General features: G+C 53.8%; 53 protein-coding genes (2 of these 53 cut by a window edge). 26 read left to right on the top strand and 27 right to left on the bottom strand.

Translation table 11 applies throughout. From position 1 onward, the window contains the following. From AC0VXT_RS00505 to AC0VXT_RS00490, 4 genes are all read right to left on the bottom strand, one after another. Positions 1-3, bottom strand: partial view of a shikimate dehydrogenase family protein gene (locus AC0VXT_RS00505; protein ID WP_475547060.1) — the 5' end (the start) only. Its footprint begins 846 nt before the window's first position; only the first 3 of its 849 coding nucleotides appear in the window; the start codon lies at positions 1-3; its stop codon lies off the left edge, out of view. Between the two features lie 11 nt (positions 4-14). Further along, complete coding sequence (locus AC0VXT_RS00500; protein WP_475547059.1) at positions 15-1,283, bottom strand: TRAP transporter large permease; 1,269 nt, start codon at positions 1,281-1,283, stop codon at positions 15-17. After that, positions 1,280-1,762: a TRAP transporter small permease gene (locus tag AC0VXT_RS00495; RefSeq protein ID WP_102784556.1), complete on the bottom strand. Its 483-nt coding sequence runs from the start codon at positions 1,760-1,762 to the stop codon at positions 1,280-1,282. The genes AC0VXT_RS00500 and AC0VXT_RS00495 overlap by 4 nt, the downstream gene beginning before the upstream one ends. A gap of 111 nt (positions 1,763-1,873) precedes the next feature. Further along, complete coding sequence (locus AC0VXT_RS00490) at positions 1,874-2,899, bottom strand: DctP family TRAP transporter solute-binding subunit (RefSeq protein WP_475547058.1); 1,026 nt, start codon at positions 2,897-2,899, stop codon at positions 1,874-1,876. Between the two features lie 387 nt (positions 2,900-3,286). On the opposite strand from AC0VXT_RS00490, the gene AC0VXT_RS00485 reads away from it, so the two are divergent. The 4 genes from AC0VXT_RS00485 to AC0VXT_RS00470 all read left to right on the top strand — a co-directional run bounded on the left by AC0VXT_RS00485 (position 3,287) and on the right by AC0VXT_RS00470 (position 7,669). Further along, positions 3,287-4,021 (top strand): Crp/Fnr family transcriptional regulator, encoded by a 735-nt coding sequence (locus AC0VXT_RS00485; protein WP_101301067.1) that lies wholly within the window; start codon positions 3,287-3,289, stop codon positions 4,019-4,021. After that, positions 4,005-5,378, top strand: a complete 1,374-nt coding sequence (locus AC0VXT_RS00480) for an adenylate/guanylate cyclase domain-containing protein (RefSeq protein ID WP_475547057.1) — start codon at positions 4,005-4,007, stop codon at positions 5,376-5,378. Before AC0VXT_RS00485 ends, AC0VXT_RS00480 begins: the two co-directional genes overlap by 17 nt. Before the next feature lie 32 nt (positions 5,379-5,410). Then, positions 5,411-5,977, top strand: a complete 567-nt coding sequence (fliW, locus tag AC0VXT_RS00475; protein WP_475547056.1) for a flagellar assembly protein FliW — start codon at positions 5,411-5,413, stop codon at positions 5,975-5,977. Between the two features lie 210 nt (positions 5,978-6,187). Then, positions 6,188-7,669, top strand: a complete 1,482-nt coding sequence (locus AC0VXT_RS00470; RefSeq protein WP_475547055.1) for a DUF4139 domain-containing protein — start codon at positions 6,188-6,190, stop codon at positions 7,667-7,669. Between the two features lie 69 nt (positions 7,670-7,738). On the opposite strand, the gene AC0VXT_RS00465 is transcribed toward AC0VXT_RS00470, so the two are convergent. Further along, positions 7,739-8,368, bottom strand: coding sequence for a hypothetical protein (locus AC0VXT_RS00465; RefSeq protein WP_022733890.1), 630 nt, complete (start codon positions 8,366-8,368; stop codon positions 7,739-7,741). A 192-nt stretch (positions 8,369-8,560) separates the two neighbouring features. On the opposite strand from AC0VXT_RS00465, the gene AC0VXT_RS00460 reads away from it, so the two are divergent. Both AC0VXT_RS00460 and AC0VXT_RS00455 read left to right on the top strand, forming a co-directional pair. Then, on the top strand, positions 8,561-9,136 hold the full coding sequence (locus AC0VXT_RS00460; RefSeq protein ID WP_475547054.1) for a hypothetical protein: 576 nt from the start codon (positions 8,561-8,563) through the stop codon (positions 9,134-9,136). A gap of 45 nt (positions 9,137-9,181) precedes the next feature. Continuing rightward, positions 9,182-10,138 (top strand): 2-hydroxyacid dehydrogenase, encoded by a 957-nt coding sequence (locus tag AC0VXT_RS00455; RefSeq protein ID WP_475547053.1) that lies wholly within the window; start codon positions 9,182-9,184, stop codon positions 10,136-10,138. A gap of 119 nt (positions 10,139-10,257) precedes the next feature. Here the strand turns inward: AC0VXT_RS00455 and AC0VXT_RS00450 are convergent, their stop codons facing one another. Both AC0VXT_RS00450 and AC0VXT_RS00445 read right to left on the bottom strand, forming a co-directional pair. Further along, positions 10,258-10,425, bottom strand: a complete 168-nt coding sequence (locus tag AC0VXT_RS00450; protein WP_475547052.1) for an ATP-binding protein — start codon at positions 10,423-10,425, stop codon at positions 10,258-10,260. A 54-nt stretch (positions 10,426-10,479) separates the two neighbouring features. Further along, on the bottom strand, positions 10,480-12,804 hold the full coding sequence (locus tag AC0VXT_RS00445; RefSeq protein ID WP_475547051.1) for a sensor histidine kinase: 2,325 nt from the start codon (positions 12,802-12,804) through the stop codon (positions 10,480-10,482). A gap of 76 nt (positions 12,805-12,880) precedes the next feature. Here AC0VXT_RS00445 and AC0VXT_RS00440 point away from each other — a divergent pair, with 76 nt between their 5' ends. Then, positions 12,881-14,326, top strand: coding sequence for an HD domain-containing protein (locus tag AC0VXT_RS00440; protein WP_475547050.1), 1,446 nt, complete (start codon positions 12,881-12,883; stop codon positions 14,324-14,326). 38 nt (positions 14,327-14,364) lie between these two features. Here AC0VXT_RS00440 and AC0VXT_RS00435 read toward each other — a convergent pair whose 3' ends face one another. Continuing rightward, positions 14,365-15,249: a GntR family transcriptional regulator gene (locus tag AC0VXT_RS00435; protein WP_475547049.1), complete on the bottom strand. Its 885-nt coding sequence runs from the start codon at positions 15,247-15,249 to the stop codon at positions 14,365-14,367. 122 nt (positions 15,250-15,371) lie between these two features. Between AC0VXT_RS00435 and AC0VXT_RS00430 the strand changes: the two genes are divergently transcribed. From AC0VXT_RS00430 to AC0VXT_RS00405, 6 genes are all read left to right on the top strand, one after another. Further along, positions 15,372-16,364, top strand: coding sequence for a sialic acid TRAP transporter substrate-binding protein SiaP (locus tag AC0VXT_RS00430; protein ID WP_475547048.1), 993 nt, complete (start codon positions 15,372-15,374; stop codon positions 16,362-16,364). Positions 16,365-16,446: 82 nt separating this feature from the next. After that, a complete protein-coding gene (locus tag AC0VXT_RS00425; RefSeq protein WP_101301083.1) occupies positions 16,447-16,959 on the top strand; it encodes a TRAP transporter small permease in 513 nt (170 codons plus the stop codon). Beyond that, positions 16,959-18,239: a TRAP transporter large permease gene (locus AC0VXT_RS00420; protein ID WP_022733898.1), complete on the top strand. Its 1,281-nt coding sequence runs from the start codon at positions 16,959-16,961 to the stop codon at positions 18,237-18,239. Before AC0VXT_RS00425 ends, AC0VXT_RS00420 begins: the two co-directional genes overlap by 1 nt. A gap of 29 nt (positions 18,240-18,268) precedes the next feature. Further along, positions 18,269-19,795 carry a UxaA family hydrolase gene (locus tag AC0VXT_RS00415; RefSeq protein WP_475547047.1) on the top strand — a complete coding sequence of 509 codons (1,527 nt, stop codon included), beginning with the start codon at positions 18,269-18,271 and terminating at the stop codon, positions 19,793-19,795. Positions 19,796-19,886: 91 nt separating this feature from the next. Next, complete coding sequence (locus AC0VXT_RS00410) at positions 19,887-20,552, top strand: potassium channel family protein (RefSeq protein ID WP_475547046.1); 666 nt, start codon at positions 19,887-19,889, stop codon at positions 20,550-20,552. Positions 20,553-20,557: 5 nt separating this feature from the next. After that, positions 20,558-21,901 (top strand): TrkH family potassium uptake protein, encoded by a 1,344-nt coding sequence (locus AC0VXT_RS00405; RefSeq protein WP_475547045.1) that lies wholly within the window; start codon positions 20,558-20,560, stop codon positions 21,899-21,901. Positions 21,902-21,904: 3 nt separating this feature from the next. Here the strand turns inward: AC0VXT_RS00405 and AC0VXT_RS00400 are convergent, their stop codons facing one another. Next, on the bottom strand, positions 21,905-22,234 hold the full coding sequence (locus AC0VXT_RS00400; RefSeq protein ID WP_475547044.1) for a DHCW motif cupin fold protein: 330 nt from the start codon (positions 22,232-22,234) through the stop codon (positions 21,905-21,907). 235 nt (positions 22,235-22,469) lie between these two features. Here AC0VXT_RS00400 and AC0VXT_RS00395 point away from each other — a divergent pair, with 235 nt between their 5' ends. Continuing rightward, the gene (locus tag AC0VXT_RS00395; protein WP_475547043.1) at positions 22,470-23,348 is read left to right on the top strand and encodes a DUF294 nucleotidyltransferase-like domain-containing protein; all 879 of its coding nucleotides are present in this window, start codon (positions 22,470-22,472) and stop codon (positions 23,346-23,348) included. Positions 23,349-23,371: 23 nt separating this feature from the next. Here AC0VXT_RS00395 and AC0VXT_RS00390 read toward each other — a convergent pair whose 3' ends face one another. The 9 genes from AC0VXT_RS00390 to AC0VXT_RS00350 form a co-directional block, all read right to left on the bottom strand. Next, complete coding sequence (locus AC0VXT_RS00390) at positions 23,372-23,743, bottom strand: 5-carboxymethyl-2-hydroxymuconate Delta-isomerase (protein ID WP_102784568.1); 372 nt, start codon at positions 23,741-23,743, stop codon at positions 23,372-23,374. Positions 23,744-23,859: 116 nt separating this feature from the next. Then, positions 23,860-25,155: an adenosylhomocysteinase gene (gene ahcY, locus AC0VXT_RS00385; protein ID WP_475547042.1), complete on the bottom strand. Its 1,296-nt coding sequence runs from the start codon at positions 25,153-25,155 to the stop codon at positions 23,860-23,862. Positions 25,156-25,408: 253 nt separating this feature from the next. Further along, positions 25,409-27,160, bottom strand: coding sequence for a phosphoenolpyruvate--protein phosphotransferase (gene ptsP / locus AC0VXT_RS00380; protein ID WP_475547041.1), 1,752 nt, complete (start codon positions 27,158-27,160; stop codon positions 25,409-25,411). 116 nt (positions 27,161-27,276) lie between these two features. Then, positions 27,277-27,552, bottom strand: coding sequence for an HPr family phosphocarrier protein (locus tag AC0VXT_RS00375; RefSeq protein WP_022733907.1), 276 nt, complete (start codon positions 27,550-27,552; stop codon positions 27,277-27,279). A 76-nt stretch (positions 27,553-27,628) separates the two neighbouring features. Next, the gene (locus tag AC0VXT_RS00370) at positions 27,629-28,033 is read right to left on the bottom strand and encodes a PTS sugar transporter subunit IIA (RefSeq protein ID WP_022733908.1); all 405 of its coding nucleotides are present in this window, start codon (positions 28,031-28,033) and stop codon (positions 27,629-27,631) included. 19 nt (positions 28,034-28,052) lie between these two features. Beyond that, positions 28,053-29,009 (bottom strand): RNase adapter RapZ, encoded by a 957-nt coding sequence (gene rapZ / locus AC0VXT_RS00365; protein WP_475547040.1) that lies wholly within the window; start codon positions 29,007-29,009, stop codon positions 28,053-28,055. A gap of 18 nt (positions 29,010-29,027) precedes the next feature. Beyond that, complete coding sequence (locus tag AC0VXT_RS00360) at positions 29,028-29,468, bottom strand: HPr kinase/phosphorylase (protein WP_475547039.1); 441 nt, start codon at positions 29,466-29,468, stop codon at positions 29,028-29,030. 111 nt (positions 29,469-29,579) lie between these two features. Then, the gene (locus AC0VXT_RS00355) at positions 29,580-31,232 is read right to left on the bottom strand and encodes a stimulus-sensing domain-containing protein (protein ID WP_475547038.1); all 1,653 of its coding nucleotides are present in this window, start codon (positions 31,230-31,232) and stop codon (positions 29,580-29,582) included. A gap of 53 nt (positions 31,233-31,285) precedes the next feature. Continuing rightward, positions 31,286-31,948, bottom strand: coding sequence for a response regulator transcription factor (locus AC0VXT_RS00350; RefSeq protein WP_051146048.1), 663 nt, complete (start codon positions 31,946-31,948; stop codon positions 31,286-31,288). Between the two features lie 369 nt (positions 31,949-32,317). Here AC0VXT_RS00350 and AC0VXT_RS00345 point away from each other — a divergent pair, with 369 nt between their 5' ends. From AC0VXT_RS00345 to AC0VXT_RS00320, 6 genes are all read left to right on the top strand, one after another. Next, a complete protein-coding gene (locus AC0VXT_RS00345; RefSeq protein ID WP_475547037.1) occupies positions 32,318-34,033 on the top strand; it encodes a sensor histidine kinase in 1,716 nt (571 codons plus the stop codon). Next, entirely contained in the window at positions 34,030-35,424 is a 1,395-nt protein-coding gene (locus tag AC0VXT_RS00340) for a sigma-54-dependent transcriptional regulator (RefSeq protein WP_475547036.1), read from the top strand. Before AC0VXT_RS00345 ends, AC0VXT_RS00340 begins: the two co-directional genes overlap by 4 nt. Positions 35,425-35,950: 526 nt before the next feature. Next, complete coding sequence (locus AC0VXT_RS00335; protein WP_022733916.1) at positions 35,951-36,916, top strand: TAXI family TRAP transporter solute-binding subunit; 966 nt, start codon at positions 35,951-35,953, stop codon at positions 36,914-36,916. Then, positions 36,913-37,422 (top strand): DUF1850 domain-containing protein, encoded by a 510-nt coding sequence (locus tag AC0VXT_RS00330; RefSeq protein WP_475547035.1) that lies wholly within the window; start codon positions 36,913-36,915, stop codon positions 37,420-37,422. The genes AC0VXT_RS00335 and AC0VXT_RS00330 overlap by 4 nt, the downstream gene beginning before the upstream one ends. Positions 37,423-37,427: 5 nt before the next feature. Further along, a complete protein-coding gene (locus AC0VXT_RS00325; protein ID WP_475547034.1) occupies positions 37,428-39,443 on the top strand; it encodes a TRAP transporter permease in 2,016 nt (671 codons plus the stop codon). A 181-nt stretch (positions 39,444-39,624) separates the two neighbouring features. Next, positions 39,625-40,932, top strand: a complete 1,308-nt coding sequence (locus AC0VXT_RS00320; RefSeq protein ID WP_475547033.1) for an MFS transporter — start codon at positions 39,625-39,627, stop codon at positions 40,930-40,932. 197 nt (positions 40,933-41,129) lie between these two features. Here the strand turns inward: AC0VXT_RS00320 and AC0VXT_RS00315 are convergent, their stop codons facing one another. Further along, on the bottom strand, positions 41,130-41,312 hold the full coding sequence (locus AC0VXT_RS00315; RefSeq protein WP_101301098.1) for a hypothetical protein: 183 nt from the start codon (positions 41,310-41,312) through the stop codon (positions 41,130-41,132). A gap of 140 nt (positions 41,313-41,452) precedes the next feature. Here AC0VXT_RS00315 and AC0VXT_RS00310 point away from each other — a divergent pair, with 140 nt between their 5' ends. Next, a complete protein-coding gene (locus AC0VXT_RS00310) occupies positions 41,453-42,436 on the top strand; it encodes a LysR family transcriptional regulator (RefSeq protein ID WP_475547032.1) in 984 nt (327 codons plus the stop codon). 5 nt (positions 42,437-42,441) lie between these two features. Here the strand turns inward: AC0VXT_RS00310 and AC0VXT_RS00305 are convergent, their stop codons facing one another. Beyond that, positions 42,442-42,999 (bottom strand): GNAT family N-acetyltransferase, encoded by a 558-nt coding sequence (locus AC0VXT_RS00305; protein WP_475547031.1) that lies wholly within the window; start codon positions 42,997-42,999, stop codon positions 42,442-42,444. Next, entirely contained in the window at positions 42,999-43,925 is a 927-nt protein-coding gene (fmt, locus tag AC0VXT_RS00300) for a methionyl-tRNA formyltransferase (protein ID WP_475548611.1), read from the bottom strand. The genes AC0VXT_RS00305 and fmt overlap by 1 nt, the downstream gene beginning before the upstream one ends. 74 nt (positions 43,926-43,999) lie before the next feature. Between fmt and AC0VXT_RS00295 the strand changes: the two genes are divergently transcribed. Then, entirely contained in the window at positions 44,000-45,010 is a 1,011-nt protein-coding gene (locus tag AC0VXT_RS00295; protein WP_475547030.1) for a methyltransferase type 12, read from the top strand. 20 nt (positions 45,011-45,030) lie between these two features. Here the strand turns inward: AC0VXT_RS00295 and def are convergent, their stop codons facing one another. Both def and AC0VXT_RS00285 read right to left on the bottom strand, forming a co-directional pair. Then, the gene (def, locus tag AC0VXT_RS00290) at positions 45,031-45,549 is read right to left on the bottom strand and encodes a peptide deformylase (protein WP_475547029.1); all 519 of its coding nucleotides are present in this window, start codon (positions 45,547-45,549) and stop codon (positions 45,031-45,033) included. A gap of 200 nt (positions 45,550-45,749) precedes the next feature. Further along, positions 45,750-47,255: a DNA recombination protein RmuC gene (locus tag AC0VXT_RS00285; RefSeq protein ID WP_101301102.1), complete on the bottom strand. Its 1,506-nt coding sequence runs from the start codon at positions 47,253-47,255 to the stop codon at positions 45,750-45,752. Positions 47,256-47,760: 505 nt separating this feature from the next. Here AC0VXT_RS00285 and acs point away from each other — a divergent pair. The 4 genes from acs to AC0VXT_RS00265 all read left to right on the top strand — a co-directional run bounded on the left by acs (position 47,761) and on the right by AC0VXT_RS00265 (position 53,802). Next, on the top strand, positions 47,761-49,704 hold the full coding sequence (gene acs, locus AC0VXT_RS00280; protein WP_475547028.1) for an acetate--CoA ligase: 1,944 nt from the start codon (positions 47,761-47,763) through the stop codon (positions 49,702-49,704). A gap of 212 nt (positions 49,705-49,916) precedes the next feature. Further along, the gene (locus AC0VXT_RS00275) at positions 49,917-50,999 is read left to right on the top strand and encodes a tartrate dehydrogenase (RefSeq protein WP_475547027.1); all 1,083 of its coding nucleotides are present in this window, start codon (positions 49,917-49,919) and stop codon (positions 50,997-50,999) included. A 446-nt stretch (positions 51,000-51,445) separates the two neighbouring features. Further along, positions 51,446-52,936 carry a SulP family inorganic anion transporter gene (locus AC0VXT_RS00270; protein ID WP_475547026.1) on the top strand — a complete coding sequence of 497 codons (1,491 nt, stop codon included), beginning with the start codon at positions 51,446-51,448 and terminating at the stop codon, positions 52,934-52,936. 11 nt (positions 52,937-52,947) lie between these two features. Further along, entirely contained in the window at positions 52,948-53,802 is an 855-nt protein-coding gene (locus AC0VXT_RS00265) for a universal stress protein (protein WP_475547025.1), read from the top strand. A 102-nt stretch (positions 53,803-53,904) separates the two neighbouring features. On the opposite strand, the gene AC0VXT_RS00260 is transcribed toward AC0VXT_RS00265, so the two are convergent. The 4 genes from AC0VXT_RS00260 to AC0VXT_RS00245 all read right to left on the bottom strand — a co-directional run. Then, the gene (locus AC0VXT_RS00260; protein ID WP_475547024.1) at positions 53,905-54,501 is read right to left on the bottom strand and encodes a hypothetical protein; all 597 of its coding nucleotides are present in this window, start codon (positions 54,499-54,501) and stop codon (positions 53,905-53,907) included. A 122-nt stretch (positions 54,502-54,623) separates the two neighbouring features. Beyond that, complete coding sequence (gene hslO, locus AC0VXT_RS00255; protein ID WP_475547023.1) at positions 54,624-55,583, bottom strand: Hsp33 family molecular chaperone HslO; 960 nt, start codon at positions 55,581-55,583, stop codon at positions 54,624-54,626. 161 nt (positions 55,584-55,744) lie between these two features. Next, positions 55,745-56,662 carry an ornithine carbamoyltransferase gene (gene argF / locus AC0VXT_RS00250; RefSeq protein WP_475547022.1) on the bottom strand — a complete coding sequence of 306 codons (918 nt, stop codon included), beginning with the start codon at positions 56,660-56,662 and terminating at the stop codon, positions 55,745-55,747. A 26-nt stretch (positions 56,663-56,688) separates the two neighbouring features. Beyond that, a protein-coding gene (locus AC0VXT_RS00245) for an aspartate aminotransferase family protein (RefSeq protein WP_412778347.1) crosses the window boundary here: on the bottom strand, positions 56,689-57,671 show its 3' portion. The gene runs 175 nt beyond the window's last position; 983 of the gene's 1,158 nt are visible here — the last part of the coding sequence; its start codon lies beyond the right edge, outside the window; the stop codon is at positions 56,689-56,691.

Here is a 57,671-nt window from a genome sequence, read left to right as displayed (position 1 = left end):
CATGGGACGGTATCCTAAAATCCAAACAGTTCCGGCAAGAAGGTGACAATGCCCGGAACAAAGGTGATGACCAGCAACACAAACAATTCAACAAGGAAGAATGGCATGATCGCCTTGATCATTCGGGCCATGCCAACACCGGCAATCGCATCAGCAACAAACAGGCACAAGCCCATCGGCGGTGTGATCAGGCCAATCATCAGATTGAAAATAACGATGATGCCAAAATGGGTCGGGTCAATGCCAAGGCTCAGCGCAATCGGATGCAGGATCGGCACCAGCACCAACATCGCGGCAATGCCCTCAAGAGCAAGACCAACCACCAGTAACATCAGGTTGATCAGGATCAGGAACATCGCCGGGCTGTCAACATAGCCCAGAACAAACTGGCTGACCGCCTGTGGAATACCGGCAAACGTCATGAACCAGTTGGCCGCAGCAACCGTTCCCATAATGATCAGAATACTTGAAGAATCACGCATCGCCCCGGAAAATATGCTCGGAAGGTCGCCCGGTTTGAGTTCGCGAAACACAAACAACCCGACAACGAGCGCATAAAACACCGCAAAGCTTGCCGCTTCGGTCGGTGTGACAATCCCTGCAAGGATCGACCCGATGACAAAGATCGGCATAAACAGCGGGATCACACCGTTCCAAAGCGCACTCAGCTTTTCACGGAAATTCATCCGTTCACGCGGGGTGGCATAGTTCTTTACAAAGAACCGGACATAAATCGACAGCGCCATCGCCAATAACAAGCCCGGAACAATCCCGGCAAGGAACAGGGCGGGTACCGACACATTGCTTGTGATCAGCGCATAGATGATCACGGGAATACTTGGCGGAATGATCGGGCCAATCACCGATGATGCTGCGGTAAGCGCGGCGGCAAAATCACGCGGATAGCCTTCCTTTTCCATCGACGGGATAAAAATACGGCCAATGGCCGAGGTATCGGCCACCGCAGAGCCGGACAGTCCGGCAAAGATCACCGATGACCAGATATTGACCTGCGCCAAACCGGCCTTGGCATGACCGACCAACGCATTGGCCAGATTGATCACACGCGATGTAATGCCGCTGGCATTCATCAGTTCACCGGCCAGCACGAATAGCGGGATCGCCAGAATGGTAAAACTGTCCATGCCCGCGAAAATGCGTTGGGGCAGCAAGTCGATGCTAAAGGTGCCAGACCCGATATAGGCGGCAATGCCAAGCGCAATCGCAAATGCGACCGGTGCGCCAATCGCCAGCAAAACAAGCAGGGTAACGCCGGTAATCATGCTTCACCCCCGGTCGGCACGGCCTTAAAAAACGAAATAATGCGTAAAATAGCTGCGATCACCAGACAGATACCGCCAACGGTAATCGCGATCTGCGCCCAATACATTTGAATGCCAATGCCCGATGCGACAATGCCACCACGTTTTCCGGCAAAAATCAGCCCGGCATAGGCAAGGATGCCGCCCAGCACCAATGTGGCGACATCAACCAACAGACTGAGCTTGCGCCGGAACTTCTCGGGAACGGTATCAATGACAATGCTGAAAGTAATCTGTTTGCCCTGCAAATAGGCATAGGCAACGCCAAACATGCAGCCATAGATCATCGCATATTTTGCGACCTCCTCGCTCCATTGCAGGGGGGCGGAAAACAGGTAACGGCTCACACTGCCAGCAAAAACAACGCCAAAGACAACGAGGATACTGATCCCCGAAAGTCCGGCGAGCAAACGCATAAACGCAATTTCGACGCGTTGCATGGGGGTCCCCCGGATTATCGCGGACAACGGAATGCTTTTAGAAAAAGCATGGTGGCGGGAGAAAAGGACGGACCAGGCTCAAAGGAGAAACACCCGGTCCGCCAAAACCGATTACATCGAGGCTTCTGCCTCGACAACAGCGGCCTGCAGCTTTTCAATCCACTGCGCATCAATCTGGCCCGAAAGCCATTCGATCACAGCCGGCTGTGCTGCATCACGGAACGCTTTGAGCTGCTCTGCGGTCGGCGTGGTCACTTCCATGCCTTCCTCGGTCAGCTTGGCAACACCTTCTGCGGAATTGAACTGCTGAATTGCACGGCCAACGTTTGATGCAACACCCGCAGCACGACGCAGAAGCGCCTGATCTGCTTCGGACAGATCCTGATAGATCGCTTCATTTACGACAATAAAGTCGGTGCCATAAACGTGACGATCAAGTGTGAGGTACTTCTGCATTTCGTAGAATTTGTTGGCATAGATCACGCTGATCGGATTTTCCTGACCATCAACCGTGCCAGTGGTAAGGGCGGTCGGAACTTCCGGCCACGGGATCGGAGTTGGCTCACCACCAAGTGCCTTGACCATCTCAACAAACAGCGGGACGGTCATGACGCGAATTTTCAGACCTTCCATATCCGACGGCTGGGCAACGGCACGTTTGGAGTTGGTAAAGTTACGGAAACCAGTTTCACCATACGCCAAGGTGCGCAGGCCGGTTTTTTCCAAGCAATGTGCGGCAAGTTCCTTGCCGAAATCACCATCCAGTACGTTCCACGCCACATTGGCATTCGGGAAAACATACGGCACATCAAGGACGGCCGCTTCTGGGCAAACCTTTGAAAACGGGCCTGAAACCATCGACATGGCCAGCGTACCGTCCTGTGTATTTTGCAAAAGGTCAGTTTCGCCGCCAAGCGAACCGGCGGGGAACAGGGCAACCTCAATACGGCCACCGGATTCTGCTTCGACAATGTTTTTAAAGACCTGCGACGCGGCACCTTTTTTTGAGGTCGTCCACTCTGCCGGATCAACGTGGGCAAAGTTCAGCGTTACGTCAGCAGCATGCGCCGAAAAACCAAATGACGCAGCAGCCATAGAAACGGCACCCAAAAGGGCACCCTTGGAAATCATCTTCATTACGTCCTCCCGATTAAACAAAATTCCGTAGACCTTGGTTGCTTCAAACAATCTTGTTGTTTTGCGGTCCCTTTTCGGAATTAGGATAATTTAAAAAATATAGGAGATTTTGTCAAACATTCTATATTTTTATCAAAAACAGCCACTTACCCCGTCAAACGACACAGAACCGATGATCAAAACCCTCATCAAGGTTGCCGATTAGAGATTGGAATTTAAGGATGGGAATGCGAATCGGCTCGGTAAATGCAGCAAGATCATTTCGACAATCATGCCAATAACATGACCCTCGAAAACTGCTTGCTGTAAATTCCTGTATTTGTGCTAGTTTAACTGTGAAATTGATCCGATGAACTCTGATATAAAACCATTTCCAAAGTGAATTCTGTGAACACTCTCACCGGCCCCACATCACCCCAGCTTGCAAAAATTGCCTCGCGTATTCTGGCGGGCAGCTTCCTGTTTGAGGATCTTGATCCTGAACTGCTTGAACAGCTGTCTGCTCAGGCCACTGTGCGCCGCCTTGAAGACGGTCAATTGCTGTTTGAAAAGGGGGCTGCGGCAGACGGCCTTTATGCTGTCGAAGCCGGCAAGGTTCGCATTTCATCGGTGTCGGAAACCGGCAAGGAAATCGTTTTGAACGTGCTTGCCCCAGGTGCCGTGTTTGGCGAAATCGCCCTTTTGGACGGCGAACCGCGCACCGCAACCGCACGCGCCGTTGGCCCGACGCGCTTCCTGTTCATTTCACGTGATGCCTTCTTTGAAATATTTGACCGCGAAGCACCGTTGCGCCGCCATATCACGGCTCTTCTGTGTCGCCGTTTGCGCTGGGTCAGTGATTTACTCGAAGATGCCAACTTCCTTGATCTTATGGCGCGCCTGATCAAACGCATCCTCTGGCTTGCCGAACGCCATGGCGGCCCGGACCCCGAAGGCATCCGCATTGCCCTTCCGCTGTCACAGCAGGAACTCGGCCTGATGCTGGGTGTGACGCGCGAAGCAGTTAACAAGAAACTGCGTGAACTTGAAAAGCGCGACATGATCACGCGCCGTGACGGACGTCTGGTGATCAAGGATGCCGACGGGCTCAAACAGCTTCTTGCTGATGCAATCAAGAACTGACCCCACAATCTCACTGTTTGACCGGCTTGTCGCACGCGAAGAAAAGCGCGGACTGATCCTTGTTGCGTTTTTGCGCATCTGCATGCTGGCCTTTATCCTGCTTTTGTTCAGCAAACCGGATTCTCCGACCGGTACGCTTTACACCCTGCTCGAGGTTCTCGGCTGGTTCATTCCCGGTGTTTTCATTCAATTGTTGGTCGCAGCACGCGGCGGAAAATGGGTATGGCTGCTGTATCTTTTGGCAGTCATTGATGCCGGACTGATTGTTTATATATCGGTGGTGCCCGATCCCCTTAATCCGCTCACCAATCATCCCGCGTGGCTGTATGGCTTTGTTGTGCGTGACCGTGGCGTAGTCTTTTCAATGATCATGATGGCGCTTGTCATCATGACATTTTCGCCGCGACTGATCCTGTGGTTCGGTTTTTGGCTGTTGATGGCGTGGATTACGGCAATCGTCTGGCTGATGCATCGTCCCGGCGTCATTATTTCCCAGCATTTTGGCGACGACTGGAACCCGACAAAGCAGGAACTGATCGACACTTACAATCTGCCGGAATTTGTCGATATCTCTGCCTTGGCCGAACAAGTGGTCATTGTTGTCGTGTTTACGTTGGCCTGTGCGGTAATGGTTTCGCGCTTACGCGTGTTGATCAACCAATTTGCCGCTGCCGAACGCGCACATGGCAATCTGGCGCGCTATTTCCCTATCGCCCTTGCCGACCGTCTTGCCGATCGCGATGAACCCATACGGGTTGGCGAACGCCGTGAATGCGTCATCATGTTTGCCGATATTATCGGGTTTTCCGGCTTTGCCGAAAAACGCGATCCGCAAGACGTCATGAAATTCCTCAACCAGTTTCACCAGATCGCCACCACACAGATCGGTGCCTATGGCGGGATTGTCGAAAAATATATCGGTGATGCGGTGATGGCCAGCTTTGCTGCCTTTGATGACCTCCCGTGCCCCGCATCAAATGCCCTGTGCGCAAGTCAGGCCATCGTGTCGCAGGTTTCTGAATGGCAAGCTCGCGAACCCGCAGATGACGGCTTACCGCTCCGGATTGGTGTCGGGCTTAATTTTGGCCCCGCCGTTGTGGGTGACATCGGACAGCGCGAAGCCGTAACCCCTGCTGTAATCGGGGCAACTGTCAATCTTGCTGCCCGGCTTGAACGTGCAACCCGCAAGCTTGAGACCGACACTGTCATGAGTAAAAGTTTCGCCAACCAGATACGCAACGAAAGTTCCGTTTCAGGATCTGTTTTATTGCGTCATTATCAACAGCATGAATCCATTCGGGTAAAAGGATTTAGTGACCCAATACCTGTTCTGTTTCACCGTGATCTTGAAAACTAGCCAAATTCCATAGCCGTTATTGCAATAAAGCCTTGAAATCGGGCAATACAGCCCCAAAATGCGTTTTATCTCATGCACATGTGCTGACAACTGATCAGCAGGAGGAAGTGATGGCCACACCCACAGAAACGACTCCCCCGGCACCTCAAGCGGTACCGTCTTCTGTAAGGTTAACAACCCTGTTTGGTGAACGCGAATTTGAATGGGACAAAGCCATTTATTTCCCTGCGGGACTAAAAGGCTTTCCTGACCATAATGTCTTTGCCTTGGCAAACTTCCCCGGAGACGGCGCAAGCAGTTTTCTCCTGATGCAATGCCTGACCGAACCGGAACTGGCCTTTATCGTTGCCCCCTACAATATGGACAGCGATACAATTAACCCGGAACACCTTGAACAGGCCTTCACCATCCATGGCATCAAAAAGAATGACGGCGCTGTGCTTTTGATTGTCACTCTGCACAAGCCCGAAAATAACGGCGATGTGTCCATGTCCGTCAATCTGCGCGCACCAATTATCATTGATACGGAACGTCAGTCCGCCTACCAACACCACCTGCCCGAAGCCGGACATTATGACTTCCATCACATCGTAAAATAGATACCGTAAATCAGTTTGACGCTTGTTGTGCTCTGGCTCAACCTAAGAGCCCAGCATCATTGCGCCTTTTTGCTCGAACCTTGCAAGACCCCAGTGCCACCAACCAGCTGAGAACAAGTTCAGGTTGGCCTACTCCCTTCCTTGATCCTGCCATGTTTTCGCGTGAAAGTGGCATTCATGAAACCACATTAACCGGACAAGGGATCGGGAATGTCTGTAACACTGCGAAACCGTTTTGCACTTGCCGCACTTCTGGGTACGGCTGTTTTTTTTGGTCCGGATATCGAGACCGCATGCGCGCAAGAATCCTCTGAAAACCGGGCCAAGCTCAATACATCAATTCCCGTTTCGGCCACCAACCGGACAAAATTGCAGCTCAGCATCTATCCCGGCAATCTGGCGATGGTTGCCGAACAGCGCACCGCCGCCATCCCCGAAGGCCAAAGTATCCTTCAGATTGACGGTCTTGCCCCCACGGTGATGGATGACTCGTTTCTGATCGGCACGCCCAACAACAGCGACCTCGTCTGGACGTCGCTTCGCAATTCGATGAATGGTGCAGACGCCTTCACCGCCCTTCTGCGCAATCAGATCGGCAAGGAAGTCATCATTCGTCGCGATGATGACCTGATTGAAGGCACCTTGCTGTCCCTGTCGGGCATGGCGCTGGTGCAAACCGATGCCGGAATTGAACAGGTCCCGGTCAGTCAGATTATCATCAGTAAGCTCCCCGACGGCTTTTCCCCCGATCCATCAATTGAGGCTGAAATTGCCACAACATCGGCCCTTGATCATCTTTCGATGGCCTATCTTCTGGGCGGGATTGGCTGGAGCACGTCCTATGTCGGACACTATGACAGTGATGCCAACAACCTGACACTGTCGGCGATCGCACGGGTAACCAATCAATCCGGGGCGGCGTTCGATGATGCGCAATTGCGTCTGGTGGCCGGTGATCCCAACCGGGTCAGCCAGGCACCAATGCCAGTTGCCAAGGCGGCCCGCAATGAAATGATGATGTCGGCCATGGCCGATTCATCCGGTGCCGCACCGGATCGCGAAAGTTTTGAAAACCTGCATGTCTATGGCCCGTTTGACGGCCTTTCGATGCAAGATGGTGATACCGTAATCTTGCCGTTGATTGATAAACAATCCCTGCCTGTCACCCGTCGCGCCATTTTCAATGGCTCAAGCAATGCTTATAACATGGGCCAAAATGGCGAACCGGACTTTGTCCGCCCTGATCTTGAAATCAAGATCACCAACAAAGGCGGGGCGGATAATCAAAGCCCGTGGCCAGATGGCATCGTACGCATCTTTGCCAACAGTCAATCGGGCGACACCCGCTTTGTCGGTGAAGATAACCTGTCGCTGACCCCGGTTGAACGCGAAGCCACCCTTCGTCTTGGTAAGGCCAGTGATGTTTCGGGTACGCGCCATGTGACGTCCTTTACCCGTAAGGCACGCCCAAACATGCCCGATGCGGTCACAGCGGACCTTGAATGGAAAATCAGCAACACCAGTTCACGGGCAGAAATGATCACAATTTACGAAAACATGCCAAGTGATTGGGTCGTTAATGCCGAAAACCACAAACATGTCCTTGTGCAACCCGGCCTGATCCGTTGGGACATCGACGTCCCCGCCAATCAGGAAATCGCCGTTAGCTGGTCGGTCAGCAGCATCAACTAAGTCATCAAGGCGCAACCTTGTATGTCAGGTTGCGCCTTGATCTTCTTGAATTACCAGCTCGGCTTGCCGTCACAACGGTGCGTCTTGGCCCTGTGGTCGTTTGCTGTTGTAAAACGCCTTTGCCAATGGCAACAGCAACGCCGCATCAGGAACCTGACCGGTGTCATCACACAATTCGGCATAGATACAAATCAGTTTGGTCAGCAAGACAAAAGCTTCCTGATCATTCATCCCGGCAAACCGGCCAAGGATACGGATCGCCTCACCTGCCGCATCGCGTGCCAAATCCAGTTGACCCGCACCGCGCATGGCCAAAACCAGTGCCGCCAGTGAATAGCCAAGATCCAGTCGTTCCAGATCATCCTTGCGTCCGACACAGCCATTCAACCGATCCCGACGCAGTGCAACCGCCTGAGACGCTGCATCTATCGCCCATTCCCATTGCCCTGCATCTAGCTCAAGGGCCGCGCGGTTGTTCAGGCTAAGTGATAATCCGGCAATCGCAGCATCGCGCGCCTTGGGTAAATGACTGGCAAAAAGCTGATCGGCCTTATCAAACAAGCTCAGGGCATAATCCCGTTTGCTGTGATGCTGACTGGTCGCCATCTCCAGATACAACCTTGCCAAGGTCAGGGAACCGGGCTCTGTCGCCTCAATGAAGGACAAACGCAACGCATATTCGTCTGATTTGTCCTGCATGTTTTTCCCGCCACCCCGTGTTTGCTGTCTTATTTTCGCGCCCCACCGCCCAATACCGGTGTTACAAGCAAAGACGTTCGGGCAAGGTGCCTTGTGAAGGAGGGTCAATCAGCGATAAGCTGTTTGCGGACCATGAACGGCCTGATACATAATCTGTTTTACATTTGCCCCACAGTCGGAAAACAGCCCCGCATGAACATGTCGAGTGAAACCCTGCGTGCCCTTTACGGCACTTGGCGCATTGCCCGTGGCGATGCCAACGGGCTGACATTTTTTGATTTTTCCCTAAACGGATTTTGGCGATCCTTTTTGGCCGCCATCATCGTATTCCCGGCTTTTGCATTTTTACGCTGGCATGATTTGCTTGACGCACCGGAAGATTTCCCGGTCGGACGCTATATGACCGTCGAAGTTGTTGCCTATGTCATTAAATGGCTGGCATTTCCGGTCTTGATGTACCAAGTGATGCCAATCTTGGGGCGTACCGAACGATATATCGGCTTTATCACGGTCTATAACTGGTCAAGCGTCCTGCAAATGGCGGTGTATCTTGTCGCACTGTTACTGGGCGTTTTGTTCCCCATGCTGGGACCGGGCGGATTTGTCATGGTCGCGGTCATCGCGATGCTGGTCTACGGCGTTTATATCGCGCGTTTGACCCTGTCGGTTCAGATCCCGACGGCCAGTGCGATTGTCATGGCCGATTTCCTGTTATCCATGGTGATCACATCCATCGGTATCCGACTGGCCCTTGGACAGTTATTCTAAAACCATAAACCGCAAAAAAATCATCCTCATCAGGGAGAAACACACATGAAACCGGTTCTTGCCGTCACCCGCCGATTGCCCGACGCCGTCGCAAAACGGGCTGCGGAACACTATGACATCCGAACGCAGGAAGATGACGATCCACTGTCGCGCAATGAAATTCTGACCCTGTGCCATGGTGCGGATGCCGCCCTTGTATCGGTTGGTGATCCGATTGATGCGGCGTTTTTTGACGCCCTGCCAGACAGTGTCAAAATCATCGCCACGTTTTCGGTCGGGACCGATCACATTGATATCGCAGCGGCGCGCAAAAAGGGTGTGATTATTGGCAATACGCCGGGCGTTCTGACAGATGCCACCGCCGATATTGCATGGCTTCTGATTCTCGGTGCCGCACGCCGCGCCAGCGAAGGCGAGGCCGAAGTCCGCAATGATACATGGTCAAGCTGGCGTCCGACCCATTTGATGGGCACACAGGTCACCGGCAAGAAGCTGGGCATCATCGGCATGGGCCGTATCGGACAGGCGGTTGCCAAGCGCGCCCGCGGTTTTGATATGGAAATCCATTATTTCAACCGGAGCCAACTGCCCAAAGATCAGGAAAATGGTGCGACCTATCACAGCAGTATGGATGACCTGCTGCCCCATTGTGATTTCCTGTCACTGCATTGCCCGTCAACCCCGGAAACCAAGGGTATGGTCAATACCGACTTCATTTCCAAACTGCCCGACGGGGCAATCATTGTGAACACCGCACGCGGCGATGTCGTCAATGACAAGGACCTGATTGCCGCATTGAAATCGGGCAAGCTGACAGCGGCGGGGCTGGATGTATTTGCCGGGGAACCGAATATCGAACCGGCTTATCGCGATCTTTCCAACACGTTTCTGTTGCCGCATCTGGGATCAGCCACGGTTGAAACCCGCAATGCGATGGGATTCCGTGCGCTTGATAACATTGACGCCTTTGTCGCCGGCAAGGACGCTCCCTTCACGGTTTAACACTGCGCACAAAGTGCTAAGACATCATGCAAAAGGCGCCGAAATCCGGCGCCTTTTTCCTTGATCGGGGAAGCGATCCGCACAGCACCTATCCGTGACGTAACGCAAACATCAACAGATCAAAGATCACTTTCTTCGCCCGCAGGCAGGATACAGGCGATTTCGCGGCCATCGCGGCTGATCTTGACCCGGCCACCATGAATTTCAACAACCGCACGCACCATCGCCATGCCAAGGGCACGCCTTGCAGATGGGCTTTCGCCGTCGCGCAATCCTTCAAACAACATCGGCTGCGGGGCTTCATCCGACAGCGATATTGAAATTTCGATATCCTCACCGCGTCAACGCGCCATGACGGAAACTTCACTGCCTTCGGGGGCGGAGCGCAGCACATTGGTCACAAGGATGAACAGGGCCTGTTTCAACCGGCGCTCATCGGCCACCATCCAGCCAATATTGCGCGAACAATAGAGCCGCAGCGACACATTCAATTCGGCTAACCGTGCCCGGGTCAACGCTTCGAGGGATCGGAGCAACCGCCTTGGATCAACCGTATCCAGTTCAAGGGCAACCTGCCCCGATCCAAGGGTCGCCAGATCGCGCATGTCATCGACAAGGGCCAGCATGCTTTGGGCTTCGGACCGGATGGTTTCAACCGACCGGGCGACATTACCGCTCAGATGCGGGATCAAACGATCCGACTCGCCATTAATATGATCAAGCGGCTTGGTCAGCTCGCGCGATACGGTGGAAATGAAGTCTGATTTCATCTGATCGGCAGTTCGCAGCGCCTCGTTGCGTTCACGCAGCGCACGTTCGACCCGGATGGTATCGGTAACATCAATATAGGACATCATCACCGCCCCATCGGGCAACGGCACAATGGCAAAATCGACAATGGAGTTATCAGACCGCTCAAGCCGCCCATTCATCGGTTCGTGGTTGGTGATGCGGGCCACCATCCGGCTTTTGAATTTGTCCCAGTCATCGCGTTCACGCCAGTATTCACGCGACTTTTCAACCACCTCGGCCAAATGTGGGGCGGCATCAAGAAACGCCGGATCAAGTCCCCAAAGATCGGCAAAACCATGATTGTGCAGCCGTAAACGACCATCCCCACTGATAACGCCAACGGCTTCATGCAGGCTTTCAAGCGTTTCACGCTGAACCGCAATCAGGGTGTTATAGCTGCTTTCAAGCACCAATTTGTCAGTGACATCTTCATAAACAAACATCAGCCCGCCAAACGGATGGGGTGATGTAAACCGGCGCAGCGTCATGCCATTTGGCAAATGCATCAGATCTTCTTCGGATTTCAGAAGATCGGTAAACCGTTGATTTTCAGTATTGCGGAACTGGTTGAAATCGGTGACTTCGGGCAATTTGCGTTCATCGCGCAAACGCCGCAAAACATCATCATGGGTCGGTTCAGACCACAGCCATTCGTCATCAAGATCCCAAAGCTTGGTAAAGGCGGTGTTAAAGAAAATAAGCCCCTTGTCCCCGCCGTAAACCGCAATCGCCGTTCCAAGGTTTTCGAGAACTTCAGCATGTGCGCGAATATGACGCGACAGATCAGACTGCAATTCCTCGACCGATGTGCAATCAATCGCAAACCCGATCAGTTCATCCGACGCATCGGGGTTTTGTGACAGCATTTCGGTAATGCGCAGCAATTTGCGGTCGCCGCGAATAACCACGTGATAATCACGTGTCAGGTCCTCGCCATTGCGCTGCACCGATGCGGCAAGCGAACGCCCGTGATCGGGAATAATGCCTGCGCCAATCTCCGCCTGATTTTCAAGCACGTCCTCAATGCTGGACCGCTCAACCGCATCGGCATAAGCCGCGTTGCAATCAATCAGCCGCAATTCACTGTCACGCCGCCACACCGGGAACGGCAAGCTATCAAGCAACAACCGAAGCCCGGAAACCTCATGTTTAAGAACCTGAAAATCGCCAAACTGGTTTTCGCGTTCGCGGGTATGGCGGGTTTCATCGCGGAACCACAATCCGTGTGCCAACACATCGGCCGACCGGTCTTTGCGCGCCGACATCCCCGTCACATGGTATTTGCGCTCATCAAGGGTATTCACCCACTGTTCAAACCGTTCATGCCCGGTTTTAAGACCACGCACCCGTTCCTTAAGGAGCTTGGCATCCTCATCGCGCAATTGATCAAGCAAATCGGGGAACCGTCCATCCGCACCAAGGCTAAAGGCCCGCTTTAACCCCGGGCTGGCACCTTCAGCAAATCCTGTATGGCTCCAGTAATAAACCGGGTCCGGACCGGCGAATAAAAGCTGGGTGAAAAGTTCTGTTTCACCGGCCAGTTCATGTTCGTGATCTTCGACTTCTTCAAGATGACGGCGCATGCGCAGTGACAGTCGCCAGCCAACCCAGGCTGCAATCGCCGCACCGATAAATGCGGCCAACCCAACCACCAGCCAGTCGCGGTCGCTTAATCCCGCAAGGCTGCCAAAAATCGTCACACCAATACCGGCATTGCCATCCGGTTCCGATACAATCACCGGGGCATTATCAAGTCGAAATTTATCCTGCGCATGAAGTTGCGTCGAAACAACAAGCATGGTCAGCGCACCGCACGCCCACTGCCAGACTCCCGACAGCCGAAATCCGGGATATTTGCGCGAAAATACCTTCACCTGTTCCTTTCGCCGAACTTGATCAGAAGCTTGATCGGATGCCTGCCGTGTCACGTGTTGTTAACCGTTTGTGTTTATGAGCTATTATTATGGTGAAAACGGGGTGCTTTTACCACCGTTTCGCATCATTGCAGCAACAGCCTTGGCTGGAGCCGCATTTCACGGGGTCATCCCATGGAAAAACCGCGATGACATGGCGTATGAATCGGGCTATGTCTGCGGTGTCGTCGTTAACAACAGATACAGCGTACCCGTCCCGAATATGAGTCTAAAACCGCAGCTAGATCTTTTTGCGAAGCACGCGGAGGCAAAGCCTGCCGCGTCACAGAAGGAATCCGCCGCGCTCAAGGCTTCCAAGGATGATGGACCGGAAATTCGCGACCTGTTCGACACCAATTTCAATGCCGATGACATCGCCGAATGGGAACTGCTGTTTCGCGATGCACCGCAGTATAATTACCATTTCAAACGATCCCAGATCGCCTCGGCCTTTGACCGTCCGCTGCACAAAAAGCTGATTGCATCGCACGCCTTTGAACGGTTGCGCGAAATCTCGTTTTTGGGGGCCATTGATTATCTGTTCCACCCCAATGGACGACCGGCCAATATCCGCCATTCGCGCTATGATCACACCATTGGTGTGGCCCTGCTGTCGCAGCAATATTGCCGCTTGATGGATTTGTCGGAGGCTGACCGCGACCTTCTCGGTGCGGCCGCACTGCTACATGATATTGGCCATGGTCCGTTTTCCCATACGCTGGAACCGGAATTTGCCCGGCGGTTCAACCGTAATCACCACCAACTGACCAATCAGATCATCACCGGCGAGGTCCAGCTTGATCTTTCGGTCAACCATCTGCTGGTCAAACATGGCGTTGATCCCGATGAGGTGATTGCGCTTCTGTCGAAAAAATCGACCCACCCGCACGCCAGCCTTTTGTCGGGGCCGGTCAATATCGACACGCTGGAGGGCATCAGTCGGACCAAGACGTACGTCCATCCGAACTATGTCCATTGTCATCCAAGATTGCTGCTCGAAGCCGCCGTCAAACTTGATGACGAATCGCTCAAACGGCTTGATAAGTTCTGGCAGCTTAAAGAAGACATCTATCGCAATTTCATTTTTGGCCCGATGTGCTTTGCCACCGACCATTTATGCCGCGAATTTGTCGTCAATAATGCCCCGGACTTTGCCGCCGATGACTTCCTGTTGACCGAAAAGGCGTTCTTGCAACGCCACCCGACCTTTAAAAAATTCCTGTTCAGTCTGAAAAACCGGATTGAGCTCGACGGGGTTGTTGACGCGGTTGATCAGAACAAATTCAGTGCCGCCGCCGCCATTCTTGAAGACAACAAAACCAAGGTGCCCAAGCGCGAATTTCACATCAACGCCGATGTCGATGTGAAATGCTTCGCCGACCTGTCAAAACGCTATTACGAAGAAAAAAATTCGTTCCTGCGTCGCGTCGGCAGCCTTACAGACCCGGCACAACAGGCCGCCGCAGCCAGCCTGTTTGACTAGAGCCTTTTGACGAGAGCCTTCCCGGCCAATGACGCCCCCTAATCGCGCTGTAATGATGCAATAAATGTCTGATGGGCTGTTTCCAAATGCCGTTCAAGTGCAGCCGTCGCAGCCCCTTGATCCTTTCTAAGGATGGCATCGATAATCTCAAGATGCTCTTGCACTGCAAATCCATTGCGCCCGACCTGGTTCTTCTTAGACCAGCGATAGTGAAAATGGAAAATCACCGATATTGAATCCTGAAAACCATCCATAAACCGGTTCCCGGCGGCGGCATTCAAGGTCCGGTGAAAACGGGTATCAAGCTCTGAAAACTCCGTAAACCGCGTATCGATTTCGCTGCGTAATTGAATGTGCTCCTGACGCAGGCGCAACAGCTTTCCCCAGAACGGCTCATCTTCAGGAATGTCAAAAATTGCACGGATGGCACGGCATTCAAACATCCTGCGGACTTCATGAAGCTCCAGCGCATATTGCTCGGTGAACCCTTCAAGGATCCAGCTGCGCTGTGGTTCCTTGCGAATAAAACCAACCCGGCTCAGCCCAATCAGAAATTCACGGATGGCAGTATTTGAAACGCCGAACCGCCGGGCCAAAGCCGCCTCGCTCAGACGGCTGCCGGGGGCTGGTTGCGCGTCTTTCAGCCACATCATGAAATCGGTCTCAAGCCGTTCTTCGAGGCTTCTGATTTCCGAAATCGGAAAGTAATCGGACTTCTGAGGTTGGCGCAATAATACAATCGGAAAACTGGTTGATGAAATCAGATTAATCTCGATTGCGCGTTCCAAAACGCGGCGCGCCAAAGTCCGGCTCACAACCAGCAACCGCGCCAAACCCGATATCGTATCAGGAGAATTCCCGATCGATACACTGTCGAGCCATGTGTTGAAGCTGGTCTTGAATTTTCGGTCTGAACGGGCCACGGCGACAACTGTCTTTTAAAGTGTTTTTTAAGCATTAAAGACAGTTGAGATGGATGGCAACTGTTCCCTAAGATGAAACCGAAAATAGAACAAAAAAAGAGTTCAAAATCATGGAGGTTACAATGTTCACCCGGAAACTCATCCGTGGCACCGTCATGGGCCTAACGGCCCTTGTTGCCCTTGCCGGAATGCCCAAAATTTCCAGCGCGCAAGAAGTCCTGAAATTCGGCCATGTCTATGAGGTCGATACCCCGTATCACCGTGCGGCTTTAAAAGCATCCGAGCTGTTCGCCGAACGTACCGATGGCCGCTATAAAATCGAAGTCTTCCCGGCATCCCAGCTCGGCAAGGAAGCCGCCATCAACGAGGCGTTGACCCTCGGTTCAATCGACATCATTTATACCGGCGTTGCCTACCTCGGGCAGACATACCCACCGATTTCGATCTCCGATTATCCGTTTACGCTGCGCGGTTACGAACACTGGCTGAACTACACCAAGTCGGACCTGTTTGCCGAACTGTCCAAAGAATATACCGGTGTCACCGGCAATGAGATCGCCGGGCTGGTTTATTACGGCGCACGTCATGTGACCTCGAACAAACCGATCCTGACACCGGCCGATATGAAGGGTCTTAAAATCCGCACCCCGAATGCCCCGGCCTATCAGATGTTCCCCAAGGAAACCGGTGCTAACCCGACGCCAATGGCCTTTTCCGAAGTCTATCTTGCTCTGCAACAGGGTGTCGTCGACGCACAGGAAAATCCGCTTCCGACCATCAAATTCAAGAAATTCTATGAAGTTCAGTCGAACATCAATCTGACTGGCCACATCATCAACTCGTTGATCATGCTGGTGTCGCCTTCCACCATGGACAAACTGGGGGATGAAGACGGCAAAGTTCTGCTTGAAACCCTTCAGGAAGCCGGGATCGGCGCATCCAATGAAATCGTGAAAAACGAAAATGAGTTGGCCGACTGGTTCCGTGAACAGGGTGTCACGGTCAATGAAGTCGACCGCGGCCCGTTCATTGATGTCATCGCCCCGCGCCTGAAAAGCGACGACATGCCATGGGATCCAGAAATCTTTGAGCGCCTAGAAGCCATCAAAGGGTAACCTGCCTAACTTTGTTCAGCTTCCAGCCGGGGGAACCTTGTTTCCCCGGTTGCGCCATGTCCGATTTCCGACGGAGACACACATGTCCGACATTAACGGGGATCTTTTTACCGAACAGGAAAAGCAAGAGGCCGACACACATGCCAGCCTCAAACTGACATGGGCCGATATTCCCGCGCTCCTGATTTTCTGTGCTCTGTTCGTGACCGTATTCCTGCAATTCTTTACCCGCTACGTGCTCAATGACTCCCTTGCATGGACCGAAGAAATCGCACGCTATCTGCTTATTCTGGTGGCCTTTGTCGGGGCGGTGAAATGTCAGCTCGTCGACAGCCACATCCGGCTTGAAATCATCGACAAACTGGCCGGTCGGGCCCTGCCACGGCTTAAAATCATCGCCCTTACCCTTTCGGCCGGGTTCTTTGGCTTTGCCATCTATTCGCTCAACGAACTGATGACCAAAACCTCCTATCAGAAAATGGTCTCTCTCCCATTTCCCAAATATTACTTCTACGGGCTGATCATGGTCGCCCTTGGTGTGCTTGTCGCCGTCCACGTGCGGCAGATTTATGTGCTGCTGCGGAGTAAACCCTGATGAGCTTCCTTATCCTTCTGATATCGCTGGCTGTTTTTATTGCCGTGCGCGTCCCGATTGCCGTTGCACTTGGCCTTTCATCGCTCATTTACATCCTGATCGAAGGCATGCCGTCGGTTGTGCTGCTTCATAACATGATCAATGGCATGAACAGTTTCCCACTGCTGGCCATTCCGTTCTTTATTCTGGCCGGTGGGTTGATGAATTCCGCAGGCATCACAAGCCGTATTTTCGCCTTTGCCCGCGCGCTTGTCGGTTGGTCCCATGGCGGACTGGGACATGTTAATATCGGGGCCAGCATTGTGTTTGCCGGCATGTCGGGGGCGGCGGTCGCCGATGCGGGCGGGCTTGGCGCCATTGAAATCAAAGCCATGCGCGATGCTGGATATGATGACGACTTTTCGGTTGGCATTACGGCTGCCTCCTCGACCATCGGCCCGATCATTCCCCCATCCCTGCCACTTGTTATTTTCGGGGTGATGGCATCGGTATCCATCGGTGAACTGTTTGTGGCCGGGATCATTCCCGGATTGCTGATGGCCGCATCCTTGATGGTGATGGTCTGGTGGATAGCGCGCAAACGCAACTACCCACGCGATGTCGCCTTTAGCCCAAAGCTCGTTGGATCGACGTTCCAGACCGCTTTCCTGCCGCTATTGACCCCGGTGATCATTGTTGGCGGTATTGCATCGGGGATCTTTACCCCGACCGAGGCTGCTGTGTGTGCGGCAAGCTATGCCATTGTTCTCGGCATGCTGGTCTATCGCACGCTCAGCTGGAAAAAACTGGTGCGCGTATCTGTTGAAACCATCGAAACCACTGCATCAATCATGCTGATCGTCGGCACAGCCAGTGTCTTTGCATGGATTCTTGCTGCCAATCAGGCCGCCGTCGTGTTTTCCGAAACGCTTCTTGCCCTGACCCAGGATAAAACCCTGATTCTTTTGATCATCACACTGATTGTTCTGGTGGTCGGTCTGTTTATGGAAACGATTGCCGCGATTTCAATTCTGGTCCCGGTGCTGCTGCCAATTTCGATGCAGCTTGGCATTGATCCGGTCCACCTTGGGATCATTGTGATCCTGAATTTGATGATCGGGCTTTTAACCCCGCCCATCGGCATGGTGCTTTATGTGCTTTCCAAGGTGTCATCCGTACCGTTTGAGCAATGTGCGAAGGCAACCATGCCGTTTCTCGTGCCGCTGATCGCGGTGCTGCTGCTTCTGACCTTTGTGCCGTCCATAACGTTGTTCCTGCCCGATCTTCTGTATCGGCAGTAATCCCCCCATCAATACAGAGGACCAAGCACATGACCACTTCATCCCCAGACAGCATTCTGTTGCATCCCGGCGATAATGTTGAAATTGCGCTCGGCAATCTGGCCAAGGGTGCCCGGATTTCCCAAAGTGGGGTTCTCTTGAGTACACCGGTCACACGCGGGCACAAAATCGCCATCCGCCCGATTGCGGCTGGCGACCCGGTGCTGCGCTATGGTCAGATTATCGGGGCGGCCACCACCGATATTGCGCCGGGCGATCATGTTCATACCCACAATATCGGCATGAGCGAACATCGCCAGGACTATGACTTTGCCAAGGATATCGCAGCACTGCCTGCTGCACCGGAAGCTGAATTCTTTATGGGGTATCCACGCAGTGACGGACGGTTTGGCACCCGTAATTATATCGGTGTGTTGACCTCGGTAAATTGTTCGGGCAGCGTCGCGCGCTTCATGGCCGAACAGGCGGAAAAAACCAGCTGGTTTGCCGAACTTGAAAATGTCGATGGCATTGTGCCCATCGTCCACGGCAGCGGCTGTGGCATGGGCCGCCATGACGAAGGCTATGACACCCTGTTTCGCACCCTGTCAGGCTATGCCAAGCATCCGAACTTTGGCGGCATTTTGCTTGTCGGGTTGGGGTGCGAGGCCATGCAGGTCGAAGATTTGGTCGGGGCGGAAAAACTGCGTCATGATGGCAACTTCCATTACATGACAATTCAAAACAGTGGCGGCACCCGCCAAACCGTCGAACGCGGTGTGGATATCCTGCGCGACATTGCGCTACGCGCCAATAAGGTTAAACGCGTGCGTGTCCCGGCATCCGAACTGATCGTTGGATTGCAATGTGGTGGGTCGGATGGATATTCCGGCATCACCGCCAACCCCGCCCTTGGATATGCTTCCGACCTTCTGGTCCGGCAGGGCGGCACCACCATTTTATCGGAAACACCGGAAATCTATGGCGCGGAACATCTTCTGACCCGACGCGCCATAAGCGTTGAAGTCGGCCAGAAACTGGTTGATCGGATCAACTGGTGGGAAAACTATACGTCTGTGCGCGGCGGTGAAATGAACAACAACCCATCACCCGGCAATAAACGCGGCGGTCTGACAACCATTTTGGAAAAGTCACTCGGGGCCGTTGCAAAAGGTGGCACAGCACCGCTGACAGACGTTTATCAGTTCGGCCAGATCATCGATAAGAAGGGCTTTGTCTTTATGGACAGTCCCGGATATGACCCCTGCTCGGTGACCGGTCAAATCGCCAGTGGCGCGACCCTGATCGCCTTTACCACCGGCCGTGGATCGGTGTCGGGATATATTCCAAGCCCGTGCATCAAGCTTTCGACCAACACGGCGATGTATGAAAACATGCACGAAGACATGGATATCAATTGCGGTGACATTGCCGACGGGAATGTCACCATCGAAGACAAAGGCCATGAAATATTCGAAATGTTCCTGCGCGTCGCATCAGGAACCGAAAGCAAAAGCGAAGCCCTGGGCTTTGGCAATGCCGAATTCGTCCCGTGGCAAATCGGCGCTGTGATGTAGGACGATATTGCTTGCCTGTTTGACTGATAACGATGCCCCGGCGTAGCATCGCGGGCATAAACCCACATCGGTTAAAAAGGACACAGCGGACATGGCCCGGAACCACAATCGGACTTTCGTGATCATCGGGCTTGGCACCGTGGGCAGTACGGTTGCCTCTGATCTGGTGCGGTATGGCAATCACGTCATGGGCATTGATATCAACGAAAAATCGGTGGCCGCCCTGTCTGATACCCTTTCAGAAGCCGTCATCGCCGATGGCCGGGATGAAGAAGCCCTGCGCGAGGCCGGGGTCGATAAATTCGATGTTGCACTGATCGCCATTGGCGAAGATCTGGAAGCCAACATTCTCTGCACGATGAATGTCAAAATGCTTGGCGTGAAAACCGTCTGGGTCAAGGCGATCAACAAGACCCATCATCGTATCCTGACAAAACTCGAACCGGATCGGGTTATCCTGCCCGAACAGGAAATCGGCCAGCACATCGCCCAGAAACTTCATAACCCCGCTGTCCGCGATTACCTGAGCCTTGGCAACGGCATGCATGTCATCAATTTTCAAACGCCCGACTCACTGAATGGGCAAACGGTCGACTCCCTTGATCTGGAAAAGACCTATGATCTGCGCTGTCTTGGCCTGTCACGCGGATCGGACTTTATCAGTTGCGAATCCGGTGCCGTCACCATCGCAGAAGGCGACAGGCTCCTGATACTCGGACGCCGTGAAAACCTGCGCAAATTCAGCGACGGCGTCTAAAAGCCATGCAAATCTTTTTCCCGAACCGCCCCGGAACGCCAATCCGCATTCCCCCACCGCTTTTGCTGTCGGTTCTTTATCTTGCCCTTATCCTGATCGGGGCAGTTGTTCTGTCTTTACCGATTTCGGTCACCACACCAACGACCTTTTCTGACGCCCTGTTTACCGCCACATCTGCGGTCACGGTCACCGGGCTTTCGGTGGTTGATACCGGCACAAACTTCACCCTGTTTGGTCAGGTTGCCATTCTGATCATGATACAGCTTGGCGGGTTGGGGTTGATGACCTTCGCCGCCCTTGTTCTATCGGTTCTCGGCCTGCCGATCGGGCTTAGCCATCACACCTATTTGCGCGAAGACCTTAGTCAAACGTCCCTTGATCGCCTGGTCGGGCTGGTCAAAACCATCCTGCGGGTTGTTTTGGTTTGCGAACTGATCGGGGCCGCTTTGTTACTTCTGGTTTTTGTGCCTGAATTTGGCCTTATCAAGGGCCTGTGGTTTTCGGTTTTCCATTCTGTTTCGGCCTTTAACAATGCCGGTTTTTCCCTGATGCCCGACAGCCTGACCCACTGGGCCACCAACCCGGTCATCAATCTGGTTATTCCCGGTCTTTTGGTAATTGGCGGCATCGGCTTCAGTGTCATTTCCGATATGTCACAACATCGCACGTGGCAGCGCCTATCAATGCACAGCAAAATAATGCTGTCGGGCACCGCCATTCTGACCATCTGGTCGGTGGCGGTGTTTGCCATTCTGGAATGGAACAATCCCGGCACACTTGGCGCCTATCCCAATATTTTCGACAAACTTCAAGTCAGCTGGTTTCAAGGGCTGACCACGCGCACCGCCGGGTTCAATACCGTCGATATCGGCTCCATCCACGACACCACGGCATTGATGTTCGTGCTTTTAATGGTAATCGGTGCGGGTAGCACATCGACCGCAGGCGGGATCAAGGTCACCACCTTTATCGTTCTTATTCTGGCGACCATTGCCTTTTTCAAACGCCACAATCAACTGCATGCCTTCGGGCGCAGCATTGGCCTTGAAGAAGTCATGAAGGTACTCGCCCTGACCATGATTTCCATCTTCGTCATCATGCTGGGCATTTTCCTGATCACCATTTCACATGATGGCGATTTTCTTGATCTGGTGTTTGAAGTCACATCCGCATTCGGGACTGTCGGCCTATCGCGCGGCACGACCGACGAGCTTGACACCGCCGGGCGCATCATCATCGGGGTAATCATGTTTATCGGCCGTGTCGGCCCGCTGACCCTTGGCTTTTTCCTCGCCCGGCGTGTTCCGCCACGGATTTCCTATCCCGCCAGTCAGGTCTATCTCGGTTAAAGATCAATCAACGACAAACAAAGTCGCACCGGTTTGCGTTGATGACCGGTGGGCTTCGGCGTTATCGGCAACCTGATAACTCATCCCCGGTTTCAGGGTATAGGTCCGGCCATCTTCAAGCTCGGTGACCAACTCGCCTTCGAGACACAACAAAATATGCCCTTTGCTGCACCAGTGATCAGCAAGATAGCCCGACGAATATGTCACCATCCGGACCCGGATCGGGCCAAAGTTCTGGGTGCGCCATGTCGCCATGCCGGTTTCACCGCGATGCTCGGTCGGCTCAATACGCGACCAGTCAGTGGTCCCAAAGGGCAGATTGGCAATATCCATGGGGGTATCTTTCAAAAGGAAGGTAAGGCAGAACGCCACGCCAAACTATGCGCCCAACCCCCGCCCGGTCAATCACCTCAAACGCACATCCGCCATATCAGTTAAACGCGGTATTAATCTTTACCCTATAGGCAGATAGTGGGTGATCAACGAGTCGCACCAAAGGACTGACCGCATCTTGTTACCGGCAACCATCGCAACCAACCAAAATTACTCTGCACATCGTTTGGCGGAAATGCGCGACGCATTAGCCGAACGCCTGCATGGCGATACCTTTTGCGTGGTTGTGACCGGGTCCTATGGACGGCACGAAGCATCAGATCAATCCGACCTTGATTACTTCATCATCGGGCGTGAAGCCGAACGAAGCCAAGCCCCGCACCGTGATGTCGCCGATATTCTGGGCAAGATGGTGACCAAGAAACCCGCGGTAAACGGCCCGTTTTCTTCTTATATCACCGCCGAAGAACTGGTGAACCGGATCGGACTTGATGGCGATACCAATTCCATCACCACCAGGCGCTTGCTGTTTTTGCTGGAATGCGAATGGCTCTATAACGAGGCGGGTAAACGTAAATTCTTTGACGACCTGATTGCCAATTACGTCACGACCACGGTGACACGCGAGTCAATCGCGCGCTTTTTGGTCAATGACGTCATCCGCTATTACCGCACCATCAGCGTCGATTTTGAAATCAAAACCCGCGAAGGCGACGCCAGCAAGGCATGGGCGCCGCGCCGCTTAAAACTCGTATTCTCACGGAAAATGCTTTATTTCGGCGGTATTATTGCGGCCGCTGAAACAGCAGACCGCGATTATGCGGGAAAACGCGAAAAACTGTCCGAACTTTTGCAGCTCCCGCCAATCACCCGTCTACAAACCGTGTTTGGCGAAAAAAGCCTTCCGGCACTCGACCTTTATGATCGGTTCCTGCGCGAACTTTCCGATCCGGACGTGCGTGCACGGCTTGAAAAAGTCGGCCCCAATGACCGCAATGATGCCGAATTGCGATCCTTGCTTGATGCAGGCAAAAACTTCTCACACGAACTGATCACGCTTTTAAAGGGGCGCTATGGCCCGGATCACCCGATCCACGAAGCGTTGCTGATGTAGTCGAACGCGGCCCAGCTTGGGCTTTAACGTTTCTCGGTCACATGCTTGTGGTAATTCGCCCGGTCAAGATCATGGACCTCGACACTAAATTGCACCGCATAATCCCCGACCAACCATTCCAGCCGGTCACACAGGGCCGCAAGGGCGGCTTCACCCGTGGCAAATTTCACGGCCTCGCTACGCCCCGACAGCAACCGAATATCAAGATGCACCATGGCACTTTTGTCATCACCATCGGCAATCACAACATTTTCAAGCGGCGATATCCGGGTTTTGAACGACGCCAGTTCGGCGTCGGTTTCTCGTGCAATGACATAATGAAGATCAACCGCGAGCTTGCGCAACTCATCGGCAATCGGAAGTTTGGCAGAATATTCGATTTCAAGCTGGGGCATGATTTCTATCTCTTTGGTAGCGGCTTGCTCCTTCTAACAAGGAACCTTGCCTGCTGAACACAAAAAAGCCGACCCGAATGAACGGACCGGCTTTGATGCAAATTGGCAAAGACCAATTAGTAACGATAATGATCCGGCTTGAACGGACCCGCCTGCGGCACGCTGATATACTCAGCCTGTTCCTGCGACAGCTTGGTCAGTTTCACGCCAAGACGGTCAAGATGCAGGGCTGCAACTTTCTCATCAAGGTGTTTAGGCAGGACATAAACTTCGTTTTTGTAGTTGGCGAAGTTTTTCCAAAGTTCGATCTGGGCCAGCACCTGATTGGTGAAGGATGCCGACATTACAAAGCTCGGGTGACCGGTTGCACAACCAAGGTTCACCAGACGGCCTTCGGCCAGAACGATCAAACGTTTGCCATCCGGGAATTCGACTTCGTTGACCTGCGGCTTAACATTGTCCCATTTGTAGTTCTTAAGCGAGCCAATCTGGATTTCGGAATCGAAGTGACCGATGTTGCACACAATGGCGCGGTCTTTCATCGCACGCATATGGTCAAGCGTGATGATGTCGATGTTGCCCGTGGTGGTGACGAAAATGTCGCCAACCGGGGCTGCGTCTTCCATCGTGGTGACTTCGTACCCTTCCATCGCGGCCTGCAATGCGCAGATCGGATCGATTTCGGTCACAAGAACGCGGGCACCCTGACTGCGAAGCGACGCAGCCGAACCTTTGCCAACATCACCAAAACCGGCAACAACGCCGATTTTACCGGCAACCATGACGTCGGTTGCGCGTTTGATGCCATCAACCAGTGATTCACGGCAACCATAGAGGTTGTCGAATTTCGATTTGGTGACCGAGTCATTGACGTTGATCGCCGGAACCATAAGGGTGCCTTTTTTCGCCATTTCGTAAAGGCGATGCACACCAGTGGTGGTTTCTTCAGAAAGACCTTTGATGTCTTCGAGAAGTTCCGGGTATTTTTCGTGGATCAGCTGGGTAACGTCGCCGCCATCATCAAGGATCAGGTTCGGTTTCCAGCCGTTCGGGCCGGTAATGGTCTGCTCGATGCACCACCAGAATTCTTCCTCGGTCTCGCCTTTCCAGGCAAATACCGGGATTTCAGCCGCCGCCATTGCTGCTGCTGCCTGATCCTGGGTCGAGAAGATGTTGCATGAAGACCAGCGAACTTCCGCGCCAAGTGCCGTCAGCGTCTCGATCAAAACCGCCGTCTGAATGGTCATGTGCAGGCAACCAACGATGCGTGCACCCGCAAGCGGCTGGGCAGCACCATATTCTTCGCGCAGCGCCATCAGGCCCGGCATTTCGGTTTCAGCAATCGCGATTTCCTTGCGGCCCCATCCGGCCAGCGAGATGTCTGCGACCTTGCAATCAGTAAAGTTCGACATGTCGTCTCCAATCAAACACAAATTGCGCATCCGCAATGACATCTGTCTTGCAGCTACGCCGATAAATTCTTTGGCAGTCGTTTCTTCGACTGCGATGGAAGACATATAAAGATTTCTTTATATCTTTTTCAAGTCTTTTCTTGCATCAAATTTCAACGCGCAAAATTGCATCCTGCTTTCGACCGACAAAAGTCGAGCAAGATCAAAAGGTCACCATAAATTGTATGAGGATAAAACCCGTCGTGAGTTTCGATCAGGCCAGATCGTTGAAATCATCAAGCATCATGGCGATGCGGGCCTGATCCCATTGTTCCATCACGCGATCCGCCTGATGTTTGGAATTGCGCGTATCAAGACGCCGCAGACGTTGCTTAACCAGCAACAAATTCACCGGCGACATCGATAAATTACGCAGACCAAAGCCAATGAATAATGGAATATAGCGCGGATCACCGGCCATTTCGCCGCAAACACTGACCGGAATACCGCGTTCGTTTGACAGTTTGATCACATCGCGGATCAGACGCAGCACCGATGGATGTAACGGATCAAAAAGCCCCGCCACCTGATCATCGGTACGGTCAATCGCCAGCGTATACTGGGTTAAATCATTGGTCCCAATGGCAAAGAAATCGCATTCGCGTGCCAGCGTATCCACAGCAATGGCCGCGGCCGGGATTTCAATCATCGCCCCAAGTGGGGGCAGATCATCGGGGATTGCATGGCCCTGTTTGCGCAGCCGTTTGGCCACTCCCTCATAGATATGGCGTGCCCGCGTCATTTCATGAACACTGACCACCATCGGGATCAGGACGCGCACCTTACCATGAAGGGACGCACGCAAAATTGCGCCAAACTGGGCTTCCAGAAGTTCCGGTTTGCGCAGCGACAACCGCACACCGCGCAGGCCAAGGGCTGGGTTCGGCCCGGTTCCCATATCCGCCTGAAGCGCAACCGCAAGCTTTTCCCCCCCGATATCAAGGGTCCGGATCGTGACGGGCTTGCCATCCATCCGTTTTACGATATCGGCAAGTTCTGCGTATTGTTCGTCCTCATCGGGCAGGTAATCCTTGTTCATAAACATGAACTCGCTGCGCAAAAGGCCAATTCCGGTTGCCCCGTTTTCAAGGGCGGCGGACAGTTCGATTGGCAATTCGATGTTGGCATGCAGATCAATATCAACCCCGTCGCGGGTCGCCGACGGCACATCGCGCAAGGATGCAAGCTTGTTGCGCGCCGCCAGCCAATCTTCACGACGCTGGGTATAATGGGCAATATCGGCATCAGTGGGCGCAAGAATGACTTCACCGCGCCCCCCATCGACAATGATCTGATCGCCGCCTGAAACCCCGCGAATGATATCGGCCGCCCCAAGGACGGCGGGAATACCAAGTGAACGCGCCATAATCGCGGTATGCCCCTCTGCCCCGCCAAGGGCGGTGACAAAGGCGGTCAACTGTCCGGGTTCAAACCGGGCCATGTCCGCCGGGCTGACATCCTCGGCAATCAGGATCGCACCGGTGGGTGCCATGTCGGCCGCCCGATCAGTTTCCCCGATCAAACAGCGCATCAGGCGCAAGCCAACTTCACGGATGTCAGATGCACGTGCGGCGATATAACGATCATCAATGCCCGAAAACTGATTGGCAATGACGTCAATGACTTCACTGACCGCATGCACGGCATTAAGCTTGCGCGACACAATCAGTTCTTCCGCCCCGCGCACAAGACGCGATTCGGTCAGCATATGAACATAGGCATCCAGCAGGAAACCAAGTTCCTCGGACGCCGCACTTCCAGCATTGGCAGATTGTGATTTCAGACGTTTGAGCTGATCAATACTTTGCGCAACGCCATCATGAAGACGTTTGCTTTCGGCCTGAACGGCATCATCGGCAATCGGTTTACGGCTGACCTGAATATATTGGCGGTCCAGAACAAACGCCCGACCAATCACAATCCCGCCAGATGCCCCCAGCCCGGTTATAATCCGGCGGCCGGCCATTGCGTTTTCATCGGATATGGATTGGTCTTTTGGGGGAACTGTCAAACCAGATCTTCTGCCAACTCGTTCTTGTTATTTCCTGAAAGCCATCAGTTCTTTATACCGCAAAAAAGCAGTTATTCTTCGTCAAACTTGTCATCGACAAGCTCGTTTAAGGCTTCAATCGCCTTTTTGGCGTCAGGTCCGACAGCCTCGACCTCGATCTCTGTGCCGATGGATGCGGCCAGCATCATAAGACCCATGATCGAAACACCTGAAACCTCTGTACCACGGTTGCGCACCATGATCGCCGATTCAAACTCGCCCGCCAGTTTAACAAATTTCGCCGCAGCACGGGCATGCAATCCGCGCTGGTTACTGATTGTTAAAATGCGTTTTTCCTTCTGCGCCATCTATGTCCCCGCGGTATGTCCCCACTGGCCGGACACGCATTTTTCACGTCCGGCCCTGATTTTATTGTTTTAAGTCTTATTCTTCGCCGCTGAGCAAACGCGATGCGACATTGATGTATTTTCGGCCCGCATCCTGGGCGGCATTGACCGTTTCGGCCAAGGTGCCTTCAACGCGAACAGATGCCAGCTTAATCAACAAAGGTAAATTTACCCCTGCGATCACTTCGACATGGGCCTGTTCCATAATCGAAATCGCCAGATTGGACGGGGTTCCGCCAAACATGTCGGTCAACAAAACAACGCCTTTACCACTGTCAACTTTTTCGACACTGGCCAGAATATCCGCACGACGTTGTTCCATGTCGTCATCCGGTCCAATACAGACCGCTTCGACATTTTCCTGCTCGCCCACAACGTGCTGCAAGGCAGATACGAACTCTTTCGCGAGATCGCCATGGGTGACAAGCACCATCCCGATCATGCAGTTTTCTCCATCTTCTTCACTCCCCCGAATTCGGTTCATCCGGCTTGTCACGATGACTGAGATGAACGTCATACCCCAGATCGGCAATCCAGTCATTGAGTATCCGCGCAGTATAAACCGAACGGTGTTGGCCGCCCGTACACCCGATTGCGATGGTCAGATAACTCTTACCTTCGCGGGCATAGCGCGGCAAAATCGGCTCAAGCAGGGCCCGCAGCCCATCGACAAATCCGGCGAAATCCGGATCTTCTTCGATGTAGTTTCCAACCGCTTTATTCAGCCCCGTCAAAAGACGAAGCTCGGGATCATAGTGCGGGTTGCGCAGAAAGCGAACGTCAAAAACCAGATCGGCCTCCGCAGGCACCCCTTGGCGGAACGAAAAGCTTTTGACAAAAACGGCCATGCCTTCGGTTTCACCGATGTGAAACTGGTCTTGCAGGATCTTGCGCAGTTCGGCTGATTTCAGGCGCGATGTTTCGATGGTCATGTCCGCCGTTGCGGCAATCGGCGCCATCAGGCGTTTTTCATGCTCGATCGCATCAACAAGCGGTCGGTCATGCGCCAACGGATGGGGGCGGCGCGTTTCGGTGAACCGGCGCTGCAAAACCGACGTTTCGGCGTCCAAGAAAACCACAAGCGGATTAACGCCCTGTTGGTCGCGAAGCTCGGCAATGATTTTGACAAACTGATCAACACCAAAATCACGGGTTCGGATATCAAGCCCAATCGCGGTGGGTTGTTCCGGGTGCTTGGCCCCGGAAATCAGCGCAGGCAACAATCGAAGCGGCAGGTTATCCACCGCATCAAACCCGAAATCTTCCAAAATCTTAAGCGAGGTCGTCCGTCCAGCACCAGAAACCCCGGTCACCAGAACCAGCCGGTTTTTGGCATCAGTATAATCAGCAGCAAAACCGTCACGCATATCGGATCGATCTTGCGGATTTTCTGGCGATTTTTCTGAACGTTCTTGCAAAGCGATTTCCTGTTGGACTTATGGTTCGAGCTGCATCTGACCCGTTGCGAGCGCCAAAGCTACCCCAATCTTGGCCTCAACCGCCAGATCAGATACGCAAAATTTCCACTTTGAAATTTCAATACCACACATAAGCTCGGTTTCCGGAACCGGCATGCGTTCGACATCGTCCGGATCATCAACCAGATCAACGATCAGTCTAACGTCGCCTTCAGGTTTGGTAGGCAATCCACGCACCACACCAATCCCACGCACTTCGCACAGTCCGGCGATCTGAGAGGGGGAACTTGCGATCAGCCGCCCGTCGCGCGCAACAAGGTCGGTTCTGTCATCGGAGATAAGCACCGCCCCCTTTGACATCAGGCGCAGCGACAAGCTGGATTTTCCGGCACCCGATGCCCCGCGCACTAAAACAGCATGCGCGCCGATCAGGATACAATTTGCGTGAATTTGGGACATAATGGAAAACGATGCTTGGCTCATACCGCCTTGTCAAACCCCAAACGCCGGGCCCTATCCACACGCATAGATAAATGACCGATTACTGAGGGTTTTCTGCCCCGTCACAGATCAATCAAGCGGCAACCGAATGGTAAAGACCGCCCCTTTGACCTCATCATCAAGCACCCGATTCTGTGCGCTCAGTTCGCCATTATGCGCCGACATAATCCGCTTGGAGATTGATAACCCCAACCCAGAATGCTGACCGAACTTCTCGGTCGATGGGCGCTCGGTGTAGAACCGGTTAAAGATCGCCTCTTCCTTGCCCGGCGGAATGCCCGGTCCGTCATCTTCGATCGTGATAATCGCCTGATTCTTATCCCGCCATGCCCGCACGCGCACTTCCCCACCTTCGGGGGTAAAGGTAATCGCGTTTGAAATCAGGTTTCTAAACACCTGCGTCAATCGGCTTTCAAGGGCGGGAACGACAAGGTTTTCCGGTACCGCAACCTTGATGCGCGGCCCATCGGGGTTGGCATTGTAAAGTTCGCCCATTGTTTGCAGAAGCGGGCGCAAATCAACCTCTTCGGATTCGGTCCGCGACAGTTCGGCATCCATCCGCGAATAGTCGGAAATATCGCTGATCAGTCGATCAAGACGCTGCACGTCTTCGGCAATGATTTCCATCAGTCGGCGTTGCCGTTCCGGGTCTTTCAAACGTGTTGCGGTTTCCACCGCACTACGAAGCGACGTCAGCGGGTTTTTAATCTCATGCGCGACATCGGCGGCAAACCGTTCGATCGCATCCATACGATCCCAGAGTGTTTCGGTCATATCACGCAATGTCGTCGACAAATCACCGATTTCATCGTTGCGATCCGACAAATCGGGGATGGTGAACTGACGATTTTTACTACGCCGCACCCGCTCGGCCGCGCGCGCCAACCGGTTCAGTGGCCGCGTAATCACTCCGGCCAGGTAGATCGACAAAAGAACCGTGATCCCAAAGGCAAAGACAAAGATTTTAAGGATATCCAGCCGCACCGCATGCAGGGCGGTTTCAATCGTATCGCCACTTTTGGTCATCATCACCGATGCCAAAACCTGCTTGAACCGGGCGACCGGCACCGACACCGACAACACCCGCCGTCCTTGCCCATCCACCCGGACAACCCCGCGTGAATAGCCTGCAAGGGCGGCGCGCACTTCGGGGTAATCGGCCGCACTGGCAACCGGCGGATCGACATAAAGCGGCAAGGGCTGATCGCCTTCAAACAGGGCGAGCAACCCATCGGTCAGATTGCGCATGATTTCGGCGAAAAAATCGTCTTCGCCCGGTGCAGGAAGTTCTTCGGCCTGAATGGTGCCGGCCCCAAACGACTTGATGTTACGACTGTCGGCAATCAGGTTGCCATTAACCGCAAACAAACGTGTGCGCGCACCGGTAATGCCGACAAGACGCCGCACCATTTCACGCGCAACTTCAAGCTTCACCTGATTGGTCGCATCATCACCGGAACTGACCGCAGATGTGGAAAGGGCTGCGGCATACATTTCCGCCTGAACCGCCATCGCCTCAAGCTCGGAATGGATCAATTCCTGCTTATAGCGGCCAAGATACAAAATACCGGCAACGAGCACGAACAACGCCAGCGCATTTACCGCCAGAATACGCCACGTCAGCGGGGAAAAAAGTCCGTGACGTTCTTCTATGCGTGCTGTGCGCGTTTCGTGCTGGACCGTTGTTTGGTCGTCGTTATCTTCGGCGGCAAAGTCGCTCATTCAAACCCGCAAATTTGGTCGGGCCGGGAAAAACCCGGCCCGAAAACGTGGTGTCAGCCCGCTACTGTGGCTGTGTCACGATAACGATATCCCACGCCATACAAGGTTTCGATTTCCTTGAACTCGTCATCGGTTTCGCGGAATTTCTTACGCAGGCGTTTGATGTGACTGTCAATGGTACGGTCATCGACATAGATATGTTCGCCGTACGCCGCATCAATCAGCTGATCACGGTTTTTAACGTGCCCCGGATGCTTGGCCAGCGCCTGAATAAGCAGGAACTCCGTCACCGTCAGGTTCACATGCAAGCCTTTCCAGCTGCACATGTGCCGCGACGGATCAAGCACAAGGTCACCACGCTGGACAACGTCATCCGATCCGTTCGGGCGCACGCCACCCGCCCGCATGATTTCCGCACGCCGCAACAAGGTGCGAATACGTTCAATCAGCAAACGCTGGGAAAACGGCTTTTTGATATAATCATCCGCTCCCAGACGAAGCCCGGTCAATTCATCAACCTCGTCATCTTTTGACGTCAGGAAGATCACCGGCATCTGCGTTTTCTTGCGCAAATGGGTCAATAGCTCAAGCCCATCCATACGGGGCATCTTGATATCCAGGACCGCCAGATCTGGCTCTTCCTTGGTCAGGGCGTGCAACGCCTCAGAGCCATCAGAATATGTAAGAACCTCATATCCTTCTTCTTCCAACGCCATCGAAACAGACGTCAGGATATTCCGGTCGTCATCTACAAGTGCGATCTTGCTCACCTGAACCTCACCCTTTGGACAGATAAAATTTTCTCGTAACTCTCATAACTATACAAGTTACACCCCAATGTGGCGAAAAAATAACCACCTGAGGCATAATTAAGGCCTCTTCTCTTATGGCTTTGCCAGCCCTGCCCATACTTGTATCAGTTGACTTTCCGCTGCGGGGACAAATAACAATCATCCGTTCGGAACGGGCATGCCAATCAATCACAAACGCGCCGAACACAAAAATGATCCCTGACCCGCCGGGAGGCAGCCATTTTTTACTGGTTAAGCACCTATAGCCGCGTAACGCTCAGTCTGGCCGGGGTCATGATCGCGGGGCTTGTGGTATGGCTTGCCGTCAGTTCCACCGGCAATCTGACAATCAATGAACTTGAAAAAACCGCACAGGCCCGTCTGGCCCTTTATGACAGTTCATTGCGCGCCGCCATCGACCGGTATCGCTATTTACCCTATGTCGTCTCGCGCCATCATCAGGTCATTGATGCCGTCGCTGGCACCGGAAATGCCCACACCGCCAGCCTGTATCTTGAAAAGGTTAATGACCGGGCCGGTGCAGCAGCGCTTTATGTTCTTGATCAACGCGGCATGACGATTGCGTCAAGCAACTGGAACACCGCCGACAGTTTTGTCGGCGAAGATTACAGTTTCCGCCCCTATTTCAATCAGTCCCTTGCCGGGCACGAGGGCTTCTTTTTCGGGATCGGTGTCACAACCGGACGGGCGGGGCTTTTCATTTCCACCCCGATAAGCCGCAATGATCAGATCATTGGCGTTGTCGTCGTCAAACTGGAACTCGATGAGCTGGAAAAGAACTGGCAGGACGGTGGCGAGGTTGTCTTTGTCGCCGATGCCGATGGTGTGATTACACTGACCAGTCGGGGCGATTGGAAATACCGCACCTTGCTGCCTCTGTCGGCTGCGGATCGCGAACGCATTACACGCAACCGTCAATATGTTGGCGAAGACCTCAATAGCCTCGACATCGGCGGGCAGATTTCGGATGGCAAAGGCACGCTTGCGATTGGGTCGGAACAGTTTCTGTATGATGTAAAGAAAATCGACGGCAGTGATTGGCGGATTTTCTATCTGACCTCCATGAGCGACGTCACCGCCCGGCAGGGCACGGTAATGCTGATTACCATCATTGCATCCGGATTGATCATGTTGATCATTCTGTTCTTGCGCGAACGCGAATTAAAACTGGCTTCCCAACGCGAAGCCCTTGAATTCGAACGCATTCAAAGTCTGAACACCCGCCTTGAAGAAGAAATCACCGAACGCCGCAAAACCGAAAACGAATTGCGCGGCACACAAAACGAACTGGTTCAGGCCGGTAAGCTGGCGGCATTGGGCCAAATGTCGGCCGCCATCGCCCATGAAATCAATCAGCCGATTGCCGCCATTCGGACCTTTTGCGCCAGCGCCAAATTGATGATCGAACGCGGCAAGACAGAGCAACTTGATCAGAACATTTCACAAATTTCGTCTTTGACCGAACGCATGGGTGCCATCACCGGGCAGCTTAAGACATTTTCGCGCAAATCAACCGGGGTTCTCGAACCCGTTGACCTTAAGATCGCCCTTGATAACGCCCTGCAGCTGCTAAGCCCGCAATTGGAAACGGAAAACTGTCAGCTTGAACGCCATGAACTTCGCATGCCGTTAATGGTCCATGCCGATCTGGTGCGCATCGAACAGGTTTGCGTCAATATCATTCGCAATGCGCTTGATGCCATGATCGACAGCCCGAAAAAACGTCTTCGCATTGATCTGACAACGGCGGAGTCCAACGTGATCATGCGCATTTCCGACACCGGACCGGGCATGGATGATGATGCACTGGCTCTTCTGTTTGATCCGTTCTTTACCACCAAGGACCCGGGACAGGGTGTCGGGTTGGGGCTTTCGGTAACATATGGCATTGTGCGTGACTTCGGCGGCAGCATAAAAGCCTATAACATGACGTCGGGTGGTGCGTGCTTTGAAGTCCGCCTGCCACTGCTTAGGGAACAAACATCGTGACGACCGACAATCAGACACCGCCGAAAAGTCAGGCACACATCATCATTGTTGATGACGATGAAGCCATGCGTGTGTCGCTGGCGCAATGGCTGGAACTGTCTGATTTTGATGTCACTGTCTATGCTGACGCCCGTGATGCGCTTGGCGATATTACATCTGATTTCGCCGGTGTGGTTCTGACCGATGTGAAAATGCCCAAAATGGACGGCATCAGTTTCACCAAATCGGTTCTTGCCACCGATGGCGACATACCGGTGATCCTGATGACCGGGCACGGCGATGTGCCCATGGCGGTCGAGGCGATGAAAAGCGGCGCCTATGATTTCGTCGAAAAACCGTTTGAGCCCAAAGACATTGTCGAAAGCCTCGAACGCGCGATTGAAAAGCGCCGCCTTGTCATTGAAAACCGTCAACTGCGCCGCCAGATTGCCCATCGCGGCAGCCTTGATGGCCGCCTGATCGGCAACAGCAAACAGATGTACGCGCTAAAGGAAGAAATCGCCAATATCGCCGCAACCGAAGTGCCGGTTCTGATTTCTGGCGAAACCGGCACCGGCAAGGAACTGGTCGCGCGCGCCATCCATGACCTTAGTGACCGGCGCGATGAAAAGTTCGTCGCGGTCAATTGTGCGGCCATCCCGGAAAGTACTGCTGAAAGTGAATTGTTCGGCCATGAAAAAGGAGCCTTCACCGGAGCGGCGGGGCAGCGGATTGGCTGGATTGAACATGCCATTAAAGGCACGCTTTTTCTCGACGAGATATCAAGCATGCCACTCGCCCTTCAGGCCAAACTGCTGCGTGTGATCGAACAGCGCGAAGTCGTGCGTGTCGGATCAAATTCACCGGTTAAAGTCGATTTTCGCCTGATTTGTGCCACCAACGAAAACCTGACCGACGCGGTTTCCGCCCGACAGTTTCGCGAAGACCTGATGTTTCGCATCAATACGTTCGAACTGGCAATCACGCCTTTGCGTGATCGCACCGATGACATTGCCCTTCTGTTTGATATTTTTGCCGAACGTGCCGCTGAACGGTTTGAACGCCCCTATGACCGACCGGCACCGTCCTTGATCGGGCAGCTTAAAAAACACGAATGGCCGGGCAATGTCCGTGAACTCAAAAACCTCGCGGAACGCTATGTTCTGCTTGTCGGCAGCCCCGAAGACAGATTCCAGCGACTGTTCAAAGGCGGCTTTGATCTGGCAGAACCGGTTGCAACCGCGTTGGCACTTGCCGATCAGGTCAAACATTTTGAAGAACGCCTGATCCGCGATGCACTGGACCGTCACGATGGCAACGTCAAATCGGTGATGGAAGAACTCGATATTCCCCGGCGCACGCTCAATGAAAAAATGAAAAAGCTGAACATTCGGCGCGACAAAATCGCCTAGCACAAAGATCATTCAGATCAATCGTTTGCCCCAACATCCGGCATCCAAGCGGCGCAAAAATCGGCAATAATCCGCCGATCAAATACGGAAAATCAGCAAGATTTCGCCGATTTGGCAAATTCGCCCAATTCAAGCAATTGATTTATAACAGTAATTTTAATTCTCTTATTTGGCATACACATTGCACATTCGAGTACCAAAATGATAAAATAACGAAAACAAGGGAGGATACCTGACAGCCAGCCCACAATGGGCGGTATGTTATTGGCTGTTGCGCATCTCACCTTTTTTCATAAGATTTCAGCGATCTGCCTGTTGAACAATGCTCTTTTGCATGTCCTTCTGGCAGGGTTCCGTTGGCTGGCGCACATTATGCGAAACATGTCAGCATTTCACGGTGTCGCGATTGAAATCCAAAAATAACAGGCCCCGAAAAAGGGTCGTTTTCGATCCCAAAGATCAATCGTTTTGAAATGATCTTTTGAATATCTCGACGCACCACGCGTTAACCTAAGGGAGGACTACCATGAAGCTACGTAATCTGCTTTCTGCAGCAGCCGCAGCCATGATTCTCGCCGCTGCACCCGCATCGGCACAACAGCTTTCCATCGCAACCGGCGGCACCGGCGGCACCTACTATCCGTATGGTGGTGGCCTGGCCGAACTGATCACCAAATATGTTGATGGTTCCACCGCAGTTGCCGAAGTAACCGGCGCATCTGTTGAAAACATGGGTTTGATTTCCCGTGGCGACAGTGACATTGCAATCGGTCTTGCTGACACCGTTTATGCGGGTTTCACCGGCACCGGTAAATTCGAAGACCGCAAACTTGATAACGTCCGCGCACTGGCATCGATCTATCCGAACGCCGTTCAGATCGTGACGATGGCAGACAGCGGCATCAACACGCTTGCCGACCTTAAAGGCAAACGCGTTTCTGTTGGCGCACCGGGTTCGGGCACCGAAGTTTCGGCCAAAACCCTGCTTGAAGCCAATGGCATCACCTATGATGACATCGAAGAACAGCGCCTGAACTTCAACGAAACCGCTGATGCGCTCCGCGATGGTGACATCGATGCCGGCTTCTGGAGCGTTGGCCCGCCGACCAGCTCGATCCTCAACCTCGCAACCACGCGTGACATCAAGCTGATTGCGCTGACCGACGAAGAAATCGTTGCGGCCCTTGATGCAGAACCGACTTTCGCACCTTATGCCCTGCGCAAAGGCATCTATGAAGGCGTTGAAGCACCGGTCAACACCGTTTCGACCCCGAACGTCCTGTTCGTGAACGCAGAAATGGACGAAGACCTCGCCTATCAGATCACCAAAACCCTGTTTGACAAGGTTGATGAACTGATTGCGATTCACCCGGCAGCCAACGACACCACCGTTGACTTCGCGCTGAACTCGACCCCGATTCCGATGCATCCGGGTGCGCTTCGTTATTACGAAGAAACCGGTTCACCGATTCCGCCGAAACTGTATCCATGATTTCGCTAAATTGGGGGCGGCCAGCATTGGCCGCCCTTACCATTCTTCTGTCGGCATGTGCGGGCCCGTCCCCGCGCACCGAAACGCTACCGGGCACCGCAACCGACCAACTCAAGGTCATTGCGGACGATGGAACCGTTTTGGCCAGAACACCCATCCCACGCCAAGCCGGCTGGTGCCTTTATTGGAACCATTCAGTAACCGGTGACGGGGTGATAGACTGTTATGTCGATGATCTGGGAAAAATGGTTCTGCATCGTGCCTACCAACCCGATTTTGCCGCAGGTCTTGGCCATTATCCGGGTCGTGGAATCCTCACCAGCGCCAAAGGTGGCGGCTACTGGATTGAGGATATCGACGAACCTGTGCCGGGCAATGCCTATGCCCTGCGCGTCGGAAGTCTTGCTGTTGACCATCGCATCGTCACACATGATGGTGACGAAATATATCTTTCAAAGATGGCTGAACACACCCGTGTCACCATCCGCCTTGATACCGGGGAATAAGTCTCATGTCTGAACCGGCACCGCTTCCATCCATGGCGGACAAATTGCCACAGCCCAAAATGGTTGTGATGACAATTTCTGTTGTCGCCGTCGCACTTTCCCTTTTCCAGATGTATGCCGCTGGCATCGAACCGCTTGGCCTGTTCTATCAGCGCAGCATCCATCTGGCGTTCATCATGTTCATGACCTTCTTGATGTTCCCGGCTTTTGGCGGCGACAAGAAACGCGGTGTGCTGGGCTGGATCATTGATATCGCCTTTCTGGCGGGTGCCTTTACCACGGGCTTTTATCTGTCGTTCTATCTCGATGCGATCTTCAATCGCGCCGGGTTCTGGAGCGAAACCGATCTGATCATTGGCATCATCGCCACCGTCACCGTGCTTGAGGCAAGCCGCCGTGCGGTTGGCCTTGGCATGACCATTATCGGCATCGTCGCAATTATCTATGCCCTGTCGGGGCCACGCGGCGCACTGCCATGGGTCGGAGAATGGTTGCCGGGTATTTTGTCGCATCGCGGGGCGGATGTTGATCGCCTTGTCGGGCAACTTTACCTTGGTCAGGAAGGCATTTACGGCCTGCCGATGGGGGTTGCTGCGACCTATATCTTCATGTTCGTGCTGTTTGGCGCGTTCCTTGAAGTTACGGGTGCGGGTAAATTCTTTATCGATATGGCCTATGCCGCCACGGGCAAAAAACCCGGTGGCCCGGCAAAGGCCGCCGTTCTGGCATCTGCCGGTATGGGCTCGATCAGCGGATCGGCGATTGCCAACGTGGTCACCACGGGCGCCTTTACCATTCCGCTCATGAAACGGCTTGGTTACCGTCCGGCACAGGCCGGCGGCATCGAAGCTGCGGCATCAACAGGTGGGCAGATTACCCCGCCGCTGATGGGCGCGGGCGCGTTCCTGATTTCCGAATATACGCAGGTGCCGTATCTTGAAATCGTCATGGTTTCGATCTTCCCGGCGATCCTGTATCTCGGCACGGTCTATCTGTTTGTCCACATCGTTGCTCTTAAGAACGGTATGCGCGGCATGCCGGTCTCGGAACTTCCAGATTGGAAACAGGTTCTCAAAGAAGGCTGGCAGTTTATCTTGCCGCTTGGGGTTCTGATTTACCTTTTGGTCCTGAACATTTCGCCCATGCGGGTCGGGTTCTGGGCAATCATTTCGGTGATGGCGGTTGCCGCCCTTCGCTATGTGCTTTGGTTCTTCATCGTCGCCCCGCAAAAGGGCGAAAAACCGAGCCACGATGCGCTGAAATCTGCCCTTGCCAATGGCGTCAAAATCACCATCGCCGCCCTTGAGCTTGGTGCAAAGAATGCCGTTGCCGTTTCGATGGCCTGTGCGGTTGCCGGGATTATCGTCGGCGTTGTCGGCCTGACCGGTCTTGGCCTGAAATTCTCATCAATGATGATCGCGTTTTCCGGCGGTCACATTGTTCTGGCACTTGTTCTGGTTCTGATTGCCAGCCTGATCCTTGGCATGGGTTTGCCGGTAACGGCATCCTATATCGTTTTGATCGTGCTGGTCGGTCCGGCATTGTCCAACGAATTTGGCATTCCGCTTCTGATCGCGCATCTGGTGGTGTTCTGGTATTCGCAGGACAGTAACGTCACACCGCCGATTGCACTGGCGGGCTTTGCGGGGGCAGCGATTGCCAACGCCAGTCCCATGGAAACCAGTTTTCAGGCATGGAAATTTGCCAAGGGGCTCTATCTGATCCCGGCATTCATGGTGTTTAACCCGGAAATCATCGAAGGCGGTTCAATCCAGATCGTGCTTTGGACCGGATTTACCGCGATCTTGTGTCTTGTGGCCTTTGCCGCAGCCCTTGAGGGCTATCTGTTTGCCCATATGGACATCATTTCGCGGGTTCTGATTGTTCCGGCCACGGTTGGTGTGTTCTGGCCTGACCTGACCGCCAAGATTGCCGGGACGGTCGTCCTTCTCGCCGTTCTCGGTCTGAACTGGTGGAAAGGCAAAAAGGACGGTCCAACACCGGCCCCTGCGCCGAGTTAAACCGACTTTAAAATCATCAGACAAATCATCTGGCAAAATGCCCGCAAGCTTATCGTTTGCGGGCATTTTTCATTTACCGCCCTACAACCCCTACCCGACAGGGCAGTAGACAGGCCGTTTTTCGCGCGATAGTTTCCTCATACTATTAAACGCCACCCCCAAAACTCCTGCTAGAAACCTCATGCAATTTATCCTTTTGCTTCGCCAAGCCCCAAGGCAGCTTGCCTTTGGCGCACTGCACAGTTTCGGGTCGTCCTTTGGGCAGACCTTTCTGATTGCCCTGTTTGTGCCGTTCATTTCAGCCAGCCTTGCGTTGAATGAAACCGAATTTGCCAACATCTATGCCGGTATTACGATTGGCAGTGCGCTGTGCCTGCCGGTTGTTGGACGCTGGATTGATAAGGTCGACATCCTGTCTTACAGCTTGGCGACCATGGGGTTGCTGACGCTTGGCTGTCTGATGATTGCCACCGCCAGCAATGTCTGGTGGTTGATTGCTGCCTTGTTTGTCTTACGGCTGGCCGGACAGGGTTTGATGACCCACGTCAGCATGACCGGTATTGCGCGCTATTTTACCCGCCATCGCGGACGCGCACTTGCGATTGCCAGTTTTGGCTTTCCCCTGGCAGAGGCCATTTTACCCGCAACCTTGCTGGCAATGATCGCGCTGTTTGGCTGGCGATATACCTATGGCGCGGCCGGGGTATTTATCGTTCTGATCCTGATCCCGCTGGCCATCCTGCTGATCCGGTCCGATGCACGGTTTCGATCAGCACCAAGCAAAACCACACCCAAAACCTCCAAAGACTCGGCAACGCCGCACAAAACAGACAGCCTTACCGATACGGCGCAAACCGAACCAGACCAAACCAGTGCCGACACAGGTCATCCACGCCTGTTTCGCTCGGTCTATGTCTGGTTTTGCATGCCGATGCTGGCAACACCGCCACTGGTGATGACTGCGCTTTTTTTCCATCAGGGCGCAATTGCCAACCACAAGGGCATTGATCTTGGCTGGTTTGCAGCCGGTTTTACCGTCTTTGCCATTACATCGGTGCTAGGTGCCTTTGGCAGTGGGCCATTGATTGACAAATATTCCGCCCGTCGCCTGTTTCCTTGGCATCTGATCCCGGTGATGATCGGGGTGCTGTTGCTGTCACTGGGGACACATCCGGTGATGATTTTGATTTATATGGGGCTGGTCGGCATCACAACCGGCTTTGCAACCACCCTTCGGACCGCCATCATCCCGGAATTGGTGCCACTTGATGAAATCGGCGCAGCGCGCAGCACATTAACCGCCATCATGGTTCTGGCATCCGCGATGGGGCCGGCGATTTATGGCTGGATGTTTGCCGCCGACATATCGATTGAGGTGATGCTCGGACTGACGATTGGCGGCATGGCGATTGTTAGTGTGATGTCGTGGATTTCCGAACGACCGGGCTTTTACGTGCCACCCGGTGTTCATCCACAGGGTGCTGAATAACAGCCTCTAAAATTCAGCATCCAGACGACCGAACAAAAAAATGGCCCGGATCACAAAAGTGACCGGGCCAGTCGGGAAAACAGCGTCAAAACTTGGGAGGAAGACGCTAGATAGAAATCAGTCTCAGCTTGCGGGAGCACCTCTTGGGGAGGAAAAATCAATCGGCGCTCAACCAGCAAGGTCGTAAGTTCAGTAGATTAGGCAGCACCACCAACGGTACCGGCCGGATGTTTCGCGTCAGAAACCTGATCCGAACCTTTGAACAGGTTACGGAAGAAGGAACCGACGAACTCAGCGCGGAGCTGCTGACCTTTACGTACGCCAGCTTCGATTTCGGTGGCGGAGATGTAACGGGTGGTGATTTCTTCGTAAGTGGCCATGATGACCTCCTGATATTTCGGTGTGGGCGACAACCGTGTCGCTCTCGATGAACCCAATCTAATTTTCTTTACGGGGAAAGAGAATTACCTCAATATGCACATTACTTGTGAATGAACGTCATAAATAGGATCGTCGAGATATGGATCGCGCTGCTGAAATGGAAATCTTTGTCCATGCTGTCGAGGAGGGAAGCTTTTCGGCTGCTGCCCGGACAATGCGCCTGTCGCCGTCGGCGGTTTCAAAATACATCTCCCGGCTCGAAGACCGGCTTGGCGCCCGTCTGTTGATGCGCACCACCCGTCAGCTTAGCCTGACCGAGGAAGGCCGCGCCTTTTATGAACGCGCACGCACGATCCTGACCGAGATCGAAGAAGCCGAAGAAGTCGTCACCCAGCTTTATGCCGCCCCGCGCGGCACCTTGCGGATCAACGCATCGGTGGCCTTTACCAAAATGCAGGTCGTGCCCCTGATCCCGGAATTTCTTGCCCGTTATCCCGATGTCCGCATTGAATTGACACTCGATGATAAATTCACCGATCTGGTCAACGATGGCTATGATCTGGCGATCCGCCTGTCCGCCCTTGAAGATTCATCGCTGATTGCGCGTAAATATGCGGTCAACCGCCGCATGATCGTCGCATCGCCGGAATATCTGGAAAAGAACGGCATCCCGCGCAAACCGCAAGAGTTGGAAAACCACAACTGCCTGCATCTGTCATCACGCGAAAGCTTCAATGACTGGCATTTCGATACCCCTGATGGACATGTGTCGTTCCGCGCGCAAGGATCCTTCTCGGCCAATGACGGGGACGTTTTGCACGAAGCCGTGGTTGCCGGTCTGGGTATGGCGCGTTTGGCCGAATATCTGGTGCATGAAGATATCCGGGCCGGGCGTCTGACCCCGGTTCTGACCGAATATGTGCATGATCTGGCATGGATTTCGGCGGTGTATCCGCACAAACGCCATCTATCGCCAAAAGTCCGTGCCTTTGTTGACTTTCTGGCCGAAAAATTCACCCCGGTTCCGCCGTGGGAGCTTGGTTTCCGTGATGCCCGTGCGGTTAAAAAGAACCCCGACGGCACCCCGGACACCCGCGCCATCCAAGCCAATACCGCGCGGTAAGAACCCTATATCGCAAGAAATTTGCGGTAGGTGGCAAAATCAAGCCGGAACTGAATTTCCGACGATTGGCTAAGATCATCAAGAATGCGGTTTTGCCCGGTGCGGGCGAAGCCGCATTTTTCATAAAACCGGTGGCCTGCCTCAAACCGTGTGTCTGTCCACAGCATCACGGTTTCACATTCTGAATGCTTGTCGCCAAGCCACGTCAGCGCCTTTGCCAGCAAACTCTGGGCAACGCCCTGCCCGCGACAGGATTGATCAAGATAGACCTTGTGAAGTTCGGCTTCGCGTGTCGGCGGATCATATTTGACGCCAAAACATCCCAAAATACGTCCATCACGATCCTCAGCCACCCACATCCGACCATGTGACGCCCGAAAATCATCGGCAATGGCGTCGAGTTCAGGAAATTCGCCCGCGCGATCAAACACACAGCCGGGATATTGGGCAAACACCGAAGCAATCAGATCCGAAACACCATCCCCATCGGCATTGCGTGCCGGACGAAGAGCAAGATGTGCGATCGCACCTGCGGGTTTAGGGGCAATATCAGACCCGGTCATCAGCCCAGCACCACACCCTTGGCAAGCTTGTCATAGCCACGCAAAACCGCATCAGCATCCATCACCGCCTTGCCCGGCCGCTGAATACGGGTCGGGCGCAGCGCACCGGTTCCACATGCAATCGAAAGCTTGTCATCGACAATCTCGCCAACCGGTCCGATTTGATCGGTCACCTCAGCCGCCTGCACCTTGATCCGTTCCTTACCCAGTTCAAAATAGGCCCCCGGCCATGGGGTAAAGGCGCGGATTTTACGTTCAAGCGCGCTGGCATCGTCATTGAAATCAAGTTTTGCCTCGGCCCGTTCAAGCTTCGCGGCATAGGTCACACCCTCTTCAGGTTGCTTGACGGGGACAAGGTCACCGCTTTGCAATTTCGCCAGCGCATCGACAATCATCGTCCCGCCAAGGGTCGCCAGACCATCATGCAAACCATTGGCATAGGTTTCCGCCGTGATCGGAATTTCGCCAACCGACAGCATATCACCGGTATCAAGCCCGACATCCATCTGCATGATCGTCACCCCGGTTACCGCGTCCCCGGCCAGAATGGCGCGCTGAATCGGGGCCGCCCCACGCCAACGCGGCAAAAGCGACGCATGAATGTTCAAGCAGCCATATTTCGGCGCATCCAAGATCGCCTTTGGCAAAATAAGCCCATAGGCCGCCACCACCGCAACATCAAGATCAAGATCGGCAAAAGCCTGTTTTTCTGCGTCGGATTTCAACGATACCGGTGTGCGAACTTCAATGCCCTGTTCTTGCGCCCATGCATGAACCGGCGTTGGTGTTTCCTTTTGCCCGCGCCCTGATGGCCGGGGCGGCTGGGAATAGACGCACACAACATCATGCCCGCTTGCGACCAGATCCTTAAGCGCCACAAGGGCAAAATCCGGGGTTCCCATAAAGGCAATGCGCAGTTTGGTCATGTCATGCGTCCATTCATCGTCATATCGGTGGTATTTTTGATCGCTTGGCGGCAATTTGGCGCTATCTTGATCAAATGACAAGCCAAGCCTGCGCCAAATCCTGCAAATATGATATTGACCATATCTGGCACGCCGACTGGAGCATCTCATCGACCGGCCGATGGGTCGCCAAGGCGACACGCTGCAATGCCGGTTGGCAAATCCATGCGATTGAACCGGTCGGGATGCTCCACCAGTTTCGCCAATCACTGACCGATCACGGCAACAGCCAGTCAATCTGGCTGGGTCTTGATATGCCCATCGGGTTTGCCAATCGCTGGTATGAAGCCGCAGGTGTTGATGACTTCATCACCCTTCTTGGCCTCCTTACGACTCCCGAGTGGCAGGACTTCTTTGACGTCTGTGCGACAAAGATCGAAATCACCCACAAACGCCCGTTCTACCCGAAGTCATCAGGTGTCAAAGGCAGCGTCACACGCGACGACCTTGTTAAGCGCCTTGGCCTTTCCGAGTTCAAAGACCTCCATCGCCAATGCGAACATGCAACTGATAACCGCAATGCCGCCTGCCCGTCATTCTGGACATTGGGTGCCAATCAGGTTGGCAAGGGCATGCTGCATGGTTTGAAAAACCTGATCATTCCCGGCCATCAGGACGGCTTTAACATCTGGCCATATTCCGGTGATCTTGCCACCTGCACGAACCGCCCCGGCATCACGCTCATCGAAACCTATCCGGCAGAGGTTTATGCGTGGCTGGGCATTGGCGATGTGACCAAGTCCAACCGCGACAGTCGGGCCATGGCGGTTGCCCGTCTCATTGCAACAGCACGCGACAACGACATTGAAATCCTGCCTGCGGTGATTGACGATATCAAGGATGGCTTTGGCCCGGATCAGGGCAAGGATGATGCCTTTGACGCGCTGGTGGGTGTCATGGGGCTGATCCTGATTGCCAATGGCAAACGCCTACAAAACCTGCCCACTGATGACACCATTCAAAATCGCGAAGGCTGGATTGTCGGCCTTGATGATTCAACGCTTCAGAAACAGCCAAAAGAAAAGGGCCGGAAAACCGGCCCTTGATCCATCGCGGCACTGATTGCTCAGGCCGACTTTTTGGTCTTTTGAAGCTTCTGAACCTTTTTCAGGATCATGTTGCGTTTAAGCGCACTGAGATAATCGGTGAACAGGATGCCATCAAGGTGGTCCACCTCATGCTGGATACAGGTTGACAGCAAGCCATCAGCTTCGATTTCCTGCTCTTTACCGTTTTCGTCAAGATAACGCACACCGACTTCAATTGGGCGCTCGACATCAGCATATTGGTCCGGGATCGACAGGCAACCTTCCTGATAGATCGAAGTATCCTCGGATTCCCAGATGATTTCCGGGTTGATCAGCTTCAAGGGTTCGGGCTTGTCCTTATCGTCGGACACATCCATGACCACCACGCGCTTCATCACCCCGATTTGGGGTGCGGCCAGACCGATGCCCGGTGCGGCATACATGGTTTCAAGCATGTCGCTTAGAAGCTGTCTGATCTCATCATTCACCTCAGTGACCGGTTCGCACTCTTTCTTAAGGCGCGGGTCTGGAACAATAAGAATTTCACGCAGGGCCATTGGTCTGTAATCCGATTTCGAACTGATATCTAAAACTGATGCCCATCCGGGGCGTCATCTGATTATAGCGAATTTCGCGCTTCGAGATAAGGTTTCCGTGACCGCAAGTCAAGCAAACTGCCCCGCACGACACAGACATCAGCCATGTTCGGCTCCAGTTTTGGGGCCGGTTTGGGGCATGTGCCGATCATGTGATCATATTATTCTGTGTCGGTTTCGCCGTCCGGACCACCAATCAGCTCCATCTTGGTGATCTCGCGCACATGGGTTTCTGACGGCAAAGGCTCTTCGATCATGCGGTCGTCGGAAACGATGTGCTTTTCCTTCAATTTGCGTGCAGACACCAGTACCGAGCCTTCCAACGATCCCAATGTCTTGTTGTAATGCTTCACCGTGCTTTCAAGCGATTTACCCATCGATGAGAAATGCTTGGCAAGGGCCGCCAGACGGTCATAAAGCTGCAAGCCGATTTCACTGATATCACGCGCACTTTCCGCCAGGGCTTCCTGTCGCCAGCCGTATGACACGGCTTTCAGCAACCCAAGCAAGGTGGTCGGGGTCGCCAAAATCACCCCATCGCGGAAACTGTCTTCGATCAAGCGCGGATCGCGTTCAAGGGCGGCTGAAAAGAAGCTTTCACCGGGCAGGAACAGCACAACAAATTCCGGGCTGTCAACCGATTTCCAATAGGATTTTTTCGAAAGCTCCGAGATCACCTTACGCACGTTGGTCACATAGGTGCCCATCAAGGCTTCGCGACGATCATCGTCATATTTTTCGTCAATCGCCTCAAGATAGGCCGATGTCGGCGCCTTGGCATCAACGACGATGTTTTTCCCGCCCGGCAGGTGAATAACCATGTCGGGTTTTTGAACACCTTCGTCGGTATTGAAATGCACCTGTTCGTCAAAATCGCAATGTTTGAGCATCCCGGCCAGTTCAACAATACGCCGAAGCTGCAACTCACCCCATTTCCCCGAGACCGACGAACTTGAGCGTAGTGCGGAGCTTAACGTCTGGGTTTCCTTGGTCAGCTTGGTTTGCGATTGCACCAATGTGCCGACCTGCTCGCGCAGCTCGCCGTAAGCTTCCTTACGGTTTTTCTCAAGCTCGTTAACCTTGGTGTCAAACGCCTCAAGCCGTTCGCGGATCGGTTTGACCATGCCGTCAATTGCCTGCTGACGCTTTTCAAGGTCGCCTTTGGCCCCTTCCTGCATGCGCGAAAAGTTTTCGCGCGCCAGCTTCATGAACTCGTCGTTATTGACCTTAAGCGCATCGGACGACAGCGCCTTGAAACTATCAAGCAACTTGATTTTGGCATCTTCAAGCATCGCAAGCTTCTCTGCTGCGGCTTCGCGTTCTTTTTCTAACGCGGTTTCAAGTTCCGATCCCTTTTCGCGCCACTGATCAAGAATAGTGCGCAGTTCTTTCATCTCGGCTTCAAGGGTAGGCACCCGGTGGGCTGTGGTTTCGGCAATGGCGCGTTTTTCCGCCGCCTCGGCCAGTTTGTCGCGGGTGATCGCAAGCTCGCTTGCCAAATCACGACGTGTGGCTTCGGTTTGCTCAAGCTGCGACGAAACAAGGGCTGTGCGCGACTCTGTCTGGGCATCGGCGGCATCTTTGATGCGTTTGATCATTAATCCGCCAAATACGAGCGCCACCACAGAAGCCAAAACAGCCCCTGCGGCCAAAGATATCGGATCCATTGTCCCACCATTTCATTATCATCTGCGTTCTTTGTATCTGTTTTGTTCCGTCAAATCCACAACGCAACGTGAAAATAATCCGAAAGATCAGATGAAAATATTGTCGCACGGGCGCTGGCGAACGTCTAAAATTAGACTATATTTCAAAGACATATATGGAATATGGCTTTAGATCATTGTCCAGGGCATCCCCGCCAACACCGTTCTCATGACAGCCCCGGCAAGACATGGGCGGGACCTTTCGCAAGGCAATCTGGCGATTTCTCGGTGAAATGCCCCCCGCCTTAAGTTGTATTCCATCAAGACCCCCGGCGCACTAGCATAGGCGCCAAGCGACAGGATCAGGTTTGCCATGCCGACGGGCCGTTACGGAACGGCCAGATGTGCATAACGTTCTGACCCTGAACCGCACCGGAATATCGTATCGATGCAAGACATCTATCTGCGAGCGGGCAGGTGTCCGGTACGAACGCACAGACAACAGGAAACGAACAAGAGGCCACATATGTCTGCGAACGTTTATCCCGTCCCCGACGACATCGCAAAAAATGCCCTGATCGACAAATCCAAATACGACGCTATGTACAAGCAGTCGATTGAGGATCCGGTGGGCTTTTGGGGCGAACACGGCAAGCGCATTGACTGGATCAAACCCTACTCCACAGTCAAAAATGTCAGCTATGACGCCAACGACCTTTACATCAAATGGTATGAAGACGGCACGCTGAACGTTTCGGCCAACTGTCTTGACCGTCATCTGGAAAAACGCGGCGATCAGACCGCCATCATTTTCGAAGGCGATGACCCCAGCGTTTCCGAACATATTACCTATCGCGACCTGCATGAACGCACCTGCCGTTTCGCCAATGCGCTGAAATCGATGGGTGTGGGCAAAGGTGACCGCGTTGTCATTTATCTGCCGATGATCCCCGAAGCATCGGTTGCGATGCTGGCCTGCGCACGTATTGGCGCGATCCATTCCATCGTGTTTGGTGGCTTCTCCCCCGAAGCCCTTGCCGGTCGTGTTGAGGATTGCGGCGCGAAAGTCGTGATTACATCCGACGAAGGCCTGCGCGGCGGCCGTGCGGTTCCGCTCAAACGCAATGCCGACGAGGCGCTTTCGCATCCCGGCGTGAAATCGGTTGAAAAGCTGGTTGTGGTTAAACGCACCGGCAAGGACGTTGCATGGAACGATGCACGTGATGTTTGGTATCACGAAGCCTGTGCCGCCGCCTCACCCGATTGCCCACCGACCGAAGTTAATGCCGAGGACCCGCTGTTTGTTCTCTATACATCGGGTTCAACGGGCAAGCCGAAGGGTGTTTTGCACACCTCGGGTGGTTATCTTGTTTATGCGTCGATGACGCATGAATATGTCTTTGATTATCACGACGGCGATATTTACTGGTGCACGGCCGATGTTGGCTGGGTCACCGGCCACAGCTATATCGTTTATGGTCCGTTGGCCAACGGGGCCACGACCCTGATGTTTGAAGGTGTGCCAAGCTACCCGGATGCATCGCGTTTCTGGCAAGTCTGCGAGAAGCACAAGGTCAACATTTTCTATACCGCCCCAACCGCCATCCGGGCGCTCATGCGCGAAGGCGAAAGCTGGGTGAAAAAGGCCGACCTGTCATCGCTTCGTATCCTTGGGTCGGTCGGTGAGCCGATCAACCCCGAAGCATGGGAATGGTATTACGAGCATGTCGGCAACCGGAATTGCCCGATTGTCGATACCTGGTGGCAAACCGAAACCGGCGGCATCCTGATTTCTCCGCTTCCCGGTGCAACCGACCTTAAACCGGGGTCGGCGACCTTGCCGTTCTTTGGCATTGAGCCGGGCCTTCTTGATAACGAAGGCAACGAACTCACCGGGGCCACCGATGGCAACCTTGTGATCAAGGACAGCTGGCCGGGTCAAATGCGCACGGTCTACGGCGACCATGAACGTTTCATCCAGACCTATTTCAGCACCTTTGCCAATGCCTACACCACCGGTGATGGCGCGCGGCGCGATGATGATGGCTATTACTGGATCACTGGCCGCGTTGATGACGTGATCAACGTGTCGGGTCACCGCATGGGAACGGCAGAAGTCGAAAGCGCCCTTGTCGCCCATCCGAAAGTGGCCGAGGCCGCCGTGGTGGGTGTTCCCCACGACATTAAGGGTCAGGGCATTTATGCCTATGTGACGCTGAATGCCGACGAGGAACCGACCGAAGAACTGCGGGTCGAACTGGTGAAATGGGTCCGCAAGGAAATTGGCCCGATCGCCAGCCCCGATTATCTGCAATGGTCGCCGGGCTTGCCCAAAACCCGTTCAGGCAAAATCATGCGCCGTATCCTGCGCAAGATTGCCGCCAATGAATATGATCAGCTGGGCGATACATCCACCCTTGCCGATCCGGGTGTCGTCGATGACCTGATTGATAACCGTCAGAACCGCTAATCAAAGCGGGCTGTCGAAAATTTTCAAAAGGCCTCCGTTCTTAAGCGGGGGCCTTTTTTTTCAATTGGGTTCAGACCCTAGATCTCTGATCAGTTGCACGAAGTCTTGCTTAAGATGAATGCAACCGCCAATCTTGAGAATACTGCCCCACAATTGTCAGGGTCATTCCGATTTCCCGGCAAACCATAAAAACACGACGGAGGAAAAACATCATGACAGGTGCCACCCACAAAATCGCAGTCATCGCAGGTGACGGCATCGGAACCGAAGTCATGCCCGAAGGCATTCGCGTTCTTGAGGCCACCGCAGATGTCTTTGGCATCGATCTGACATTCGATACCTTCGAATTTGGATCATGTGACTATTATCAAAAGCACGGGCAGATGATGCCCGACGACTGGCGCGCACAGGTTGGCAATCATGATGCGATTTTCTTTGGCGCGGTCGGTTGGCCCGATACGGTGCCGGACCACATTTCGCTTTGGGGGTCGCTCATTCAGTTCCGGCGTGATTTTGACCAATATGTCAGCCTGCGCCCCGCCAAACTGATGCCCGGCGTGCCCTCCCCGCTTGCCGGGCGTAAACCGGGTGATATTGATTTCTATGTCGTGCGCGAAAACACCGAAGGCGAATATTCCTCGGTCGGGGGTAAGATGTATCCCGGCACGGACCGCGAAATCGTCATTCAGGAAACGGTGATGTCACGCACCGGGATTGATCGCATTTTGAAATATGCTTTTGAACTGGCGCAAAAACGCCCTCGCAAACATCTGACCTCGGCAACCAAATCGAACGGCATTTCAATCACCATGCCCTATTGGGATGAACGGGTGGTCGAAATGGCGAAAAACTATCCCGATGTCAGCTGGGACAAATATCATATCGATATCCTGACCGCCCAGTTCGTCATGAACCCGGACCGCTTTGACGTGGTGGTCGCATCCAACCTGTTTGGCGACATCCTGTCGGACCTTGGCCCGGCCTGCACGGGGACAATCGGCATCGCACCATCGGGCAACATCAACCCGGAACGTAAATTCCCGTCCCTGTTTGAGCCGGTACATGGGTCCGCCCCCGACATCGCGGGCAAGGGCATTGCCAACCCGATTGGCCAAATCTGGTCCGGGGCAATGATGCTTGATCATCTGGGGCATACCGATGCCCATGACGCCATCATGCGCGCCATTGAAAACATCCTGCTCGATGAGACGCTGCGTACCGCCGACCTTGGCGGATCGGCCGATACGATCACCTGTGGCAAGGCGATTGCCAAAGCCGTACGCGACAACGCATAAGCCTGCACGAATAAAAGCCTCCCCCAAAAAACCCGGCCAAAATCCGGCCTGATCCCGCCTTTTCGGGGTCAGGCCTTTTTTCTGCCACCCCATGATCGGCCCCACACAGAACCGGTTTCGGGCCTTTTGCGCCGAGCCCTTTTTACGTTTCAAAGCCCCCTTATCTCTGCCCGGTTTAATATTACCGGTTGTGCCAAATATGGAATTGCTTTAAGTAAATCGGCGCTGCAATGCGGCAAACCTTGCTTATCCTTTGACGGACACCGGGCCGATGTAAGAACTGTTTCGATAAATTCCTGCCTGCGACCGGCCTGTTTTTTTTCAGCGCCGATGTTACACGCGTGGCAGTGACGAAACAGCGTTCCGCCTACCCAAATTCCTGAATTCTATCTGCTTTTGTCCGCCAGATGGCGCGGCAATATGAAATTTCGACTGGAGACAAGTCTGTGAACACCGATTTCCTTCCGCAATTGCGGACCGAATGGTTTGGCAATATCCGTGGTGACATTCTGGCCGGGATCGTCGTGGCCCTTGCCCTGATCCCCGAAGCCATCGCCTTTTCGATCATCGCCGGGGTCGACCCGAAGGTCGGGCTTTATGCCTCTTTCTCGATTGCCGTGATTACCGCCATTGTCGGCGGCCGTCCGGGCATGATTTCGGCCGCAACGGCGGCCACCGCGGTCCTGATGATCACGCTGGTGCGTGAACACGGGCTTGAATATCTGCTGGCCGCAACGGTTCTGGCCGGTTTGCTACAGATTTTTGCCGGCATTTTCAAACTCGGCTACGTCATGCGATTTGTCTCGAAATCGGTGATGACCGGTTTTGTCAATGCGCTGGCGATCCTGATCTTCATGGCGCAATTGCCCGAACTGACCAATGTCACATGGGTGACCTATGCCATGGTCGCGGGCGGGCTTGCGATTATTTATCTGTTCCCGCGCCTTACCAAAGCCATCCCGTCCCCGCTGGTCTGTATCATTGTCCTGACCGTCATCTCGCTGTTTATCAATGCCGATCTGCGCACAGTGGGTGATATGGGTGAACTGCCTTCGACCCTGCCGATCTTCCTGATCCCCGACATTCCGCTCAACCTTGAAACCCTGATGATTATTCTCCCCTATTCGGCGGCGGTTGCGGTTGTCGGCCTTTTGGAATCCCTGATGACGGCCCAGATCGTCGATGATCTGACCGATACACCGTCCAACAAGAACCGCGAATGCATTGGTCAGGGCATCGCCAATACCGCCACCGGCTTTATCGGCGGCATGGCCGGATGTGCGATGATCGGCCAGTCGGTGATCAATGTGAAATCGGGTGGACGCGGGCGTCTGTCAACCTTTGTCGCCGGGGTTTTCCTGCTGTTCATGATTGTCGTGCTTAGCGACATTGTCAGCATCATTCCGATGGCCGCCCTTGTAGCGATCATGATCATGGTCTCCATCGGGACATTCAGCTGGTCGTCGATCAAGAACTTGCGCGAACATCCGCGCAGCTCGTCCATCGTGATGCTGGCAACAGTTGTGACCGTGGTCGGTACCCATAACCTAGCGATCGGGGTTCTGGTCGGTGTGTTGCTGTCGGGTATTTTCTTTGCCTGGAAAATTTCGCAGATTTTTCGTGTTTCAAGTACCGTTTCCGATGATGGCAGCCATCGCACCTATCTGGTCGAAGGACAGGTGTTCTTTGCCTCGGCCGATGATTTCACCGCCGCCTTTGATTTCAAGGAAGCGCTGGACAAGGTCACGATTGATGTCAGCCACGCCCATATCTGGGATATTTCAAGTGTTGCATCCCTTGACATGGTCGTGCTGAAATTCCGTCGTGAAGGGGCCGAGGTCGAATTGATCGGTCTCAATGAAGCCAGTGAAACAATCGTCGATAAACTGGCCATCCATGATAAGCCCGGCGCGCTTGAACGCCTGATGGGCCACTAGGGGGAACGATCATGACACATCTGATCGCATTGATTGACGGATCGGGTTATTCGCAAAGCGTTTGCGACCTGACACGCTGGGTTGCCGAGCGCACCAGCGCCTCGGTTGACCTGATGCATGTTCTGGGCCGGCGCGGTGTGGGTTCCGAACCTGCTGATCTGAGTGGTAATCTTAAGCTTGGTGCACGCACAGCATTGCTCAAGGAACTTTCCGATCTGGATGAGCAAAAAGCCAAGCTTGAGCTCAAACGCGGGCGACTTCTTCTTGAAGAAGCCAAATCCGGGCTTGAGGAAGGTGGCCTTAAAACCGTCGGCACCAAATTACGCCACGGCGATCTGATCGAAAGCCTTGCCGAATTTGAAGGCGATGCCGATTTGATCGTGATTGGCAAACGCGGTGAAGCCGCCGATTTTGCCAAACTGCATCTGGGATCGAACCTTGAACGGGTTGTCCGTGCCGCCCACAAACCGGTTCTGGTGGCATCGCGCGCATTCAAACCGATCGAGAAATTCCTGATCGCCTTTGATGGCGGGGAAAGTGCCATGAAGGCCGTGCGCCACATTGCCGCGGGCAAGCTGTTTACCGATTTGCCCTGCACCTTGCTGTGCGTTGGCAAATCAACCGACAGCCTGCAGACAAAACTTGATGAGGCCGCTGAAATCCTGCGCACCGCAGGCTATAGCGTCAACGCCGAGTTCGCCGCAGGCGAACCCGAAGACGTGATCAAGGACCGGATCGAAGCCGATAACATCGACCTTCTGGTCATGGGCGCCTATGGCCATTCGCGCATCCGCAATCTGATCATCGGCAGCACCACCACCGAAATGGTCCGGTCCTGCCATGTCCCGGTGATGATGTTCCGCTAAGTCGGGCAAAACGCAATCATCAGACAAATAAAAAGCCCGGCAGATCACCTGCCGGGCTTTTGTCATACATAACGGATTTCGCGTCTTAGGCTCAGGACCTATTCAGCGGACCAGAAAACGTCCAAGATTGGCGTTGATCTGACGTTCAAGTTCGCGGTCCAGATCCATCAGCAAGGTCGCTGTTTCGTCGTAAATTGCCTTTTCACGCTCGGCGACCGACATTGATTCTGAAAGTGTGTGCGACCGTGCGGCCATGGCCTGCACTTCGCCCTTCTGAACACCATTGGCATCGAGAAGTTCAAGCTTGGCGGCAACCTTAAGCTCGATATTTTCTGACTGATCATCGGTAAAGGCACCTTTGATGCCCTTGGTCGTTTTAAGCGCGTTTGACGTGATCGATGCCTCGGTCACGGAATAGCGCAGCATGTCGCTGGTACCGGCCGTCTGGATACGGTCATCGGGCCAGTTCATTGCCATTTTGCCAAGGCTGAAGGGCAGGCTGCTGACCATGGAACCATTCACTTTTGAATCCCACGCAGCAACTTTTTCAACCGGCCCGGCGGCAAACACAATCGGTTGAAGATGACGCCAGGTGACATCGGGGTAATTTGCCACCGGCGTGCTGGTGCAGGCCGCCAGCAGCGCAACCATGACACCGGCAATGCTTGCGCGCATGCCATTGATGGACAATACCTTCATGAAATCAAACTCCCTCGTCATTCAAAACTCATACAAAAACGTCACCATGGATTTGGTTTTCCATGGTGACGTTGCGTGATGATTAAGGCAAGCCTGTGACAGGCTAATGCGCTGTAATCTTTTTATGAACTTTGCGCGTCATCGGCCTTAAAAGCCCGAATGTCTGCTTCGTTAAAGCCATAGCGCGTGTTGCAGAACTGGCACGACACCGCAACTTCACCGGTGTCACTTTCGCGCATCGACAGCAATTCGTCGAGCGGATAGGTCACAAGCGCGCCTTCGATCTTTTCGCGCGAACAGCGGCATTTGAACCGCAATTCCGCCTGTTCGAACACACGGGGTTCCTCATCATGGAACAGGCGCCAGATCAAATCATGTGCCGACAGTGAGATATCGACAAGTTCGGTTTCCGTCGCACTGGTCATCAGGATTTTTGATCTGTTCCAGTCCTCGGCAACCTTTTCGCCTTCTTCCGGGGTGGCGGCATCGCCAGATGCACTGACCGGCAAGCGTTGCAGGAACAATCCACCAACCCACCAGTCGGCATCAATCTCACCCTGATGAACTTCAAGTTTAAAGGCGGTTTCAAGCTGCTCGGACTGACGGAAATAGGCCTCTGCACATTCCGAAAGGGTAGCCCCCTCAAGCGACACAATACCCTGATAACGTTCATGCTCATCGCCCTGATCGACCGTAAAGGCAATATGCCCGTTGCCCATCAGTTTAAGAACCTGCCCGCGAAGCGCTTCTTCCCCGCCCTCTTCAGCGGCGATCAGGGTATTGAGTCGGTCTTCATCAACCCGAAGACACGCCCGTACATTGCCGTCACTGTCAACATCGACAACCAGCATGCTGATCGGCCCGTCCGACGATGTCTGAAGGGTAAACAGCCCGTCATATTTCAACGACGACGACAACAACACCGCAAGGCCAATCATCTCACCCAAAAGGTGGTTGGCAAGCGCAGGATAACTATGCTGACCAATGATGGTCTGCACCAATGGGCCAAGGCGCGTAAAGCGGCCACGGATGTTGGAATGATCCAGCGTGAAGGGCTGGCAAAAATCGACAGCGATCTGCATGTTCGGCTTCCGATGTTGTGCGTGTCTGGGCCGTATATCAAGTTCGACCCGTCATTGTCGAGACGCTTTGATCAAACGCCCGCTTACATAACTCAGCATGGCAAAAGGGGCAGTCAAAACTGCCCCTCGCGAATTCGTAATGCCTTATTTAGGTTGCCTACTCACGATGGCAAGCCGTTAAAGCAGTATAGCAGAACCCCTTTCTGCGCATGCAGACGGTTTTCGGCTTCGTCAAACACCACCGATTGCGGCCCGTCAATCACCTCGTCGGTGACTTCTTCGTTACGGTGTGCTGGCAGGCAATGCATGAAAATCGCATCATCCTTGGCCTGCGCCATGGTTTTGGCGTTGATCTGATAGGGGGCCAATGCTTCCATGCGGGCATCGTAATCTTCGTCCCCCATCGAAACCCAGCAATCGGTGACAACAACATCCGCCTCGGCCAGCGCACTATCAAGGTCGGTCATCCGCACCTTGCCGCCATCGGCATTGGCGGTCTCAATCATCCCCTGATTGGGGCGATAGCCCGCCGGGCAGGCCATATCCATTGAAAAGCCGAATTTCGACGAGGCATGGATAAAGGATGCCGACACGTTATTGCCATCCCCGACCCAGGCAAATTTAAGCCCGTCAAGACGGCCTTTATGTTCCTTGATCGTCATCAGGTCGGCCATGATCTGACACGGGTGGCTTTGATCGGTCAGGCCATTGATCACCGGCACCGTGGCGTATTTCGCCATTTCCAAAAGCTTGGATTCATCGGTGGTACGGATCATGATCGCATCGACAAAACGCGACAAAACGCGCGCCGTATCGGCAATGGTTTCGCCCCGGCCAAGCTGGCTGCTGTCGGCATCAAGTACGACAACATCACCGCCAAGCTGACGCATACCAACTTCAAATGACACGCGTGTACGGGTCGATGGCTTTTCAAAAATAAGGGCCAGGGTCTTACCCGCAAGCGGCTTGTCCCCAAACGGGGCTTTACCCGCTTTTTCGGAATCCCCAAGGGTCAGAATATCGTTCAGCGTGCCCGACGGCAGCACATCGATATCGAGAAAATGGCGAATATCAGTCATAAATCAATCTTCCTTACTGCGCGCCATTACGACGCGAGAGCGGCCGCGCACGCATCAATTGCGGTCAGCGCCTCGTCAACATGGGTTTTGGTGATGTTAAGCGGCGGTATAAGTCGCACCACATTGTCGCCTGCCGGAACCGTCAAAAGGTTCAACTCACGCAGTTTGGCAACAACATCACCGTTGTTTGGCACCGTTTTCATGCCCAAAAGAAGGCCCCTGCCGCGTACTTCATCGATAAAGCCCGGATGCTTGCGCGCAATCGCATCAAGCCCATCACGGATCAAGCCGCTCATCTCAAGCACATGGTCCAGAAAACCGGGTTTCAGAACTTCATCAAGCACCGCATTGGCCGCCGCCGTTGCCAGTTGATTGCCGCCAAAGGTCGTCCCGTGCATGCCCGGCGAAAAGGCCGCTGCGGCCTTTTCATTGGCCAAAAGGGCACCGATCGGGAATCCACCGCCAAGACCCTTGGCAGAAGACACAATATCGGGCTGCATGTCCGACCATTCATAGCAAAACAGCTTGCCTGTCCGGCCAATACCAGTCTGAACTTCGTCAAACATCACAAGCAGGCCAAACTCGTCGGCCGCCTTGCGCACCCCTTCAAGATATCCATCAGGCGCCTTGCAAATCCCGCCTTCACCCTGAATGGGCTCAAGCAAAATACCGCCGGTGTTTTCGGTAATGCCATTGCGCAATTCATTGAGATTGCCAAAGGCCACCCGGTCAAAGCCATCAGGCATCGGGCCAAAGCCCTCACGGTACTTTTCGCTATAGCCCGCGGTCAGCGTGCCCAAGGTTCGGCCATGAAACGCATTGGTCGCGACCAATATGCGGTTCTTTTGCGCATGGCCCGACACATGCTGATAGCGGCGCAGCATCTTGATGCCCGCCTCGTTGGCTTCGGCACCGGAGTTACAGAAGAAAACCGTATCGGCAAAACTGTTGGCAATCAGTCGTTCGGCCAGTTTCTGCTGACCGGGCATCTGATACAGGTTCGATGTAT

The organism is Thalassospira sp. Z349TD_5, from assembly GCF_056173045.1.
The sequence above is the reverse complement of the archived record's forward strand: the minus strand, read 5'-3'. Positions and strand labels throughout refer to the sequence as shown.

Bases quoted from the DNA above. Each gene is read 5' to 3' on its own strand.
- AC0VXT_RS00480 (WP_475547057.1), top strand. From the start codon at position 4,005: ATGCAATCAAGAACTGACCCCACAATCTCACTGTTTGACCGGCTTGTC.
- AC0VXT_RS00500 (WP_475547059.1), bottom strand. From the start codon at position 1,283: ATGATTACCGGCGTTACCCTGCTTGTTTTGCTGGCGATTGGCGCACCG.
- AC0VXT_RS00495 (WP_102784556.1), bottom strand. From the start codon at position 1,762: ATGCAACGCGTCGAAATTGCGTTTATGCGTTTGCTCGCCGGACTTTCG.
- AC0VXT_RS00370 (WP_022733908.1), bottom strand. From the start codon at position 28,033: ATGATCGGGATGGTGCTTGTCACCCATGGCGATCTCGCGAAAGAGTTC.
- AC0VXT_RS00420 (WP_022733898.1), top strand. From the start codon at position 16,959: ATGAGCTTCCTTATCCTTCTGATATCGCTGGCTGTTTTTATTGCCGTG.
- AC0VXT_RS00415 (WP_475547047.1), top strand. From the start codon at position 18,269: ATGACCACTTCATCCCCAGACAGCATTCTGTTGCATCCCGGCGATAAT.
- AC0VXT_RS00360 (WP_475547039.1), bottom strand. From the start codon at position 29,468: ATGTCCCAAATTCACGCAAATTGTATCCTGATCGGCGCGCATGCTGTT.
- acs (WP_475547028.1), top strand. From the start codon at position 47,761: ATGTCTGCGAACGTTTATCCCGTCCCCGACGACATCGCAAAAAATGCC.
- AC0VXT_RS00465 (WP_022733890.1), bottom strand. From the start codon at position 8,368: ATGCAGGACAAATCAGACGAATATGCGTTGCGTTTGTCCTTCATTGAG.
- AC0VXT_RS00335 (WP_022733916.1), top strand. From the start codon at position 35,951: ATGAAGCTACGTAATCTGCTTTCTGCAGCAGCCGCAGCCATGATTCTC.
- AC0VXT_RS00315 (WP_101301098.1), bottom strand. From the start codon at position 41,312: ATGGCCACTTACGAAGAAATCACCACCCGTTACATCTCCGCCACCGAA.
- AC0VXT_RS00395 (WP_475547043.1), top strand. From the start codon at position 22,470: ATGCGCGACGCATTAGCCGAACGCCTGCATGGCGATACCTTTTGCGTG.
- hslO (WP_475547023.1), bottom strand. From the start codon at position 55,583: ATGCAGATCGCTGTCGATTTTTGCCAGCCCTTCACGCTGGATCATTCC.
- AC0VXT_RS00490 (WP_475547058.1), bottom strand. From the start codon at position 2,899: ATGAAGATGATTTCCAAGGGTGCCCTTTTGGGTGCCGTTTCTATGGCT.
- AC0VXT_RS00275 (WP_475547027.1), top strand. From the start codon at position 49,917: ATGACAGGTGCCACCCACAAAATCGCAGTCATCGCAGGTGACGGCATC.
- ahcY (WP_475547042.1), bottom strand. From the start codon at position 25,155: ATGTCGAACTTTACTGATTGCAAGGTCGCAGACATCTCGCTGGCCGGA.
- def (WP_475547029.1), bottom strand. From the start codon at position 45,549: ATGGCCCTGCGTGAAATTCTTATTGTTCCAGACCCGCGCCTTAAGAAA.
- AC0VXT_RS00330 (WP_475547035.1), top strand. From the start codon at position 36,913: ATGATTTCGCTAAATTGGGGGCGGCCAGCATTGGCCGCCCTTACCATT.
- AC0VXT_RS00410 (WP_475547046.1), top strand. From the start codon at position 19,887: ATGGCCCGGAACCACAATCGGACTTTCGTGATCATCGGGCTTGGCACC.
- AC0VXT_RS00295 (WP_475547030.1), top strand. From the start codon at position 44,000: ATGACAAGCCAAGCCTGCGCCAAATCCTGCAAATATGATATTGACCAT.
- AC0VXT_RS00450 (WP_475547052.1), bottom strand. From the start codon at position 10,425: ATGTTGTTTGAAGGATTGCGCGACGGCGAAAGCCCATCTGCAAGGCGT.
- AC0VXT_RS00325 (WP_475547034.1), top strand. From the start codon at position 37,428: ATGTCTGAACCGGCACCGCTTCCATCCATGGCGGACAAATTGCCACAG.
- fmt (WP_475548611.1), bottom strand. From the start codon at position 43,925: ATGACCAAACTGCGCATTGCCTTTATGGGAACCCCGGATTTTGCCCTT.
- AC0VXT_RS00265 (WP_475547025.1), top strand. From the start codon at position 52,948: ATGACACATCTGATCGCATTGATTGACGGATCGGGTTATTCGCAAAGC.
- AC0VXT_RS00440 (WP_475547050.1), top strand. From the start codon at position 12,881: ATGAGCTATTATTATGGTGAAAACGGGGTGCTTTTACCACCGTTTCGC.
- AC0VXT_RS00460 (WP_475547054.1), top strand. From the start codon at position 8,561: ATGAACATGTCGAGTGAAACCCTGCGTGCCCTTTACGGCACTTGGCGC.
- AC0VXT_RS00345 (WP_475547037.1), top strand. From the start codon at position 32,318: ATGATCGCGGGGCTTGTGGTATGGCTTGCCGTCAGTTCCACCGGCAAT.
- argF (WP_475547022.1), bottom strand. From the start codon at position 56,662: ATGACTGATATTCGCCATTTTCTCGATATCGATGTGCTGCCGTCGGGC.
- AC0VXT_RS00455 (WP_475547053.1), top strand. From the start codon at position 9,182: ATGAAACCGGTTCTTGCCGTCACCCGCCGATTGCCCGACGCCGTCGCA.
- AC0VXT_RS00425 (WP_101301083.1), top strand. From the start codon at position 16,447: ATGTCCGACATTAACGGGGATCTTTTTACCGAACAGGAAAAGCAAGAG.
- AC0VXT_RS00320 (WP_475547033.1), top strand. From the start codon at position 39,625: ATGCAATTTATCCTTTTGCTTCGCCAAGCCCCAAGGCAGCTTGCCTTT.
- AC0VXT_RS00285 (WP_101301102.1), bottom strand. From the start codon at position 47,255: ATGGATCCGATATCTTTGGCCGCAGGGGCTGTTTTGGCTTCTGTGGTG.
- AC0VXT_RS00405 (WP_475547045.1), top strand. From the start codon at position 20,558: ATGCAAATCTTTTTCCCGAACCGCCCCGGAACGCCAATCCGCATTCCC.
- ptsP (WP_475547041.1), bottom strand. From the start codon at position 27,160: ATGGCCGGCCGCCGGATTATAACCGGGCTGGGGGCATCTGGCGGGATT.
- AC0VXT_RS00470 (WP_475547055.1), top strand. From the start codon at position 6,188: ATGTCTGTAACACTGCGAAACCGTTTTGCACTTGCCGCACTTCTGGGT.
- AC0VXT_RS00305 (WP_475547031.1), bottom strand. From the start codon at position 42,999: ATGACCGGGTCTGATATTGCCCCTAAACCCGCAGGTGCGATCGCACAT.
- AC0VXT_RS00375 (WP_022733907.1), bottom strand. From the start codon at position 27,552: ATGGCGCAGAAGGAAAAACGCATTTTAACAATCAGTAACCAGCGCGGA.
- AC0VXT_RS00430 (WP_475547048.1), top strand. From the start codon at position 15,372: ATGTTCACCCGGAAACTCATCCGTGGCACCGTCATGGGCCTAACGGCC.
- AC0VXT_RS00400 (WP_475547044.1), bottom strand. From the start codon at position 22,234: ATGGATATTGCCAATCTGCCCTTTGGGACCACTGACTGGTCGCGTATT.
- AC0VXT_RS00350 (WP_051146048.1), bottom strand. From the start codon at position 31,948: ATGGCGTTGGAAGAAGAAGGATATGAGGTTCTTACATATTCTGATGGC.
- AC0VXT_RS00355 (WP_475547038.1), bottom strand. From the start codon at position 31,232: ATGAGCGACTTTGCCGCCGAAGATAACGACGACCAAACAACGGTCCAG.
- AC0VXT_RS00260 (WP_475547024.1), bottom strand. From the start codon at position 54,501: ATGAAGGTATTGTCCATCAATGGCATGCGCGCAAGCATTGCCGGTGTC.
- AC0VXT_RS00390 (WP_102784568.1), bottom strand. From the start codon at position 23,743: ATGCCCCAGCTTGAAATCGAATATTCTGCCAAACTTCCGATTGCCGAT.
- AC0VXT_RS00310 (WP_475547032.1), top strand. From the start codon at position 41,453: ATGGATCGCGCTGCTGAAATGGAAATCTTTGTCCATGCTGTCGAGGAG.